Here is a 56350-nt window from a genome sequence, read left to right as displayed (position 1 = left end):
AAAGACCCTGCCACCCTGCGTCGCAATGCCTTACCATGAGTAACTCCCGCACCGGGTGCGGAGGACGCCCCCTCGGGGGTACCAAGCAAGTACAGCGCGTCACCCAGGAGGCAAGGGTGTCCCAGATCGACAGCGATCTCGGCGTTCAGGACTTTGTCGAGGTCCGGCTGCCCGCGGCAGGGGCATACCTCTCCGTGCTGCGAACAGCGACGGCCGGGCTCGCGGCCCGGTTGGACTTCACCCTCGACGAGATCGAGGACCTGCGGATCGCGGTCGACGAGGCCTGCGCCATCCTGCTCCAGCAGGCGGTGCCCGGCTCCGTGTTGTCCTGCGAATTCCGCCTGGTCGGCGACTCGTTGAAGGTGACCGTCGCCGCTCCCACCACGGACGGCAAGGCGCCCGAGCGGGACACCTTCGCCTGGACGGTGCTCTCCGCGCTGGCCGGCGAGGTGGACTCCTCGGTCGCCGAGGACAACACCGTCACGATCAGCCTGCACAAGAAGCGCGGCGGCTCCGCCGTCCACTGACCGGGCACCGAGCAGCACCCTGCAAGGGCCGTCCGCCGTTCCCCACCCGGGGCCCGACGGGCGGCTCCCGGTACCGCCCCCCACGCGGTACGACCAACGAGACGATGCCGGGGCCGAGGCCCCGGTGCTCCCGGAACGGAACGGGGGAATGGCCGTGAGTGATCTGGACCGTACCGGCCTCGCGACGGCGGGACCTGCCGTACCGACCCAGGCGAGCGTTTCCGGCCTCGCCGCCAACGACGAAGCGCACCCGAAGGACGCCCACCGGATGAGCCACCCGACCGAGCCGACGTCCGAGCCGACGCCCGACTCCCCTCCCACGCCGGAACCGGCGGCGGCGGAGGAGGCCACGGAGCTGCACGGCGCCGTGCCCGCCCAGGGCTCACACCGCTCCGGCGCGCCGGACCGGGAGGCCGCCCGCGCGCTGTTCGTCCGGCTGTCCGGGCTGCCCGAGGGCTCCCCGGAGCGCGTCGAGCTGCGCAACCAGCTGGTGCGGATGCACATCCCGCTGGTGGAGCACCTGGCCCGGCGGTTCCGCAACCGGGGCGAGCCGCTGGACGACCTGACCCAGGTCGCCACCATCGGACTGATCAAGTCGGTGGACCGCTTCGACCACGAGCGCGGGGTCGAGTTCTCCACCTACGCGACGCCGACCATCGTCGGCGAGATCAAGCGGCACTTCCGCGACAAGGGCTGGGCGGTGCGCGTCCCGCGCCGCCTGCAGGAGCTGCGGCTGTCGCTCACCACGGCGACCAGCGAGCTCTCCCAGCGGCACGGCCGCTCCCCCACGGTGCACGAGCTGGCCGAGCACCTGGGCATCTCCGAGGAGGACGTCCTGGAGGGCCTGGAGTCCGCCAACGCGTACTCCACGCTGTCCCTGGACGTGCCGGACAGCGACGACGAGTCGCCGGCCGTCGCGGACACCCTGGGCGCCACCGACGAGGCGCTGGAGGGCGTCGAGTACCGCGAGTCGCTCAAGCCGCTGCTGGCCCAACTGCCGCCCCGGGAGCAGAAGATCCTGGTGCTGCGGTTCTTCCGGAACATGACCCAGTCGCAGATCGCCGCCGAGGTGGGGATCTCCCAGATGCACGTGTCCCGGCTGCTGGCGCGGACCCTGGCCCAGCTGCGGGAGAAGCTCCTCGTGGAGGAGTGACAGCAGTAGCAGTAGCAGTGACAAGACGGACGGCCGCCGCAGCTCCGAGCTGCGGCGGCCGTCCGTTCTGTTCGGGGCGTGTCGGGGGGCGCTCAGTCCTCCTGCGGGGCGTACAGGGCCGCCGTCGAGCTCGGGTTCAGCAGCGCGCCGATGCCCACCAGGCCGAGCAGGCCGACCAGCACGCCGACCGCGATCATCGCGCCGCCGCTCTGGACCATGTAGTAAGCGACCGGCAGGCAGATCGAGTTGGTCAGCACGGCCGGGCTGCGGCCCCAGCGGCGCCCCTTGAGCAGCGCGCGGGCGGCCAGTATCGGCAGCACCCCGAGCAGCACGATCACCAGGCCGCCGAACTCGTTCAGGGCCAGCTGCTTGGCCTGGCCGGACAGCGCGGACACCATGTCCGAGACGCCGACGACGGCCAGCGCGGCGCCCTCCAGAGCGGTGATGGCGGCGCCCAGGGTGAGCGGGACCGGGCGGGCGGGTGCGGGGGCGGTGGTTTCTGCGGTCACTCCAGCAGGGTAGCCGCCGGTCGGTCCGTACCGCCCCGTAGGCTTTCCCCATGCGCGCTCTCCTGGTCGTGAACCACAAGGCCACCACCACCAGTGGCCGGACCAGGGACGTACTGATCCACGCCCTGCGCAGCGACCTCAAGCTGGACGTCGCCGAGACGCAGTACCGGGGCCACGCGCGCGATCTGGCCCGGGAGGCGGCGCAGGACGGCACGGTCGACCTGGTGGTTGCGCTCGGCGGGGACGGCACCGTCAACGAGGTGGTGAACGGGCTGCTGACGAACGGCCCGAGCGAGAAGGTCCCGCGACTGGCCGTGGTGCCGGGCGGTTCGACCAATGTCTTCGCCCGCGCGCTGGGCCTGCCGAACGACCCGGTGGAGGCCACCGGCGCCCTGCTGAACGCGCTGGAGCGGGGGCGCGAGCGGCCGATCGGACTGGGCAAGGCGATGACCGAGGGGCTTCCGGACCGCTGGTTCACCTTCACCGCCGGCCTCGGCTTCGACGCGGGGGTGGTCGGCCGGGTCGAGGAGCAGCGGCGGGCCGGGCGCAAGTCCACCCACGCCCTGTACGTGGGGCAGGCCCTCCGGCACTACCTCACCCAGCGTGAGCAACGCCGATCGGGCCCGGTGGCCCTGGAGATTCCGGGCCACGAGGCCGTTCCGGGCCTGGTGTTGACGATAGTCAGCAACACCTCGCCGTGGACGTTCCTCGGCAACCGTCCGGTCTTCCCCTCACCGCTCGCCTCCTTCGACACGGATCTCGACGTCTTCGGGATCACCCGTATGACGGCGTTCGGTACCGCTCGAACGGTCCGTCAGATCCTGCGGTCGTACGGGCCTTCGAGCGACGGCGCCCCGCCGGTCGGCCCGTCCGGAAAGCACGTCGTCTCCTATCACGACGTCAAACACTTCACCTTGGTTTCCCAGGAACCCGCCCCGTTCCAGGTGGACGGGGACCATCTTGGAGACCGGAGGCGCGTCAGTTTCACAGGCGTACGGCGGGCACTGCGTGTGATTGTGTGACCGGAAGTGGGCTTCGCCCTTCTTCTCGAACGCACAAGCCCCCTTCACTCCATAGAAGTACTGGCTGTGAGCTAGGCGACACCGAAGAATCAAAAATTCCTCCCCGAAGGGGGTTGTATCCGAGCCCGAGGTTTGCGAACCTCTACATGGCGATCGGGACACATCGCAGCGACGGCAACTCCGGAACCACAGGAGCGCCGACCGCGGAGTGTCCCTCGAATCGCCGAATCCCCTCCCAGCACAGACCACCCGGGCCCGATGGGCCTTTGGTCTCTTTTGCTGTTGTGGGATTCGTGAAAGCGTTCACATTCACAAGCCATTCGATTATGCCGATCGGGCCACCCCCGCGGCAGGAGGAGTTGGACGACCATGGACTGGCGCCACCGCGCTGTCTGCCGCGAAGAGGACCCGGAGCTGTTCTTCCCGATCGGGAACACCGGTCCTGCTCTGCTGCAGATCGAGGAAGCCAAGGCCGTGTGCCGCCGCTGCCCGGTGATGGAGCAGTGTCTCCAGTGGGCTCTCGAGACCGGCCAGGACGCCGGCGTCTGGGGCGGCATGAGCGAGGACGAGCGTCGCGCGATGAAGCGCCGTGCCGCCCGCAACCGCGCCCGCACCGCCTGATCGGCAGCATCCGTCACACGCCGTAGTACCAGCAGTAACCGCAGGACCGATCCACACCGATCAACACATGATCAAAGGCTTCCCTGCACTTCCTGGTGAAGCCTTCCGCACCAAGGATCTTGCCCAGCGAGGTCCCGCGACACCGGACCGTCCAGCCACTTGATACTGTTCACTTAGAGCAATATTGTGGAGCTATGGCGCTCACCGTGTGCAACGCACATGCGAGGTGTCGCACCACCCAGAGCCCCCGTTCCGGCCGACTCCCCCCGACGGCCGGAACGGGTTGAGAGGCCCTGTCGACCCACCCCCCCCGGTCGACAGGGCCTCGTTTCTGTTTCCGCGCCCGTTCCCGCGCCTCCGTGCCCGCGCCCCTGCATCCGCGCGCCTGTCCGCGCGCCCGAGCGACGGTGAGGCTCGCGGAGCGTGCACCCGGCGCTTCCGTCGAGCGCACGCCCCTGCCGCACACCCGAGTGCGCCAAGAAATCAGCGGACCGGGATCTCCAGGATCACCTTGGTCCCGCCGTCCGGACCGGCCACCATGTCGAAGGTGCCACCCAGCTCCCCGGTGGCCAGCGTCCGGACGATCTGCAGCCCGAGGTTGCCGGCCGTCTTCGGGTCGAAGCCCTCCGGCATGCCGCGGCCGTCGTCCTGCACGGTGATCAGCAGGTACTCCTCCGGCCGGGCACCGCCGTTCCAGCTGTCCGACCAGCCCTTGCCGGTCGCCGGGGCCCGGCCGCGCAGCGCGCTCACCTCCAGGTTCCCGGAGGCCGTCGGACCGAAAGCGTGTTCCAGGGCGTTCTGCAGCAGCTCGGTCAGCACCATCGACAGCGGGGTGGCCACCTCGGCGGAGAGGATGCCGAAGCTGCCGCTGCGGCGGGTCGCCACCCGGCCGTCCTGGGACAGCTCCATGACCATCGCCAGCACCCGGTCGGCGATCTCGTCGAAGGCCACCTGCTCGTCCAGCGCCTGGGAGAGCGTCTCGTGCACGATCGCGATCGAGCCGACCCGGCGCACCGCCTCGTCCAGCGCTGCCCGGCCGGACTCGGACTCCATCCGGCGGGACTGCAGCCGCAGCAGGGCGGCGACGGTCTGCAGGTTGTTCTTCACCCGGTGGTGGATCTCCCGGATGGTGGCGTCCTTGGTCATCAGTTCGCGGTCGCGGCGGCGCAGCTCGGTGACGTCCCGGCAGAGCACCAGCGAACCGGTCAGGACGCCCTTGGGCTTGAGCGGGATCGCCCGCAGGGTCACCACTCCCCCCTGCACCTCCACCTCGGTCTGCCGGGGTGCCCAGCCGCTGGCCAGCTTCACCAGCGCCTCGTGAACGGCCGAACGGGACGGCGGGACGAGCTCCGCGGTGGCCCGGCCGAGGTGGCTGCCGACCAGGTCGGTGGTGAGGCCGAGCCGATGGTAGGCGGAGAGCGCGTTGGGGCTGGCGTAGGTGACGATGCCGTCCGCGTCCACCCGGATCAGGCCGTCGCCGACCCGGGGCGCGGCGTCCATGTCGGCCTGCTCGACACCGGGGTACGGGAAGCTGCCGGCCGCGATCATCTGGGCCAGGTCGGAGGCGCTCTGCAGGTAGGTGAGCTCCAGCCGGCTGGGGGTGCGCACGGTCAGCAGGTTGGTGTTGCGGGCGATCACCCCGAGCACCTTGCCCTCGCGCCGGACCGGGATCGACTCGACCCGGACCGGGACCTCCTCGCGCCACTCCGGGTCGCCCTCGCGCACGATCCGCCCCTCGTCGAAGGCGGCGTCCAGCAGCGGGCGGCGCCCGCGCGGGACGAGGTGGCCGACCATGTCGTCCTGGTAGGAGGTGGGCCCGGTGTTGGGCCGCATCTGCGCCACCGAGACGTAGCGGATGCCGTCCCAGGTGGGGATCCACAGCACCAGGTCGGCGAAGGAGAGGTCGGAGAGCAGCTGCCACTCCGAGACCAGCATGTGGAGCCATTCCACGTCCGCCCCGGTCAGGGTGGTGTGGCGGCGGACGAGTTCGTTCAACGAGGGCACATGGCGAGGGTAGCGCCGCCGGCCGGCGGCGGGCTCGGCGGACCGTGTGGTGGCGGTGGATGACTGTCCGGAGTTGTTTAGACCAATTTGCCGGGCGACCTGGACAACCCAGATTGGTCTAGTCCACAATGGAAGCGCACCAAGGAGATGCCACCGCGCAACTGCCCTGACCGCGCGCGGCTTCTCCTCGGTCGGACGCCGACGAACGAGGACCCCGCACAGTTCTCGATCGACACCGGTGCCCGACGACAGCTCCGGGCTGCGGTGCCGCATGGGTTGAGGGTCCCGTGTCGGCGCCGTGGCCCGTAGTGCGTTTTCGCCTCCGGCGGGGACAGCGGGAGGAGGGCGGCCACCCGAGTCCCACCCCGAGCCGCGGGGCCGCAGGGGCCGTGACGTCCACCGGCACCTCCCCTCCCCCGAAGCCACGTTCCGCCGCTCAGCGGCCCGGCCCCCTGTCCACAGCCTGTGGACAGGGGGCCGGACCCGTCCATACCGCCCCGAGCCGAAGGGGCGCGCCGGTGCCGAAAGGGAGAAGCGACCAGCGAGGCACGAGCGCCGGAGCGCCGACCGTCGGCACCGGGTCCGAGCGGCCCGGAGGCGAGCGGGCGAGTACCAGCCCCGAGCCGAAGGGGCGCGCCGGTGCCGAAAGGGAGAAGGGCCAAGCTGCCGACGAAGGAGGTGGCGCAGCGCCCGCCGACCGTCGGCACCGGACCCGAGCGGCCCAGAGGCGAGCGGGCGAGTACCAGCCCCAGAGGCGAGCGGGCGAGTACCAGCCCCGGAGGCGAGCGGGCGAGTACCAGCCTCAGTGGGTCTCGGTGACCTTGGCGAGGGCGCGCGGGGCGTCCGGGTCCTGACCGCGGGCGATGGTGACCTCGTAGGCCAGCTGCTGCAGCGGCAGGATCTCCAGGATCGGCTGGACCTCCTCGGGCACGCCGGCCGGCAGCGCGAAGCCCGCCGAGGCGGCGTCCACCTGGGCCTGCTGGCCGATCACCACGAGGTCCGCGCCGCGGCCGCGCAGCCGGTCCAGCACCGGCTGGAGGGCCTCGCCGCCCTTGCCGTCCGGGACGATCGCGATCACCGGCGAGACGTTGTCCACCATGGCCAGCGGGCCGTGCAGCAGGTCGGCGCCGGAGAACGGGGTGGCCGGGATGTAGGTGGTCTCCATCAGCTTGAGCGCCGCCTCGCGGGCGGTCGGGTAGCCGTAGCCGCGCGAGGTGATGACCAGCCGCTGGGCGAAGCGGTAGCGCTCGGCCAGCGCCCGCACCTCGGCCTGGCGGGACAGCACCCCGGCGGCCAGGGCCGGCAGCTCCTTGGCGGCCGAGCCGTCCCCGCCCCGCAGGCCCTCGACCAGCAGGTAGAGGGCCAGCAGTTCGGCGGTGTAGGTCTTGGTGGCCGGCAGCGCCTTCTCCGGGCCGGCCAGCACGTCGATGTGGAACTCGGAGACCTCGGCGAGCGGGGAGTCGGGGTTGTTGGTGACGGCGAGGGTGATCGCCCCGGCCTCGCGGGCGGCCTTGGTGGAGGCGACCAGGTCCGGCGAGCCGCCGGACTGGCTGACGGTGATCACCAGGACGTCGGTGAGGTCCGGCTTGGCGCCGTAGGCGGTGGTGGTGGACATCGAGGTCAGGCCGGCCGGCTTGCCGAGCAGGATCTCGATCAGGTACTTGGCGTAGAGCGCCGCGTTGTCGGACGTTCCGCGCGCGGTCAGCAGGACGAAGCGCGGGCTGCGGGCGGCGATCCCGGCCGCGACCTCGCGGATCTTCGGCGCCCCCTCGTCGAGGATGCGCTGGAGGACGGCCGGCTGCTCGGCCATCTCCGCCGCCATGATCCGGCCGGGGACGGAAACAGTCTGCGGGTCGGACATCTGGGTTGCCTCCGATGAGATGGGTCGACCCCGCCCGGGCGGGTTGCCCGACGGGGACCTCTACGGCGGCGAGTCCGCACACTCGCTGCGGTTCCTGCTGCGCAATCCTACGAGCGCGCACCCGGCGCGGCACCCCCGCGACCGCCCCGCCCGGAGGTGGGTGGGGCGGCCCGGCGAGGGGCGGCGCGGCGGGGCGGAGCGGGCGTCAGGACGGGTTGTTGATCAGCTGGTCGATCGCGGCGTCGGCGTCCTTGGTGGCCTGGTCGACGGACTTGCCCTTGAGGATCGCGGTCAGCATGTCGGGGATGATCTTCTGCTTCTCCACCGCGCCCCAGCCGGGGGCCAGCGGGGTGAACCAGGCGTCCGGGACGGCGTTGGCCGCGGCGGCGGTGGTGGGCTTGTTCTTCAGCGGGTTCAGCTGGGTGAGGTTGTTCGGCAGGATGTCCTTGTCGGCCAGCGCCTGTTCGGACTTGGTGCTGGTGAACATCCGGATCCAGTCGGTGGCCGGCGCGACCTGCGGGGACTTGGCGGTGACGGCGAGGTCGGAGCCGCCGATGAAGGTCGGCAGCGGCTTGCCGTCCGGCCCGGGCATGGTGGCGACCTTGACGGCGTCCTTGAGGGTCGGGTCGCCGGTGACCGGCGCGGTGACGCTGGCCGCCTCGTAGCCGTTGCCGTAGAAGGACGCGGCGTGCCCGCGCGCCATCGACTCGAACTGGTTCTGCTCGTTCTGCGTCAGGTCGCCCTTGTTGTACTTGCGGACGAGGTCGGCGAAGTGGCTGATGCCCTGCTGGGACTTGGCGTCGTGCAGGGTGCCGTGCCAGTTGCCGGAGCTGTCGAACTTGGCGATGCTGCCGCCGTACGCGGCCACGTAGCTCATCGCGGCGTACCAGTACGGGCCGGGCAGGTAGAGCGGCGAGAAGGTCTTGTCCGCCTTGTTCTTGTCGGCGATCCGGTCCAGCGCGGTCAGCAGTTCGGTCTCGCTCTTGGGGAACTCGGCGCTGCCGGTGGCCTGTTGGAAGGAGGCGGAGTTGAAGACGGCGACCCGGGCGCCGGCGTAGTACGGCACGCACCACAGCTTGTCCTGGTACGTACAGGTGTTGGCGAGCGCCTTGATCCAGCTGTCGGAGTTGTCGAAGGTGGTGCGGTCCACCGGGGCGAGCGCGCCGGAGAGCACGTACTTCATGGTCTCGGTGTTGCCGAGTTCGACCACGTCGGGGGCGCTGCCGTCGGCGAGGGCCCGGTCGAGCTTGCCGACCTTGTCGGCCCAGCCCTGGTAGACCAGCTTGAGGCTGATGCCCGGGTACTTCGCCGCGAACTCGTCGTTGACCCGCTGGACGAGGTCCGGCCAGTTCTTCTGGGCGTCGTCCATCAGCCAGACGGTGACGGTGCCGGTGGCGGCCTTCGGGTCCGAGGAGGCGTTCTTGCCGTCACCCGAGGGTGATCCGGACGAGGAACAGGCCGTCAGTCCGACCGCCAGTGCGATGGTCCCGAGCGTCGACACGAGCTGACGCTTCTTCACGCCATCCTCCGAGGGTTGTCCAAGAACGGTGGTGCCCGCCGACAGCGTGATTGGCGCCCGCGGCGGGAGAGTCCGGGCGGGGGCGGCGAAGAGCTTCGAAGGGGGCGCGATACCACATCCGGTGAGGTTCAATTTCGAACCGGATGCATGGACTCTGGCCTAGACCAAGGGTGGTGTCAACGGCCAACAGGCCCTGCTGCCAAGGCTGTTGCAGAGCCGTTGTACCGCGTGGCGATCAGTCGCCGGGCCGTCACCCTCAGTGGAACTTAAGGTGGATTTAAGGCTCTCTTGAGGGAGCACGGTCATCTGACGCAAGCCCAGGTCGACGCCCGGGAAGCGGAACGGGCCCGCCATGCGACATGCGCATGACGGGCCCGTCGGCCGACGCCTCCCGGACCCGGCCGGTGACGTCCTTCCGGTCTCAGCCGACCGCTCCCGGCTGCCCGGTGAGCACCTCCACGGCCGCCAGCCCGCAGACCCGGGCGGCGCCGTGGGTGGCGATGTACAGCGCGCCGACCGGCTCGGACTGGGGCAGGCCCATCTCCACCACCGCGGCGTCCGGCCGGGCCGCCACCAGGCGGGCCAGCGCGGCGGCCATCCAGGCGTGCCGGTGGGCGTCCCGGACCACCAGCACCAGCCGGCGGCCCTCGGCGCCCGCCACCAGCTCGGCCACCAGGGCGTCCAGCAGCGCCGGCGCGGCCTCGGCGGCCGACACCTCACGGGTGCGGGTGCCCGGGAAGCGGTCGGCCAGCATGCCGGCCACGCCCCACGGGGTCACGTCGCCGACCGCGATGTTCGGCTCGTCCGAGAAGGAGGCCACGTACGGGCGCTCGCTCACCGGCAGCACCTCGCGGCCCGGCGCCCGGACCACCTTCAGCGCCCGGCGGGCGGCCCGCAGGCCCACCGCGAGGTCCGGCTCGGCCTGCTCGCCCTGGGCCGCGATCCGGCCCCAACTGCCCAGCGCCCGCACCCGGTCGGCGGCGTTCGCCAGCCGCTCCTCGGTGAGCCGGCCGGAGCGCACGCCCGCCACGATGGCGTCGCGCAGCATCAGCACCGTCTCCTCGTCGGCCAGCCCGCCGCCGACGCAGATCGCGTCCGCGCCGGCCGCCAGCGCCAGCACGGTGCCCTCGCCCATGCCGAAGGTGTCCGCGATGGCGCCCATCTCGATCGCGTCACTGACGATCAGGCCCTGGTAGCCGAGGCCGCCGTCGGCCGGGGCGGCCCGCAGCAGGTCGCGCAGCACGGTCGGGCTCAGGGTGGCCGGCAGCTTCGGGTCCAGCGCCGGGACCATAATGTGGGCGGTCATCACAGCCTTGGTGCCGGCCGCGATCGCGGCCTGGAACGGCACCAGGTCGCGGGCGCGCAGCACGTCCAGGTCGACGTCGATGACCGGCATGCCGTGGTGCGAGTCCACCGCGGTGTCGCCGTGGCCGGGGAAGTGCTTGGAGCAGGCCGCCACGCCGGCCGACTGCAGGCCCTCCACCCAGGCGGCGGTGTGCCGGGCGCACAGCTCCGGGTCGGCGCCGAAGGAGCGGACGCCGATGACCGGGTTGCGCGGGTTGGAGTTGACGTCCGCGGTCGGCGCCCAGTTGTAGTTGACGCCGGCCGCGGCCAGCGCCCGGCCCAGCTCACGGGCGACGTCCCGGGTCAGCGCCGGGTCGTCGATCGCGCCGAGGGCCAGGTTGCCCGGCCAGGAGGAGCCGGAGCCGGCCTCCAGCCGGGTGACGTCGCCGCTCTCCTCGTCGATCGCGATCAGGAGGTCGGGGTTCTCCGCGCGCAGCGAGCCGGTGAGGGCGGAGAGCTGGTCGAGGTCGACCACGTTACGGTCGAACAGCGCGACCGAGCCGAGCCCGGCGGCCAGGTGGCGGCGCAGCCAGGCGGGCGGCTCGGTGCCGACGAAGCCGGGCTGCAGGACGGTCAGGGCGTCCCGGTGGAGCTGGTCGCTGTCCGGGACGGTGGGAACGAGGATGCTCACGGTGACTCAGCCCTTCACGGCGCCGTCGGTCAGACCGCCGACCGCCTTGCGCTGCAGGAAGACGAACAGGATCAGCACGGGGACGGCGAACATCGTGGAGGCCGCCATGGTCGCGCCCCAGTCGTTGCCGAAGGCCGTCTTGAAGGAGGACAGCCACAGCGGGAGGGTCTTGCCCTGCTCCTTGTTCAGCCACAGGACGAGCGGGAACTCGTTCCAGGCCGTGATGAAGCCGAACAGCGAGGTCGACATCAGGCCCGGGGCCAGCAGCGGGAAGATCACCTTCACGAAGGCCTGGGTGCGGGTGCAGCCGTCCACCATGGCCGACTCCTCCAGCTCCTTCGGCACCGCGGCGATGAAGCCGCGCAGCGTCCAGATGGTGAAGGGCAGGATCATCATCATGTAGAAGAGCGTCAGCGGCAGCAGGCTGTTCAGCATGTCGTTGTCGCGGGAGATGATGTAGGCGCCGATGGTCATGACCTCCCAGGGCGCCATCTGGGCCAGCATGACGACCAGCACGAAGGTCTTGCGGCCGCGGAACTTCATCCGGGCGATGGCGAACGACGCCAGGGTCGCGATCACCAGGGAGATCAGCACCGCCCCGACCGTGACGGTGACGCTGTTGGTGACGTACGTCCAGAAGTCCGGGGCGTTCACCGCGGTGGTGAAGTGCTCGAACGTCCCGTCGAAGGGGATGAAGACCGGCGTCTTGCTGATGATGTCGCGGTCCTGCTTGAACGCGGTCGCGATCATCCAGTAGACGGGGAAGATGAAGAAGACGATGAGGACGACCGCGATCACGTTCGGCCAGGTACGTCCGAAGAGAGAGCGCCTCACAGCTCGTCCTCCTGCTTGATCATGATGCGGAAGTAGTAGGCCATCAGGACGCCCAGCATCAGGATGGTGAGCACCGCGATCGCGGCGCCGACGCCGTAGTGCTGGCTGCCCTGGCCCTCCAGGAAGGCGTGCACGGGCAGGGTCCGGGTGAGCTTCTCGGGGCCGCCGCCGTTGATCGCGTAGATCTGGGTGAAGGACTTGAACACCCAGATGACCTCGAGGAAGGTCGTGGCCAGGAAGAACGGCTTCAGGTTCGGGAAGATCACCGAGCTGAAGATCTTCGAGGAGCCGGCGCCGTCCATCCGGGCGGCCTCGTAGAGCTCCTTGGGGATGGTGGTCAGGCCGGCGTACATGTTGAACGCCACGAAGGGGATCGACTGCCAGACGATCAGCAGGATGACGACGAAGAAGGTCGAGTACTCGTCGCTCATCCAGTTGTAGTCGGCCATCGAGTGCCAACCCAGCTTGTCCAGGAACCAGTTGACGACGCCCCACTGGTCGTCGAACAGCCAGGTGTAGACGGTGGTCGCGGCGACGACGGGCATCGCCCAGGCCATCAGCAGCGCGACCGACAGCGCCAGCCGCATCTTCTTGCCGAGGGTGTTGAGCAGCAGGCCGATCAGGGTGCCGCCGACCATGATCAGCACCACGTTGACCAGGGTGAAGGCGACGGTGCGCCCGGTGACCGACCAGAACTCCGGGTCGGTCAGCTGCTCCTTGTAGTTGTCGAACCCCGTCCACTCGGTCAGGTGCATCACCAGCTGGCGCCGGTTGAGGTTCTGGAACGACAGCAGGACGGTCTTCAGCAGCGGCCATCCCAGCAGGACGATGGTCGCCACGGTGGCCGGCAGCAGCAGCAGGTACGGGGCGAAGCGGGCACCCAGGCCGGGGCCGCCCGCGGATCTGGTGCGCTTCGGCGCGGCGCCCTCGGCCCTGCCGCCGGCGGCACTGGTGTCAATCTCGGCCACAACAGCCTTCCCTGACTCCGGGGACTGTGTCTGCACCCGCTCCGAATGCACAGCCATCGTTCTCACTTCCTCACAACCCGGCCACGACGGACGGGCGCCGCCCACCGGCCCCCCGCCGGGGGCCGGTGAGCGACGCCGCTCAGTGCTTTAGTTCTTCTCGTTGAGCCGCTTGGCGATCTCGTCGTCGTACTTCTTGGCGGTGGCCGCGTAGTCGCCGCCCTGCAGGGCCGCGGTCAGGAAGTCCTTGATCGGGTTCGGCTTGTTCTCGACGCTGGCCCAGTTCGGGGTGTTCGGGGTGATCCCGCCGACCGCGGCGGCCGTCTGGGCGGCCTTCGCGAAGTCACCGGTGAGCTGGCTGTTCAGCGCGGCCTTGTTCGGGATGTTGCCGGCCGCGGCGACCAGGCCCTCGTTCTTGTCGTTGAGGGCGATCTTCAGGAAGTCCTTCGCCATGTCGGTGTTCTTGCTCTGCGCGGCGATCGCGAGGTTCGAGCCGCCGAGGAACACGCCGGAGGGCTTGTCGGCGGTCTTGCCCGGGAGCGGGAAGAAGCCGATCTTGTCCTTGGGCAGGTCCTTCTCGTCCGGGAGCTCCCAGCCGAGGGCGATCATGGTGCCGACGTTGCCCTTGGCGAAGACGTCCTTCTGCTGCGGGGTGGCCTCGTCCTTGTCCTTCGGACCGGTGGCCGAGTAGCTCTGCAGCTTCTTGTAGGTCTCGAAGGCCTTCTGCGCCTCGGGGGAGGACAGGCCGCCGACCCACTTGTCGCCGTCCTTCTTGGCGATCTTGCCGCCCTCGCCGGTGAGCAGGCCGAAGTAGGTGTACCACTCCTGGCCGGGCAGGTAGATCGGGTCCGCGACGCCCTGGGTGGCCTTCAGCTTGTCCAGGTCGGCGTAGAACTCGTCCAGGGTCTTCGGCGCGTCGGTGAGGTTCGCGGCCTTCCAGAGGTCCTTGTTGTACGCGACCACGCGGTTGGAGACCCACCACGGGGCGGCGTACTGCTTGCCGTCCAGGAGCGCGGCCTCGTTCTGGTTGGCGGCCCAGCCGTCGCCGCCCAGCGCGGACTTGTCCTTGGTGATGTCCAGCAGGCCGCCGGTGGAGGCGTAGCCGGCGGTCTGGGTGTTGCCGATCTCCAGGACGTCGACCGAGCCCTCGGACAGCGCGGCGGTGACCTTCGGGCCGATGTCGGTCCACTCCTGGGTCTGGAAGTCGACCTTGGAGCCCGGGTAGGTGGTCTCGAACTCGGACTTGACCGCGTCGGTCCAGCCCTTGGGGGCCGAGCCGGTCATCGTCCACACCTTGAGCGTCTTGCCCTTGTACTTGTCGGCGGCGTTGGACGACGACGACGATCCGCCGTCACTCTTCTTGCCGTCCGAGCCACAAGCCGCGAGACCGACGACCATTGCCGCGACGCCGACCGCCGCGATGAGCTGACGCTTCACGCCATCCTCCTGAGGGATGCCTGGGGATACCCCCGTCGGGTGGCAGCGGCAGACCCGCGCAAAGCGGGAGGAACAGGTGCCGCGGGCCCCTTCGAACGGGTGGGGGGATTCATCGTTACCGGCCTAGTGGTGTAGACCAGATGCCTGGAGCTTGGCCTAGACCAATGGGCCTGTCAACGGCTGTTCGACCGATCTCGACCACCCGTTATCAAGCCGACACCGCACATCGTTCATCGCGTGATGAGGTATTCGTTCCGTAGCCATACATGCAACGATGTGGTCCGTTAACGATGTGGTGGGGCGGTAAAAGGCCTCGCGAGAAGCGGGAGAACAGGTCCGATGAGCAGCGACGGGGGATCCACCGCCCAGGCCGACGACCCCGAGGTGAAGAACCTCCCGACGCAGGCCGGCGCCGACCCGACCGCGCGCGTCCCCAAGTACTACGGCCTCAAGCGCCACCTCCTCCAGCTCACCGAGACCCAGCCCGCGGGCACCCCGGTCCCGCCCGAGCGCGCGCTGGCCGCCCAGTTCGACACCTCGCGCACCACCGTCCGCCAGGCCCTGCAGGAACTGGTCGTCGAGGGCCGGTTGGAGCGCATCCAGGGCAAGGGCACCTTCGTGGCCAAGCCCAAGGTCGCCCAGGCCCTGCAGCTCACCTCCTACACGGAGGACATGCGCGCCCAGGGCCTGGAGCCCACCTCCCGACTGATCGAGATCGGCTACATCACCGCCGACGACCGGCTCGCCCCGCTGCTGGACATCAAGCCCGGCGGCCGGGTCCTGCGGATCGAGCGGCTGCGGCTGGCCAACGGCGACCCGATGGCCATCGAGGTCGCCCACCTCTCCGCCAAGCGCTTCCCCGCTCTGCGGCGCAACCTCGCCAAGCACAACTCGCTGTACGCGGCGCTGCGCGAGGTCTACGGAGTCACCGTGGCCGAGGCCGAGGAGACCATCGAGACCACCCTCGCCGACCCGCGCGAGGCCGGGCTGCTCGGCTCCGACCTCGGGCTGCCGATGCTGCAGCTCTCCCGGCACTCCTTCGACGCGGACGGCGACCCGGTGGAGTGGGTGCGCTCCATCTACCGCGGCGACCGCTACAAGTTCATCACCCGGCTGAAGCGTCCGGAGTAACCGGGAGCGCCCGGAGCGACCGGGCGCCCCCTGCTCACCACGGGCACCAGCGCGCACGACCTGCGCGCCGGTGCCCGTTCGCGTTCTCGTTCGCGTTCCTGGGCTTCCCCGGGCGTCCTGGTGGGTCCCGGTGGGTCCTCAGGCGTCCCCTTCGTGTCCGGATCGCGGGAAGTTACGTCAATTCCGGTGACATGGATCACTCCATGCCCTAGATTGCGCAGCCGTACTGACTGCCGATCACCGATGGTGCTGCCCGGCGGGCTCACGGGGGTGCGCGGTACCTCCGGAGCAGCGGCGCCGACGGGCGGAACCCTCCGGAGCGGAGCCCACGATGTCGTCTGATCAATCCCCCAGCGAAGCTGTCATGCCCGAGCCAGCCGGGAGTCCCGTCCCGGCCGTGACTCCCGAGCGGGTGCTGGCCGGACTCGCCCTGCTCGTGCCGATCGTCGCGATGCTCTGGGTCTCCTCGTACGACAAGAGCGACCCGGCGGTGGCCGGGGTCCCCTTCTTCTACTGGTACCAGCTGCTCTGGGTGCCGGCGTCGGCCGTCTTCACGGTCGCCGCCTACCTGTTGATCAATCGGGACGAGAAGGCCCGCAAGGCGGCCCGGAACGGCGGTGCGCGATGAAGGACGTCAACGTGCCGGCCCTCGCGGTCTTCGTGCTGTTCTTCCTGCTGGTCACCGTGATGGGCTTCCTCGCCTCCCGCTGGCGGCGCGCGGACAGCTCGGCCCACCTGGACGAGTGGGGCCTGGGCGGGCGCAGCTTCGGGACCTGGGTGACCTGGTTCCTGCTCGGCGGCGACCTCTACACCGCGTACACCTTCGTGGCCGTCCCGGCGGCGGTGTACGCGACCGGCGCGGCGGGCTTCTTCGCGGTGCCGTACACGATCGTCGCCTACCCGCTGGTCTTCCTGTTCCTGCCCCGGCTCTGGTCGGTCTCCCGGGTGCACGGCTACGTGACCCCGGCGGACTTCATCCGCGGCCGGTACGGCTCCCGGCCGCTGTCCCTGGTCGTCGCGCTGACCGGGATCCTGGCCACCATGCCGTACATCGCCCTGCAACTGGTCGGCATCCAGGCGGTGCTGGACGTACTCGGCGTCGGCGGCGGGGAGAACGCCAACTGGTTCGTCAAGGACCTGCCGCTGTTCCTCGCCTTCGGCGTGCTGGCCGCCTACACCTACTCCTCCGGCCTGCGCGCCCCGGCGCTGATCGCCTTCGTCAAGGACGCCCTGGTCTACATCGTGATCATCGTCGCGGTGATCTATATCCCGATCCGGCTCGGCGGCTACGGGCACATCTTCGACGCGGCCGCGGACCACTTCAAGCAGGCCAAGGCGGGCGGGCTGACCCTCCCGGAGAACAAGCAGTGGACGTACGCCACGCTCGGCCTGGGCTCGGCGATGGCGCTGTTCATGTACCCGCACTCGGTGACCGGCGTGCTGGCCTCCAAGTCCCGCAACACCGTGCGCCGCAACATGGCGATCATGCCCGCCTACTCGCTGATGCTCGGGCTGCTGGCGCTGCTCGGCTTCATGGCGATCGCGGCGGGCGTCGGCAGCGGCGTCAAGGGCTACAACTCCCAGCTGTCGGTGCCGCAGCTGTTCGCGAACATGTTCCCGGACTGGTTCACCGGTGTGGCCTTCGCCGCGATCGGGATCGGCGCCCTGGTGCCGGCCGCCATCATGTCCATCGCGGCGGCCAACCTGTTCACCCGCAACGTCTACAAGGAGTGGCTCAAGCCCGCCGCCACCCCCGCCGACGAGACCCGGGTCGCCAAGCTGGTCTCGCTGCTGGTGAAGGTCGGCGCGCTGGTCTTCGTGCTCGGCATGGACAAGCAGGCCGCGATCAACCTCCAACTGCTGGGCGGCCTGTGGATCCTGCAGACCTTCGTGGCGATCGTCGGCGGCCTGTTCACCCGCTGGTTCCACCACTGGGCGCTGTTCGCCGGCTGGGCGGCCGGCATGGGCTACGGCACCTGGAAGGCGTACGGGCTGGCCAGCCCGGCCACCAAGCACTTCGGCGGGAACGCGGCCGAGATCCCCGGCATCGGCGAGATCGGCTACATCGGCCTGACCGCCTTCGCGCTCAACCTGATCATCGCGGTGGCGCTCACCCTGGTGCTGCGGGCGGTCAAGGCGCCCGACCTCCCGGACGAGACCAAGCCCTCCGACTACAGCGCCGAGGCCGGTGACGACGAGCGGGAGAACGCGCCGGAGCCCGTAGCGGCGCACTGATTGGCACTGCGCGCGCCCTGTGATCGTGCCGCCTTCTCCGTGAACACTGGAGAAGGCGGCGCGATCATATGTATGAACAGGCGTGCACGCCGGGCACCACCAGACCGGACCGGCATCCGGCCGGAACCTGATCGACCCACGGGGAGCTCGCGGCCATGGCAGAACTCGGCACCACCCTCAACGGCCAACACCAGTCCACCCAGAGCCCGCACCAGCCCGGCCAGGGCGCGCACCAGTCCGCCCAGAGCCCGCACCAGCCCGGCCAGGGCGCGCACCACCACGTCCCCGCCCACCGCCCGGCGTCGGCCACCCGACTGCCGTCCGTGCTGATCGCCACCCGGCACGGCGAGTCCACCGCCAACGTCGAGTTCCAGCTGGCCGAGGCCGCCGGCTCGCTCAGCGTCCCGATCAGCTGCCGCGACGCCGACATCCCGCTGTCGCTGCGCGGCCAGCAGCAGGCCCGGGCGCTCGGCCGCTGGTGGGCCGCCCTGCCCGGCGCCGACCGCCCGCGCAGCGTCTGGTGCTCGCCGTACGTGCGCACCGCCGAGACCGCCCGGATCGCGCACGCCCAGGCCGCCGGGCTCGGCGCCGTGCCCGTCACCCTCGCCGTCCGGTACGACGAGCGGCTGCGCGACCGCGAACTCGGCGTCCTGGAGATGCTCCCCAAGGCCGCCATCGAGGCCAAGCACCCGGAGGAGGCGGCCCGGCGGCGCAAGATGGGCGAGCTGTACTACCGCCCGCCCGGCGGCGAGTCCTGGGCCGACGTCGCCCTGCGGGTGCGCAGCCTGCTGCGGGACGTGTGCGAGGAGGACGCCGGACGGCCCGCCCTGCTGGTCGCCCACGACTGCACGGTGCTGATGCTGCGCTACGCGCTGGACCGGCTCAGCGAACAGCAGCTCACCGCGCTCGGGCCGGTGCACAACTGTTCCACCAGCCTGTGGCGGGCCCAGGACGGGCGGCTGCGGCCGGACGGCTGGAACGGCGTCGGGCACCTGGGCGGGACGGCGGACTGACGGGACGTTCGCCGGCCGTCCCCACGGACGGGCCGGCCGGGTCGGCCGGGTCGGCTCGCGACCGCGTCGGCTTGCCACTGCATCAGCTCGCCGCTGCGTCAGCTCGCCGCCGGGTCGGCGAAGCAGCGCCGGTAGGCCAGCGGCGTGGTGCCCAGTCGACGGCCGAAGTGGTGCCGCAGCGCCGCCGCGTTGCCGAAGCCGCAGCGGGCGGCGATCGCGTCCACCGGTTCGGTGGTGGACTCCAGCAGCCGCTGGGCCAGCAGCACCCGCTGCCCCACCAGCCAGCGGTGCGGGGTGGTGCCGGTCTCCTGCTGGAAGCGCCGGGCGAAGGTGCGCGGCGACATGTGCGCCCGGGCGGCCAGCTGCTCGACGGTCGCCTCCTGGTCCGGGTGGTGGCGCATCCAGTCCAGCAGCGGGGCCAGCGAGTCGCCGCCGCCCTCCGGCAGCGGACGGTTCACGAACTGCGCCTGCCCGCCCTCCCGGTGCGGCGCCACCACCATCCGGCGGGCGATCCCCCGGGCCACCTCCGCCCCCTGCAGCTTGCGCACCAGGTGCAGACAGGCGTCGATGCCGGCCGCCGTACCGGCCGAGGTGATCACCGGGTCGTCGTCCACGTACAGCACGTCCGGCTCCACCACCGTCCCCGGGAAGCGCCCGGCCAGCTCTTCGCTGTGCCGCCAGTGGGTGGCGGACCGGCGGCCGTCCAGCAGTCCGGCCGCGCCCAGCACGAAGGCGCCGCTGCAGATGGACAGCACCCGGCCGCCGTCCGCCACCACCCCGCGCAGCGCCTCCAGCAGCGGCTCCGGGTACTGCTCGCGGATCCCGGAGGCGGTGACCACCGCCAGGTCCGCCCCGGCGAGGCGCTCCGGGCCGTACGGGACGTCCACCGTGAAGCCGGAGTGGGTCGCGTGCGGTCCGGGGCGGGCCCCGGCCAGCGCGAAGTCGTACCCGGGCAGGCCGTCGGCGGTGCGGTCCAGGCCGAAGACCTCGCAGGCCACCCCCAGTTCGAACGGATGGACCTCCTCCAGCACCACCGTGACCACGTTCTTCAACATGCCGACCAGGATGCCCCGGCGGGCCGGGCGCCGGGAAGGGCCCGGCTGGCAGGATTTCGAGGCAACGCGGCGTTCCTGCCACTCGTGGCCGCCGGCACCCCCCGGCCACAGTGGTGGCCATGGAACCCGGCACCCTCGCAAGCGCGCTCGCCCTGACCGGCGTCGTCGGCGGCTTCGGCCTGCTCGGCACCCTCATCGGCCGCGAACTCTCCCGCGGTCCCGCCGCCGGCCGCGACAACTACCACCGCCCCGGCGGCTACCCCGCCGACCCGCACCGCGCCGACCGGCTGTACGGCACCCTGCCGGCCGCCTCGCTGCGCCCGTCCGCCGACCCGGCCACCCTCCCGGTCCGCTCGACCCCCCAGATCACCACCCAGCACGGCTCCGGCACACTGGCCCGATGGACTACCTCATCCGCCACGCCCTCCCCCGCGACCTCGAAGACGCCGGCCGGATCACCGTCGACGCCTTCGTCGGCGACGGCTACACCCGGCCCACGAGCAGCTACGTCGAGCTGCTGCGCGACGCCGAGCGCCGCTCCCGGGAGGCCGAACTCCTGGTCGCGGTCGACCCGGCGGGCGAACAGGTCCTCGGCTGCGTGACCTTCGCCGTCGGCGGCACCGAGTGGGCCGACATCGCGACCCCGCGGGAGGGCGAGATCCGGATGCTCGCCACCGCCGCCGCCTCCCGCGGCCGCGGCGTCGGCGAGGCCCTGGTCCGCGCCTCCGTCGCCCGCACCCGCGAACTCGGCCTGGCCGGCATGGCGTTCTCCACCCGCCCCGAGATGACCGCCGCCCACCGCGTCTACGAGCGGGTCGGCTTCCGCCGCACCCCGGAACGCGACTGGGCGCCCTACCCGGGGATGGACCTGATGGTCTACACCATGGCGTTCTGACACCCCGGCGCCGGCTCGCCGGTCATCCCCGTCCCCGGTGACCGGCAGACGATCAACAGGCGTCTTTTGATATAAACCACAGATCAAGACATGTCTTTGACACGTCGCGACAGTCGATCGACCGGGGGGACGCACCACATGGACGACGGGCCCAGCCTCGGCGTGCCCGGAAGCGGCCCCACGCTTCAGGACATGCGCGAAGCACGGGGCACAGCGGCCCCGACCACCAGCCGCTACGCGATCCCCGCGCCGGTCCCCGCGCCGCGCGGCCCCCTGCCGCCCTCGGTCCGCTTCACAGCGGTCGACGGGCTGCGCGGCCTCGCCATCGCCTCCGTGCTGCTCTACCACACCGACTGGTTCCAGAACGGCCTGTTCGGTGTGGACGTCTTCTTCGTGCTCTCAGGCTTCCTGGTCAGCCTGGTGCTGATCCGCGAGCTGGATCGCACCGACGGCATCCGGCTCGGCGTCTTCTACCGCCGCCGCGCCAAGCGGCTGCTGCCCGGCCTGCTCGCCACCATCATCCTGGTCGTCGGACTGTCCGCCCTGGTCAGCCCGCTACGGGACGTCAAGGACCTGCGCCCGCAGGCACTCGCCGCGCTCGCCCAGGTCGCCAACTGGGCCCAGCTGTCGCGCGGCGACGCCTACTGGCAGCACTTCGCGTCGATCGACCCGCTGGCCGCCATGTGGTCGCTCAGCATCACCGAGCAGTTCTACGCGGTCTGGCCGGTGCTGCTGCTCGTGGTCTTCGGCCTGTGCCGCCGCTCGCTGCGCGCGACCGGCATCGCCACCGCCGTCCTGTTCGCGGCCGCCGCGGCGGTCGCCCCGCTGATGTGGAACGGCGGCAACAGCGACCGCCTCTACCTCGGCACCGAGACCCGCGCCGTCGGCTTCGCAGCCGGCGCCACCGCCGCCTTCGGGGTCTACCTGTGGCTGCGCGGCAAGGCCCGCGCCACCACCGACGGCTCCCGTTCGACCCGGCGCGGTGGCGTCGCGCTGCCCACCCTGGTCGGCACCGCGGCCCTCGGCGGCCTGGTCTGGGCCAGCCTGTCCGTCGGCACCTACCACGACCCCTGGCTCTACCAGGGCGGACTGGCCGTGGTCGCGGCGCTCGCCGCCGTACTGACCGCCTCGCTCTGCCACGACCGCGGCCCCCTGGTGTGGCTGCTGTCACTGCCCCCGCTGCGGCTCACCGGCACCATCTCGTACAGCCTCTACCTGCTCCACCTGCCGGTGTACTGGCTGCTGCAGCACTACGTCGACGACATCTCGCCGCAGAAGCTGCTGCTGATCGGGGGACCGGTCTCCTGGGTGCTGGCCTGGCTGCTGCACACCGCCACCGAGAAGCTGCGGGTGCTGCGCTGGCGGGCCTTCCCGGCCGTCCCGCTGCTGGCCGTCACCACCGCGGTGGCCACCGCCGGAGCCTGGTACCTGCCCGCCTGGGTCACCCACGACATGCGGTCCGGTCCGGACGGCAAGCCGATGGTCCTGGTACTCGGCGACTCCTTCGCCCAGGACCTCGCCACCGGCCTCTACCGGCACGGCGACCGCTACCGGGTGGTCGACGGCGGCATCAGCGGCTGCGGGGTGTTCGACCCGGACAAGGTGCGCACCACCTCCCAGGTGGAGTTCGACACCGAGACGGACTGCCGGGACCGGGCCGCCGCGTGGGACCGGCAGCTCGCCTCCGCCGCCCCGAAGGCCGTCCTGGTCCACCTCGGCTGGGACGCCGCCGAGCAGCACCTGGACGGCACCTGGCTCAACCCCTGCGACGACGACTACCGCACCCGGTACCGCACCCAGCTCGCCCAGGCCGTGGACCAGATCCACCGGCGGGCGCCCGGCGCCCAGGTGCTGCTGATGAACGAGCGCGTCGAGAACGGCGCCATCAGCAAGGCCTGGGGCACCTGCTACGACCAGCAGATCTCCGACTACGTGAAGTCCGCCGGCGGCACCGTCCGGCTGGTCGACCTGGACGGCTTCTACTGCCCGTACGACACCTGCGTGTGGAAGGACAAGGACGGCCACTGGGTCACCCCCGCCAACGACGGGGTGCACCTCACGCCGGCCGGCATGCGGTTCGTGACGCCGTGGCTGGAGAAGCAGATCGCGGACGCGCTGGCCGGGGTGCAGCCGGACCCCCCGGCCGCCCCGGCGCCGACGGCGTCCCCCACCGTCACTCCGGCCCCGACGCCCACGCCGACCCCCACACCGACCCCGACTCCGACGCCGACTGCCAGCAAGCCCGGAGCCCACCCGAGCACCACCAGGCCGGCCCACAGCCCGACCAGCAGGGCGACGGCCGGCTAGGGCCCGGCCCGGCAGTGACCGGCGGCCGGACAGGGCTTACGCGGGCGGGAGTTCGTAGGTCTGCGCGAAGCAGTCGCGGATCGCCTTCTCGGAGCCCGCGCGCCCCGCGTAGTCCATCCGCGGGGTGTCCGGGGTGATCGGCAGGGTCGGGTCGATGCCGAAGTACAGCGACCAGAAGTACACCCCGCTCAGCTTGCGCTGCTGCGCCACCTGGCAGACCGCGGTGAACCAGCTGGCCTGGACGGCCTCGTTCACCTCGGTCTTCTTGTAGTACTCACCGGGCGTCTTGTACGCGCCCTTCTGCGCCGGGATGCCCACCTCGGTGAGCTTGGTGGTGGGCTGCGCGCCCTTGCCGCGCTTGTCGAGCCAGGCGTTCCAACTGGCCTCCAGCTCGGCGATCGAGGCGTCGTCGGCGGCGTTCTTGGCCGGCGGGTAGGCGTCCACACCCGTGACGTCGGCCGGCACCGCGACCGGCGCCTGGGACCAGTTGTCGAAGTTCGCGTCGTACGCCAGCTCGCCGTGGAAGGTCTTGCGCGCCTGCTCGATCAGCCCCGGCCAGTGCGGGTCGCCCTCCAGCGAGTTGAACTCCGTACCGATGGTGAACTCGGCCGCGCTGTGGTCCTGGGCGGTCTTCAGGTACGGCTCCAGGAAGGCGGCGTAGCTGGCGAACCAGGCGTCCCGGTCGGTCGGGGCGATGTTGCCGCGCCACTTGAGGGTGTTGAGGTAGTCGAACACCTCCTCGTCCATGATCGGACGCACGGTGGTGCGCAGTCCGGCCCGGTGCGCGGCGTCCAGCAGCATGGCGAGCCGCTCCGGGGTGGGCGAGGTCGGCCGGGCGGCGACGGCGTTCGACTTGGAACCCGTCGTGTAGTAAGGGAAGGTCACCGACAGGGAGTTGGCGTTCAGGCCGACCACGTACTTGACGATGCGGTCGGCCTTGCCCTGGACGAAGTTGTCCGGGTCCGCCGGGTCGTCCAGCCAGTACACCTGCACGCCCCACTCGGGGCTTCCCTTGGTCCACGGGCGGGCCACCTTGGGGCCGGTGTCCGCGACCGGCGGCGCGTCCTTGCCGAAGCCCCAGACCCGGCCCTGCTCGGTGGGGGCGGCGAAGTGGACGGTGGTGGGGCGCTGGTGGTCGAACCGGATCGGGTGGTCGCCCCACACCACGGGGACGGCGACGGCTATGGCGACGACGACGGTCGGCAGGATGAAGATGGCTGGGCGCTTCAACGGTCGTGACTTCCGATCAGGCCGGCTTGGCGATGACGACGAACTTGTTCTCCTCGCGCTTGAGGAACTTGATCAGCCCCCGCAGCCCGCCCCAGCCCTCCAGGAAGGAGAACACCGGGATGCAGGCCACCACGACGATCGGCTCCCACCACTTGCGCCGGTGGTTGGCCGAGGCGACCACGTTCAGCCGCAGCCCCTCCCAGTAGGTCCAGATCACGTAGGCGAAGTTGATCGCCCACAGCAGCACCACGGACTGGGTGACCGGTGAGGTGTTCCACGTGCCGGTGAACCAGGCGACCATCAGCACCAGGCCGACGTGCTGCAGCGGGCCGAGCACCCAGCTGACCATGCCCATCCCGATGAACAGCCGGTACCGCAGCGGGATGGTCTTGTTGAAGCAGAGCGCGACCAGGCCCCAGGCCCAGCGCTCGCGCTGCTTGAGGAAGTCCTTGACACCGGCCGGCGAGGCGCCGTAGCAGCGGCCGTTGAACCAGTCGCTGCGGCCCGGGTAGCGCTGGCAGAAGTTCAGCGCCATCTGGGCGTCCTCGACGATGGTCTTCGGCCCGAAGTCCCAGCCGATGGTGGCCTCCACCGAGGAGCGCACGATCAGCAGTTCGCCGTGGACGCCGGCGATCGGGGTGCCGGTGCCGGTCATCGCGCGGAAGCGGGCGATGTCGTCGGCCGGGCGGATCGCGTCGGCGAGCCAGGTGAAGGTGGAGACGGCGTTCTCCCGCGGGTACGTCAGGATGCCCTGCGCCATGTGCTTGGCGTCGTCCCCGGCCCGGCGCTGCCGGTTGACGAACTGGGCGACGGCGGCGGCGGTGTCCGGCCCGACGCCGGTGTCGTCGTCCATGTGCAGCACCCAGACGTCGTCCTGCGCCTCGCCCTCCTCGATCCGCAGCTCGTGCGAGTAGTGGTTGGCGCGGGCCTTGAACTTGGTGCCGTTGGCCGTCTGGTACGCCTTCGGCACGGTCACCACCCTGATCAGCGGGTGGCGTTCGGCCAGCTCGTCGATCTTCTCGGCGGCGGCGCAGCCCTCCTCGGTGAGGATGTCCACCCGCATCCAGGGGAAGTACGACGGCAGGTGCTCGACGTACGAGAGCACCGAGCGCTCCAGCGCCGGGTAGGTGTCATGCCGGCCGATGGTCGGCACCAGCACGATCAGGAAGTCGTCCTCGACCGGCGCCGGCGGGGTCATCCGGCCCACCTGGCGCAGCCGTCGGCGGACCATCAGCACCCCCTGGAAGCCGATCAGCACACCGAACACCGGCATGCCCCACAGGATGGTGATCGCCCAGCCGAGCGGGGTCGGGTTGGGCACGTACGCCCAGATCGAGAAGGTGAAGATGATCGCGAAGGCGATGTAGAACGGCAGCACCCGGGGCTTCCACGACATCTGTCGCTCGGCGAGCCGGGCGGCCTCGCGGGAGGTGGTGAGCACCGTCCGCGCGGGGGCTGTCGCTGTCATGGCGGGACTCGTTCCTCGTCTGGTCTCGGTCCGGCCCCGGGCGGGGCACGGGTGGTCGGTGGGCGGTCAGGCCTGCGGCGGCCGGTTCGCCGGCGGGGCGTCGGCGGGCGGCGGCACGACCGGGCCGGGGGCCACCGGGCCCGTGGTCGGCTGGCCCGCGGGCGGCTGACCGGGTGCCGGCTGGCCGGCGGCGGGCCACTGCTGCTGGGCCACGGTCGGCTGGTACGCCGGAGCCGCCTGGGGCGGCGGCTGCTGGGCGTACCCACCCGGCGGCGGCACCTGCTGCGGCAGGGGCTGGGCCGGCGGCCATGCGCCGGGCTGGGGCTGCTGAGGCTGGGGCTGCTGGGGCTGAGGCTGCTGGGCCTGGGGCTGCTGGGGTGCGGTCGGCTGCTGGTACCACGCCGGCTGGGCAGGCTGCTGCTGCTGCGGCCATCCGGGCTGCGGCGGGCCGTACGGCGCGGGCTGCGGTGCGGACGGGGCGGTCTGCATGACCGGCCAGGGCACCCCGGCCGACGCGGCCTCCGGCCGCTCCCGCCACGAGGAGCGGGCGAGCAGCACGATCAGCGCCGCGGTGACGACCACGCCGAGCGCGAAGGTCGCGAGCTTCAGCTCGCCCTCGGTCGTCCCGGTGAACCACTCCCGCTGCGGCCTGTCCAGCAGCGCACCGGTCAGGCTGCGCACCCGGTTGTAGCCCTCGACCAGGGCCACGCCCGCCGCGACGCCGAGCGCCCAGTTGCGCCCGCGCAGCAGCAGGAGGCCCGAGAGCAGGTACAGCAGGCCGTAGTTGAGGCTTCCGGTCTCGGCGTCCACCGAGGTCCCGCCGTAGTAGAAGATGCCCTTGAGGTAGGTCGCGAAGCCGACCTGCCCGAAGCAGTTGTAGGCCGCCCAGCCGAGCAGCACCACGCCCCAGCCGATCGCCAGGCCACCGGCCCCACGCATCGGACGCGTCTGTGTCATCCCCGCACCCCCACCCCTTCGGCCTTCTCCGACCGTCCGTCCGCCCGCCCTCGGTTTCGCCGCCACAGGATGCCACACGGCGCAACGGACCCGGAATCCAGCCCGTTCAACGGATCCCGCCGACGGATCCCGGCGGCTCAGCGGACGTGCAGCCCGCTCCAGTCGATGCTTCCGCCGGACTGGCCGGAGCCGCCGGTGATCGCCAGCGGGCTGTGGTAGGTGGCGTTGACGTCCGCGCTGGAGTTGCCCGGCTGGTCCGGGGCCAGGTTGTCGGCGGTGAGCGCCTGTCCCCAGACCGTCCAGATCGTCCAGGGGGTACGCCGCAGGGTGTCCGGCTGGCGGGAGTTGACGGGCACGGCGAAGGACTCGGCGAGCATCCGCGGCTTGCCGTAGGCGGCGAGCCCGTCGTAGTAGCGCTTGGTCCACACCTCGCCGGTGCCGATCGGGTGCGCCGGGCTGCCGCTGTAGTCGTCCACCCCGACCACGTCGACGTACTGGCTGCCGGGGTAGTAGTCCCACGGGTCCGTCCCCGGGGCGCCGTCCCAGGACACCGGCGTCCAGGCGAACAGCAGGTTGTGCAGGCCCCTGGTCTCCACCAGGTACTTGTAGGTGATCCGCCACAGCGCCTGGTAGTCGGCCGGCTTCTGGCCCGCCCACCAGAACCGGCTGGAGCAGTCCTTGACGTTCATCTCGTGGTACGGACGCAGCAGCACCGGCACGTCCTGGGCGGCCAGGTACTCCAGGTGGTCGGCCAGGTAGGACAGGTCGGTGATCAGCGCGCGGTACTCCGGGGTGTCGCCCGCGGCGTCCACGACCCGGCCGAACCAGCCCGGGTCGGTGGCCGCCGGGGATTTCGAACAGAGCACCCGGTCGAAGGACTTGACGTCGGATCCGGGGTAGGGCTCGTGGAAGGACATGCCGACGATCCCGGCCGGGGCGCCGCCGTTGTCCGGCAGTTCGGTGGTGCTGCCGTCGCAGTTGTGCTGGACGCCGGCGCTGTCGTAGGAGCCGTCGTCGGCGCGCGGGTGGCCGGACCAGACGGCGGCCATCAGGTCGACGGCGTCGTCGGTGTACTGCCAGCCGGCCCGGCAGGTGGGCCAGCGGCCGGCCGAGTAGGAGCGCGGGTTGCCGACGCCCCAGGCGTTCTGGCCGTAGCCGGGGCCGAGGTCGGTCTCCATGAAGCCGGGCAGCCGGCCGGTGATGTCGGCGGCCTTCTTGTAGTAGTAGCCGACCTGCTTGGTGCCCCGGTAGTCGCCGTAGCCGGGGTTGTCGCGCTCGTTGTGCGCCTCGACGTGCTGGCCGATCACCGTGCCGCCGCTGTGCCCGGTGCGGGCCTGGGCCTCCAGGTCCGCGAGGAACTGCTGGACGGCGCGGGCGTTCGGCGAGGCCTGCGGGTCCCGGGCCAGCAGGTCCCGGCCCACGTCCGGCGGCAGGGTCCGACCGGGGGCGCCGACCGACACCGGTACCCGGACGGGCTGTCCGACCACGCTCCGGTCGTCGCGGTCCAGCAGCACGAGGCTGCCCGCGACGACCACGGTGCCGGCCGCGGCCAGGACGGCCGACTTGCCGCGCAGGGCTCTGGGCAGGGCCACGACCGCTCCTCCGGTTGCTCGCCGGTACCGACCCCCACGGACGCAACCGGAACACGCGTACGACTCACTCCGACGAGAGCCTGCCACACTCCCCCGGCCCCGGCGAACGGCTCCGCCGCCGGGGTGTCACGACAGGTCAGCCGGTCGGGGTGGCCGCCGACGTGCCCTGCGAACCGGGCGTGGCGGTGCCCGCCGCCTTGGCCCGCTGGAGCAGCTGGCCCTTCACGTGTTCGGCGAACCCGGAGGATGCCGCGGTCGCGGTGGCGTCGGAGGTGTTGCCGCCCTTCGCCGCGCCGTCGACGGTGAAGTAGGCGTACCGGCCCAGGCTGGCGTGGGTGCCGGTGCAACCGGGGTTGGCGCAGAACGCCGGCGCGCCCGCCGCGGGGAGGCCCTTGAGCTGACCGGCGAAGTTCTTCATCGCGGTCTCGGCCTGGATCTTGTGGTCGAAGACGGCCACGCCGACGGTCACCGCGCTGTCGCCGGAGACGTACGTCGCCCGGAGCACCTTCTGGCAGCCCTGGTCGCCGAGGATCTTGCCGAGCCCGCCGGTGGTGGAGTTGCCGTCCCAGCAGGGCTGGTCCAGCGAGACCACGGTCCGGTTCCAGGTCGCGCCGTTGACCGTCACCTGCAGGGCGGAGAACAGCGCCCCCGCGTCCTGCGGCGCCGGGTCGGTGGCGGCCTCCCAGATCGGCTTCGACGGGTCGTCCGGCTGACCGCCCGGGGTCCCGCTCGCGCTCGACGGGCCGGGGGTCGGCTTGGTCGAGGCGGTGGAGACCGCGCCGCCGCCGACCTTCTTCGGGTCGTCCTTCTTGCCGAGGAGCAGCACGCCGCCCGCGACCGCGCCGCCCACCAGGACGACGGCGGCCACGATGCCGATGACCTTCACCCGGCGCTTGCGCTTGCCGGCGGCCTCGTTGCGGTTCGCCAGCGCCTCCCAGTCCGGCTCGACGCGCTGCGGCGGGCCGGGCTGCGGCGGAACCAGCTGCGGCGGGCCGGGCTGCGGCGGAACCGGCTGCTGGGGAGGCTGCTGCTGCCACTGCGGCTGCGGGGCCGGCGGCTGAACCGGCTGAACCGGCTGGGCAATCGGCTGAACCGGCTGGGCAATCGGCGGGGCCGGCTGGGGCACCGGCGGGACGGGCTGCGAGAACGGCTGCCCGGGCGGCGCCACCGGCCCGTAGGAAGCCGGCGGCGGGCCGAAGCCGCCGCTCGGCGGCGGCACCGGGCCCGGTACCGCCGGCTGCTGATTCTGTGCGCCCCCCGGCCCGGCGGGAGGCGTCCCCTGCGGCCCGTGCCCAGGTACGCCAGTTCCGTCGCTCATGCGCCCAGATCGTAGGGCATCCCCCTGAGCACCCCTAGGCCCGGTGACCGTTCCGTGGCGAAACCAGGACGCGCGGCGCGCGGATCCGGGGGCATCCGACGCGCGGATCCGGGGCGTCCGGGGCGCCGCCGCATCGCCCCCCGGGCGCCGCTCCGGCCCTCGGACGACCACGAACCGTCACCCGCCCGGGCACCGCCGGTCATCACGCCAACACGCCACGCCGCACTACATGTGGTGTCGCATCGAGGAGACACCACTACATGTATGCTCGCTTCTGCTGTCGATGCAGGGGAACCCGGTGGGAGTCCGGGACTGCCCCGCAGCGGTATGCGGACGGCTGGAGCAGCCGTACCGCGAGTCCGAGTACCTGCCGAACAGCGTGCCCACGGCCCTCCCGCAGAGGCCGCACAAGCACCAGCACCACACCTCCGGGCCTCGCGGGCGGGCCGGGGAGACACCTCGCGCGACGCTTTCCGCGTTCGCGCCGTGCTCCCCTGCCCAGATCGGTCCGGTACCCCCCCGATCACGCCGCCGATCGCCGCCAGGAGAGAGCGCCTTGACCACCGCTGCCTCAGTCACCCTGCCCGCTCAGGGCACCGGTACCGCCTTCACCGACCCGACGGTCTCCGACCCCGGGGGCGCGCTGCTGAGGGTGCTCACCGACCGCAGCACCGACCTCCCCGAGGTCGACCCCGGCCATGTCGCCGCCGCCGCGCTGCGCGGCCGCCACGCCGGCTCGGACTTCGCCGAGCTGCGCGGGCTGGCCGTGGACGCCGCCGCGTCGATGATCGCCGAGGACCCCCAGTACTCGAAGCTGGCGGCCCGTCTGCTTGCTCTGGAGATCGTCGACGAGGCGAACAGTCAGGGCTCGGTCTCCTTCTCCGCCTCGATCGCCGTCGGCCACGCCGAGGGCCTGATCGGCGACACCACCGCCGCCTTCGTCGCCAAGCACGCCCCCGCCCTGGACGCGCTGATCGACACCGCGGGCGACGACCGCTTCGAGTACTTCGGCCTGCGCACCGTCCAGTCCCGCTACCTGCTGCGCCACCCGATCACCCGCAAGGTCATCGAGACCCCGCAGCACTTCCTGCTCCGCGTCGCCTGCGGCCTGGCGGTCGGCGACTCCGAGCAGTCCGTGCGCGAGGTCGCCGAGCTGTACGGCCTGATGAGCCGCCTGGAGTACCTGACCTCCTCGCCGACGCTCTTCAACTCCGGCACCCGGCACCCGCAGATGTCCAGCTGCTACCTGCTGGACTCGCCGCTGGACAACCTGGACTCGATCTACAACCGCTACGCGCAGATCGCCCGCCTCTCCAAGCACGCCGGCGGCATCGGCCTGTCCTACTCGCGCATCCGCTCGCGCGGCAGCCTGATCCGCGGCACCAACGGCAAGTCCAACGGCATCGTGCCGTTCCTGCGCACCCTCGACTCCTCGGTCGCCGCCGTCAACCAGGGCGGCCGCCGCAAGGGCGCGGCCTGCGTCTACCTGGAGACCTGGCACGCCGACATCGAGGAGTTCCTGGAGCTCCGCGACAACACCGGTGAGGAGGCGCGGCGTACCCACAACCTCAACCTGGCGCACTGGATCCCGGACGAGTTCATGCGCCGGGTGAACGCCAACGCCGACTGGTCGCTGTTCTCCCCCGCCGACGTCCCCGAGCTGGTCGACCTCTGGGGCGCCGACTTCGACGAGGCCTACCGCAAGGCCGAGCTGGCCGGCAAGGCCGTCCGCACCATCCCGGCGCAGACCCTCTACGCCCGCATGATGCGCACCCTGGCGCAGACCGGCAACGGCTGGATGACCTTCAAGGACGCCTCCAACCGCGCCGCCAACCAGACCGCGCTGCCGGGCCGCACGGTGCACTCCTCCAACCTGTGCACCGAGATCCTGGAGGTCACGGACGACTCCGAGACCGCCGTCTGCAACCTCGGCTCCGTCAACCTCGGCGCCCACGTGGCCCCCGGCGCCTCCGCCGACGACCTGCTGGGCGCCATGGACTGGGAGCGCCTCGACGCCACCGTGCGCACGGCCGTCACCTTCCTCGACCGCGTGGTGGACATCAACTTCTACCCGACCACCGAGGCCGGGACGTCCAACTCCCGCTGGCGCCCGGTCGGCCTCGGCGTGATGGGCCTCCAGGACGTCTTCTTCAAGCTGCGGATCGACTTCGACTCCGCCGTCGCGAAGCAGCTGTCCACGATGATCTCCGAGCGCATCATGCTCACCGCCTACGAGCGCTCCGCCGACCTCGCCGAGCAGCTGGGCCGCCACGAGGCCTACGGCGAGACCCGCGCCGCCCGCGGCGAACTGCACATCGACCACTTCCCGACGGCCGCCCCCCAGTGGGCCGACCGCTGGACGGCGCTGCGCGCCCGCATCGCCGAGACCGGCCTGCGCAACTCGCTGCTGCTCGCGATCGCCCCGACCGCGACCATCGCCTCCATCGCCGGCGTGTACGAGTGCATCGAGCCGCAGGTGTCCAACCTGTTCAAGCGCGAGACCCTGTCCGGCGAGTTCCTCCAGGTCAACCCGTACCTGGTGCGCGAGCTCAAGGAGCTCGGCGTCTGGGACCAGCAGACCCGCGATTCGCTGCGCGACGCCAACGGCTCGGTGCAGGAGCTGGGTTGGCTGCCCGCCGAGGTCCGGTCGCTCTACCGCACCGCGTGGGAGCTGCCGCAGCGCGCGCTGATCGACCTGGCCGCGGCCCGCATGCCGTACCTGGACCAGAGCCAGTCGCTGAACCTCTTCATGGCGGCGCCGACCATCGGCAAGCTCAGCTCGATGTACGCCTACGCGTGGAAGGTCGGTCTCAAGACCACCTACTACCTGCGCTCGCGCCCGGCGACCCGCATCGCCCAGGCCGCCTCCGGCACCGCCCGTGCCGCCGCGCCCGTGCCGACCGACACGATTCCCGTCGGCACCCCCACCCTCACCCCGGAGCAGGAAGCCGCACTGGCCTGCTCCCTGGAGAACCCCGAGTCCTGCGAGGCCTGCCAGTAATGACTGCCGACGACCGCAAGATGCTGCTCGACCCCGGCTTCGAGCTGACCCTGCGCCCGATGCGCTACCCGTCGTTCTACGACCGGTACCGCGACGCGATCAAGAACACCTGGACCGTCGAGGAGGTGGACCTGCACTCCGACGTCGCCGACCTGGCGAAGCTCAGCGAGGGCGAGCGCCACCTGATCGGCCGCCTGGTCGCCTTCTTCGCGACCGGTGACTCGATCGTCGCCAACAACGTCGTGCTGAGCCTCTACAAGCACATCAACTCGCCCGAGGCGCGGCTGTACCTCTCGCGGCAGCTGTTCGAAGAGGCCGTGCACGTCCAGTTCTACCTGACGCTGCTGGACACCTACCTTCCGGACCCGGAGGACCGCAACGCGGCCTTCGCCGCGGTGGAGAACATCCCCTCCATCCACCAGAAGGCCCAGTTCTGCTTCAAGTACATGAACGCCGTCGACCACATCGACTCGCTGCAGACCAAGGAGGACCGCCGCGCGTTCCTCCTGAACCTGATCTGCTTCGCGGCGTGCGTGGAGGGTCTGTTCTTCTACGGCGCGTTCGCGTACGTGTACTGGTTCCGCTCGCGCGGCCTGCTGCACGGCCTGGCCACCGGCACCAACTGGGTGTTCCGCGACGAGTCCATGCACATGGACTTCGCGATGTCGGTCGTCGACACGGTTCGCGAGGAGGAGCCCGACCTCTTCGACGACGAGATGGCCAAGCAGGTCACCGAGATGCTGGAGGAGGCCGTCGAGGCCGAGCTCCAGTTCGCCCAGGACCTGTGCGGTGACGGTCTCGCCGGCATGAACACCGACTCCATGCGCCAGTACCTGGAGGCCGTGGCGGACCAGCGCCTGGCCCGGCTCGGGATGCCGATCCGCTACGGGTCCACCAACCCGTTCGGGTTCATGGAGCTCCAGAACGTGCAGGAGCTGACCAACTTCTTCGAGCGCCGCGTGTCGGCGTACCAGGTGGCCGTCGAGGGCACCGTCGCCTTCGACGACGACTTCTAAGTCAACAGCGTTCAGCAAGACAGCGGAGCTGCCGTCCCACGGCAGCTCCGCTGTCAGTTCTCGGTATACGGGGGTAGCCCAGACATGCCCAAGCTCCAACAGCGTGTGATCGACGGCCCGTTCGGGCCGATACAGGTCAGTCATGATCGCTGGCCGTCCGTCATCGCCCGGGTGCAGGGGACGGGGATGCCCACCGTCACGGTGGTGCCCGACCGCGACCACGGCGCGATGAACATCGGCGGCCACAACGTGCCGATGAGCCGGAAGTCCCGCACCCGCACTGCCGTGGTCGGCGACCGCACCTACGAGCTGCGGTCCACCAGCCTGCGCCGGGCGGAGCTGCGCCGCAACGGGGTGCTCATCGCCCACGCGCGCGGCACGTACAGGTCATACGCCCCCGGCCGCTCGATTCCCGGCCTGGACGCCAAGGTGACGTGGTCCCACGGCATCGACCCCACGGATGTGGCTGTAGGCCAGTCCATGGTCATCGGCTTCGGCGCCGGCGCCCCGGGCGTGGTTCTGAGGACCATCTTCTTCTGGTACGACAACCTCAGCTGAACCGCACTTCGTTCCTCGCTGCCACCCAAAGCAACGATCAGTGACTTGAGCCAACACCTCGCACCATAACAAGCGAGAAGTGTACACTTCTGCCATGAGTGAGACTCTGCCCATGACCGAGGCGCGAGCGAGATTCGGCACTCTGGTACGCCGCGCCTCCCACAGCCGCGAACGCATCACCATCACCGACCACGGCCAGCCCGCCGCCGTGCTCATCAATCCGCAGGAGCTCGCCGACCTCGAAGATGAGCTCGCAGTCGCCCGCTACCGCGCCCGCCAGGCCGAGGGCACCGTCGCGAGCGTTGCCCACGAGGACGTCCGGTCCCTCCTGGGCCTGGAGCGTGAATGACCTACCAGATCACCTGGGACGAGCCTGCGATCAACGCAGCCGCCCGGTTCCTCAAGGATGACGCGGACGGGCTTCGCCAAGTCATGGACGCCGTCGACCTTCTGGCCGACGACCCCCGACCGGCAGGCTCAGCACCCTATGGCTCCCCGGATCTCCGCCGGATCCACATCGGCCGGTACCGCGTTCTGTACGAGGTCGCGGAGCAAACGGTGACCATCGCGGTCATCCACATAGGCCGCATCATCTGAGTTCGCCAGCAGGGGTGCCCCGCACGGCCACAGCCCGTGCGGGGCACCCCTGTTGTTTCAGTCGGTCGGAAACTCCCCGGACTTGACCCCGGCCACGAAGGACGCCCAGGCATCAGCCGGGAAGAGCAGAGCCGGCCCACCCAGGTCCTTCGAGTCCCGGACGGGCACAACCCCGACCACGCCTATGGCTATCTCCACACAGTTGCTCTGCGCACCTGAGAACGATGATTTTCTCCAGATGAGCTCAACGGCCGTACCCTGGGGGACGCTACTCATCGCTGTCATTTCCTTTCGCAATGCGCTCGATGAACGCAATCGACTCCTTGCGGGGCAGCGACTCGGCCAGACCCCGCCGGAACAGGCTGGAGTACTTGAAGACCTCGCCTGGCTCCTCGATGTAGAGCGTGCTGAGGAGACTGTCCACGTACACCACGTCCGTCTCCGTACTCTCGGGGAAGCTCAGGATGACGAGCGGACCGAACAGCGCCGCATGAACATCCGATTCCTCCGGCAGCACCTGGATGTTGATATTGGGCTGGCCCGCCATGGCGACCAGATAGTCGAGCTGCTCTCTCATCACCGCCCGCCCACCGATCTGGTGCTTCAACACGGACTCCGACAGCACGACCCAGAGCCGAAGCGGCGATTCGCGCGTCAGGACCGATCGCCGCTCCAGCCGGACCTTCGTCAGTTGCTCAACCTGCTCGACGCTGGCGTCCTCTATCTGCGCCCGAACGACAGCCCGGGTGTAGTCCTCCGTTTGCAGGAGCCCGGGGACAAGGAAGGTCTCCACGCTGTAGGCATCCGAGGCATCAGCCTCCAGCGAGATGTAGTCGGCGTAGAGCGGCGACAGCGCGTCCGAATACCTGTCCCACCAGCCGCGCAGGCGTCCCTCCCGGGACAACTCCTCAAGTCGGCTACGCACCGCATGGTCCGTCACACCGTAGAGGTCAAGCAGCAGCCTGAGGTCCACGAGTCTGATACCGGACTGCGCGGCTTCGATCCGGCTGATCTTGCTCTCGGCGCAGTCCAGCTGCCTGGCGGACTGAACCATCGTCATCCGCGCAGCAACCCGCAACTCCTTGAGCGTTCGAGCGAGCCGTCGCTGTCGAACCGTCGGATTCCTGTTCACGGGCACGCGTTGACCTCCCAGCCGTATGTGCGCTGCCAGTCTGCCGCCCTCCGCTCGGGACAACAATCTTTGACCAGTTCCAAAGTATGGACTTGCACTCCAGAAGACATGAGGCGCATGCTACTTACCGTAGTCCGCTAGTCGACACATCGTGATCATGGCGGGCTTCCACCGGGCATCCCCATGCCTTCTCCAGCCGCTCTCACCTGCACACTCCAGAGGTGGCCCTGCCATGCGCGAACAGACCTGCTGGCTCCCCCGACACCCCAAGTCCCCCCGCAACGCCCGCCAGGAGCTCCGCGAGTTCCTCCACCCCCACCCCGCCGCCGAACCCCTCCTCCCCACCGGCGAGTTGCTCCTCTCCGAGCTGGTCACCAACGCCGTCCAGCACGCCCGCGCCCCGCGCGACCGCCTGATCTTCGTCCGCCTCCAGCTCCCCTCCCCCACCACCCTCCGCATCGAGGTGCACGACGCCGACAGCGAGAAGCCCTCGCTCCGAACCGCCTCCACCACCTCCGAGACCGGCCGGGGCCTGCTCCTCGTCCGGGAACTGGCCTCCGAGTGGGGGTGCTGCCCGCGCCGGGGCGGCATCGGCAAGTTCGTCTGGTTCCACCTCTCCACCGGCTCCGAGGCGGCCGCCGCATGAGCGCCGTCCAGGCCCGGATCACCGGCATCATGCTGCCCACCGTGTTCCAGAGCCTCGACCACGCGCTGCCCGTGCTGTGGGACCACGTCCGCCGGCGCCCGATCCGCGCGGCCCACCGGGACTTCATCCGCCTCTGCATCGGCCCGGGCGGCGGCCAGGGCGTCGCCCACTGCCTCTCCCGCAGCGGCCGCTGGAGCGTCACCCTCTACGTCGGCGACATGACCGACTGGACCGCCCACCCGATCACCATCACCACCCACCAGCTCTGAACTCCCCCGTCCCCGCCCGGCATTCACGCCGGGCGGGACAGGGCACTGGTGCGCCGGAAGTCGACCCTGCCGACTTCCGGCGCACCGTGTCAGCAGTGCTCCTCCCAATCCGAGACGCAGAGCTGGGACTACTGCCGCACAGGGGCGGCGTCGGGGCGACCTCAGCGCTGCTTGGCCTGGGCCTCCTTAGCGGACGCCTCCAGTCGGTTCCGGTAGTCCTGGTACCAGGCCTCGTCGCCGCCATCCATGTTGCCGTTGTCCTCCCGCATACCGGCCTTGCCGTCGATCAGCTCGCGGACAATGTCGGCGTGGCCGGCGTGCCGGTTCGTCTCGGCCGTCATGTGCAGCATGATCCGCTGAAGCGTCACGTCTCCATTGTCGCCCCACCAGGCGACGTGGCCCATCGCGTCGAGCGGTAGCGCCTCGATCGTCGCGTCCGCGTGCGCCCAGGCGCGGTGGTAGAGGCTGAGAACGTCCTCGCGCGACTCGTCGGCGGGTGCCCACATGTCCGAGTTGGGCTCGGCGTCCTCCTCGTGCCAGGGGAGGGATTCGTTGTGCGGGCGGCCGAAGGTCGGGCCGAAGTACCCGAGCTCGACGCTGGCGAGGTGTTTGACGAGGCCGAGGAGATTGGTGCCGGTCGGTGTCAGGGGGCGGCGGATGTCGTACTCGGACAATCCGTCCAGCTTCCAGACGACGGCTTGGCGGGCTGCCTTGAGGTAACGGTGCAGGTCATCCTTGGGATCATTGGGCTTCATGGGCCGAGTCTCGCATCGCCTGCCGACAGCGGTCTCGTGACTTTGCCGGAGCAGTGGAGCCACCACCCGAACTCACCGTCCCCGCCCGGCATTCACGCCGGGCGGGGACGGCTCGAACGCCAGTAGCAGTCCTGACGTGCCCTCAGGGGTGGGTCAGGGGCGGATCGGGGTTGGTCCCGATACCGGGCGGGCCTGCCGCCGAGCAGGATGGATGACGTCGCTGAGGCCCACTCAGCCGTATCGATCTCACGGGGTGCCCCACATGAAGCCGTTCGCCCGTCGTGCCGCCGCGCTCGGTCTGGCCTGTTCCGCCGTCGTCGGCCTCACCGCCGTGTCGGGTGCCCAGGCCTTCGCCGCGAGCGGCGGCAACTCCACCGCCGCGACGGCCTTCCCGGCGCTGGACCCCGCCGCGCTCCAGGCCGCCCTTGAGACCCGGCCCTCCGACAATGCCGCCGGCGCGGTCGCCCTGGTCGCCGAGCCGGGCCAGTCGTGGAAGGGGTCCACGGTGGACAGCCAGACCGGCCGGAAGATCCCGGAGAACGCGCACTTCCACGCCGGCAGCATCTCCAAGGTGTTCGAGACCACCGTCGTCCTGCAGCTCGCGGCCGAGGGGCGGATCGACCTCGACCAGACCGTCCAGCACTACCTGCCGGGCCTGCTCCCGGACACCTTCGACCCGATCACCGTCCGCCAGCTCGTCAACTACACCAGCGGTCTGCCGAACGTGGACGAGGGCAAGCCCGCCGAGAGCGCCGACGAGACGATCGCCGACCGCTACGACTACCGCACCTTCGACGAGATCATCCAGGGCACCCTGCGCCCGGACGACCGCCCGTGGCCCGGCCCGCACTTCGCGCCCGGGAGCAAGCAGGAGTACAACTCCCTCGGCTTCCGCATTGCGGGCAAGCTCATCGAGCAGATCACCGGTGACTCCTTCAAGGACGAGGTCACCGCCCGCATCCTGGAGCCCCTGCACCTGAGCCAGACCTCGGTGCCGGAGGACGACCCGCGGATGCCCCGCCCCTACCTGCACGGCTACATGGCCGACGACCGCGGCCGGGCCGTCGACACCAGCGAACAGGGCGGCGACCCGTCCAACATGATCTCCACGACCGCCGACCTGGACCACTTCCTGACCACGCTGCTCCAGGGCGGCCTGCTGCCCGCCGCGCAGCAGAACGAGCTGTTCACCCTGCCCAAGGACGACGCGGGCAAGCTCGTCCCGTTCGTCGGCGGCACCTCCTGCAACCAGGTGGCCTGCTTCGGCGCCGGCCTGATGTCCACCCCGCTGCCGAACGGGGCCGTGCTCTGGGGCAAGACCGGTCACGACGACGGCTACGCCAACGGCATGTTCGCCACCCGCGACCTGTCCGTCCACGCCGTGTACTCGGTCTCCAACCTGGGCCTCGACTTCGGCGCCCCGACCCCCCTCGCCAACCGCCTGCTGACGGCGGTCCTCGCGCCCGCCGCCTCGCACGGCTGAGGCGGTCGGCCCTGTCCCCGCCCGGGGTGCACACCGGGCGGGGATGCCCGGAGCCCGCGGCCCGTCAGTCCGCGCCCGAGCCGCCCTGGCGCAGCGCGTCCAGCGTGGTGCCGCGCTTGCGCCGGACCAGCGCGCGCAGGGTGCCCACGTTGCGGTAGCCGACCCTGGTCGCTATCGCCTCGGCGCTGAGCGGGGTGGTGCGCAGCAGGAAGGTGGCCTGGTCGAGCCGGACTTCCTGGACGAAGGCCAGCGGCGTCATCCCGAGGACGGCCTGGGCGGTGCGCTGGAGGGTCCGTTCGCTGACGCCCAGTTCCCGGGCGGCCTCGGTGAGCGGCGGCGGGTCGGCGATCCGGGCGCGCACCCAGCGTTCGAACGCGGCCATCGTCGGGTCGGCCTGGGCCAGCAGGGTCGGTACGGCGAACGCGGCCTGGGAGGGCCGGTCGCCGATCAGCAGGTAGCGGGCGACCGTGTCCGCCAGTTCCGGGCTGTGGCGGCGCACCACCCAGAGCGCGAGGTCGATGTGGGCGAAGGCGGCGCCGGCGGTGGTCGCCCGGCCGTCCTGGACGAGGGTGCGGGACTCGTCCAGCAGCACCCCGGGGTAGCGGGTGCGGAAGAACGGGCCCAGCCACCAGCTGGTGGTGGCCCGCAGCTGGTCGAGCGCGCCGGCCTCGGCCAGGAAGAACGTGCCCGTGCAGGCGGCGCCGACCGGGGTGCCGGCCTCGGCCAGCCTGCCGCCGAGTTCCGTGGCCCAGGCGTTGGCGGGTGAGCGGACGGCCGCCAGCACCGCGTCGGGTGTCTTGAACCCGGTCGCGGGCATCAGCAGCAGGTCCGGCCGGTGGGGCAGTTCGTCGGCGGGCACGGTCGCCAGGGTGAGGCCGTTGCCGGTGCGCACCTCGGTGCCGGCCCCGACCACGGTCACCGTGAACGGCGGCGTCTCCTCGCCCTGGAGGCGTACGGCGTTCGCCGTGCCGAGCACGTCGAGGAGGGCGGAGAGTCCGGAGTCGAAGATGCCGTCGACGGCCACCAGGGCGATCTGCATGTCGGAAACGGTAGCCGACACGTCGTTTCCGCCACTCGTGGGTCGGTTTTCGGCCCCGTAGCTTGTGATTCGGGCCGAACGGGGCCCATCCCGCAAGGGGCTTCACGACACGTACGAGGGAGACCGACATGACGCTCAAGCTGGGTGTGCTGGCCCTGCTCACCGCCAAGCCCGGAAAGGAGTCCGAGGTGGCGGCGCTGCTGGACACCGCCCGCGCCATCGCCGCCGAGGAGGCCGGCACCCAGGTCTGGTACGCCTTCCAGGTCGACGGCTCCACCTTCGGCATCTTCGACGCCTTCGCCGACGACGCGGGCCGCCAGGCCCACCTGACCGGTCGCATCCCCGCCGCCCTCGCCCAGGTCGGCCCGGACCTCCTCGCCGCCGACCCGGACATCCGCCTGGTCGACATCCTCGCGGTCAAGTAACCCTTCCGCGTTCGGGCCCGGTGTGCGGGAAGTCGGCCCCAGCCGACTTCCCGTGCACACCTCAGCCGTGGCGCTCCCGGTCATCCGCGCCGCAGCGGCCGGAGCCCGGCGTCCACGCCGGGCGGGGAGGGAAGTCCCGCGATCTGGACCCCACCCGTCAACGCGAACGAGCGGATACGACCCCTTCGCGTGAACGTGGGCATAGCGACTCCGGCTACGGGCAAGCTCGACCATGGCGATCAAGCCGCACCGCCCGCTCAACCGGGCGCCCCCGGAAGGAAGTTGCCATGGAGAACTCAACAGAAGGCACGGTCTCTTCGGGCTGCCAGTGCGGCCCCGGCTGCTCCTGCGGCTGCCAGAGCGGTGGGTCCTGCCAGTGCGGCGGGTCCTGCCAGTATGGCGACTAGGGCCGCATGACGTCCTCGGCGACGAGGATTCCGGCGGCGCGGCCGGCCCCCGCCGTGGTGCGGGCCCTACGCGAAGGGCCCGGCCTCCCGGCCGGGCCCACCAACACCGACGCCTACCGGCGCCGAGCGCCGAACGTCACTTGAGAGTGGGCAGGTAGGGGTAGCAACCGTAGTAGTCCTTGGTGGCCTCGACCATGACGTCGCCGGTCCTCGGGCCGACGACGCCGTCCTGCTGCAGGCTCGCCCACGCCTGGATGGCCACGATCGCCCCGTAGGTGTCGGGGCCGAACGAGCCGTCCACGGCGATCCCGTGGTAACCGGTCTGGTACTGCAGGTCGTTGGAGATCTCCTGGACGCACTTGACGCTGGCATACGTGTTGCTCTTGCCGTAGCCGACCCAAAGGGAGCCGGAGTTGGGCACGGCCTGGGCGGTGCCGCCCAGGGTGCCGACGGTGACAAGGGCGGCAGTCGCGAACAGGAACGCGCCGCGCCGCTTCATGGAGGTGCTGGTCAAGGAAACCCCGATTTTGTGATTGAACTGATCGTCAGACCCTGGACTATACGGGTGTCCTACTGGCGGGTCACCAGTACGGGCCTGGCACACCGCGTCCGGCCACTCCCCTTCACCGACCACCCGACACCCATGGACTCCGACCCGCATCCAGGCTTCACCTACGGCCCGGCGTGGCTCCTCATCACCGGCTGAACAGCCGCCTGCCCCACGCCGGACGTGGGGCAGGCGAGTCGCTCACGCCTCCGCGACGGCCTCCAGCGGGCTCAGCGCCGCCGCCCGACGGGCCGGGACGGCCGCCGCGACCGCGCCGAGCGCCAGGGAGGCCAGGCACACCAGGGCGAGCGTCCCCCACGGCAACACCAGCGCGTACTGCGCCATCGCGCCACCCGCCAGCGCCCCGACCGCCCAGGCGCCGAACACTCCGCCCGCCAGGCCCAGCAGTGTGCCGAACGCGGCCACCGTCACGGCCTCCAGACGGATCATCCGACGGATGCCGGCCCGCTCCATGCCGAGCGTCCGCAGCGCGCCGATCTCCCGCGTCCGCTCGGCGACCGACATGGCCAGGGTGTTCACGATGCCGAGAGCCGAGATCACCACCCCGATCGCGAGCAGCCCGTACATCAGGGTCAGCAGATCGCTCATCGTCCCGGCGGACTGGCGCACCAGGGCGGCCCGGTCCTGCACCTTGAGCAGCGGGTTGTCGCCCACCGCCGTCCGCAGCCCGCCCTCCGTCGCGCCGTCGCCCTTGACCAGCACCCGCTGCACGGAGCCGGGCTTGAAGCTGCCGCGCTGCACCTCGTCCCGGGCGCCGAGCACGTCGTGGGCGGTCGGGTTGTCCCGGTAGACGCCCACCACGGTGTACCCGGTGAACTCCTCGCCCCGGCCCATCCGGGCCTTGAGCTGCCCGCCCGTGCCCACCCGGGTCTCCCGGGCGACGCTGTCGGAGACGGCGATCCGGCCGGGCCCGAGGTCCTTGAGCGAGCCACTGACGAAGTCGAGCTTCATGACCTGCCCGACCCCGGCCGGATCGACGCCGGAGACCTCCCGGACCCGGCCGCCGACCACCATCGTGGAGTCCGCGACCGCACTCGCCGTCCGCACCCCCGGGGCACCGGCCAGCCGCTGGACGGCCGCCGGGTCGATGCCGGTCATGGTGCTGCCGGTGCTGATCACGTAGTCGGCCCCGAGGCCGGCCGCCACCTGCCGGTCGAGCGCCCGCCCGGTGGAGCTGCCGATCGTGGCGAGGCCGCTGACCAGCGCCGTACTGATCAGCAGGGTGGCGGCGGTCGCCGCCGTCCGCCGGGGGTCGCGCAGCGCGTTCTCCCGGGCCAGGTGGCCGGTGATCCCGAACCGGCGGGTCAGGCGCCCGGTCACCCGGATCACGGGAACGGCGAGCGCCGGCGCCAGCACGACCAGGGCGACGACCAGGACCCCGCAACCGAGCATCGCACTGCGCAGGTTCTCCTCCGAGGCGTCCTTCGCCGAGCCCGTGAGCGAGACCAGCAGGCCGACCCCGAGCACCAGCAGCCCCGCCCCGACGACCGTACGCGGCCGCGACCGCCCGTCCGGCTGCCCGGCCGAACGCAGCGCCTCGATCGGCGCGATCCGCGCCGCCCGGCGCGAGGGGAGCCACGCGGCCGGCACCGTCACCCCCACCCCGACGAACAGCGCCGCCGCCACCGGCCGGGCCCCGATCACCAGTGGGCCCGTCGGCAGCCGGTTCCCGTCCCCGCTCAGCAGGTCCGGCAGCACGGCCGCGACACCGAGCCCGAGCACGAACCCCACCGCCGACGCGACGACGCCGATCACCACGGCCTCGGCCAGCAGCGAGCGCACCACCTGGCGCCGGGTCGCGCCGACCGCCCGCAGCAGGGCGATCTCCCGCCGCCGCCGGGAGACCAGCATGGTGAAGGTGTTGACCACCAGGAACGAGCCGATGAACAGCGCCACCCCCGCGAAGACCAGCGGCATCTTCTGGTAGCCCCGGGTCAACGTGCCGACGTAGATCGCCTGTTGGGCGGCCTGCGCCTGCCCGGTGGTGACCTCGGCCCGGCCGGCCGGGAGCAGCCCCTCGATCCGCCGCGCCAGCTCGTACTGGTCGGCCCCCGACCCGGCCGCGATCTCAAGGCCGGTGTAGTGACCGGGAGTTGCGAACAGCTGCTGTGCGGTGGCCCGGTCGAACAGGGTGAGGGTGCCGCCGGCCGTGACCCGGGTGTCCCGGGTGGTCACCACGCCGACCAGGCGGGCCGTGAACGCCGGGCCGTCCGTGGCCAGCGTGACCGTGTCGCCCGGGTGGAAGCGGCCCGCGTCCGCCGTCCCCCGGTCGACGGCGATCTCGCCCTCGGCGGCGGGGGCGCGCCCCTCGACCAGCGGGTACCGCCCCGGGTCGTACGCGGACGCCAGGTTCGTCCCCTGCCTGACCCGCAGCGGCGTGCCGTCGGCCGAGTTCAGCACGGCACTCCCGTCGGCGGAGGGCCGTACCGCCGCCACCCCGGGCACGTCCGCCAACCGGCGTGCGAGCGCGTCCGTCAGCACGTTCGGCTGCTCGGGGGCGGTGGGGGACTCCTTGGCGGTGACGCTCACCGCGACGTCGGCGAAGTTCTTCGACGCGGCGGCCCGGTACGCGGCGGCGGTCGAGTCCGCGAAGACCAGGGTTCCGGAGACGAAGGCGACACCGAGGCAGACCGCGAGGACGGTCATCAACAGACGCGCTTTGTGCGCCAGCACGTTGCGCAGGGCTGTGGTCAGCATGAGCAGCTTTCGGAAGGAGGAGTGGTTTCAGCCCGCGAGGGTCTTCATGACGTCCAGCACCCGGTCCGGCGTCGGGTGCGCCATCTCGTCGACCAGCCGTCCGTCCGCCAGGAACACCACCCGGTCCGCGTACCCGGCGGCCACCGGGTCGTGCGTCACCATGACCACCGTCTGCCCCAACTCCCGTACGGAGTCCCGCAGGAAGCCGAGCACCTCGCCCCCGGCCCGGGAGTCCAGGTTGCCGGTCGGCTCGTCGCCGAACACGATCGCGGGGCGCGTGACCAGCGCCCGGGCCACCGCGACACGCTGCTGTTGCCCGCCGGACAGCTCGGCCGGCCGGTGGCCGAGGCGCGGGGAGAGGCCGACCATCGACACCACCCGGTCCAGCCACTGCCGGTCCGGCCGCCGCCCGGCCAGCGACAGCGGGAGCGTGATGTTCTCCAGCGCGGTCAGCGTGGGCAGCAGGTTGAACGCCTGGAAGATGAACCCGACCCGGTCCCGCCGCAGTTGGGTGAGCTGCCGGTCGCCGAGGGCGCCCAGCTCGGTGGTGCCGATCCGTACGGACCCCGAGGTGGGGGTGTCGAGCCCGGCGGCGCAGTGCATCAGGGTGGACTTGCCGCAGCCGGACGGCCCCATGATCGCGGTGAACTCGCCCTCCCGGAAGGCGAGGCTGACCCGGTCCAGCGCGGTGACCCGGGTGTCGCCGCCGCCGTGGACCTTCGTCAGGTCAGCGGTGGCGGCGGCGATCCCCGGCGTCGTGTGCGGGGCGAGCGAAGTGGCGATCACGAGGGGGTCTCCCATCCGGCATGCGAATCAGTGCACTTCGGATGGTGTCCGAGCCGTGTATCAGCGCCCCGGCCCGCCGTGTATCAGCGCCCGCGCCAGTCGGCAGCAGTCCGGTAGCAGTCCGGACCGGTCAACCCGGCGGCGGCCCGGCGGGCGGCCCGCACCGGTCAACCCCGCTTCAGGCCGGCCCGGCAGCGGCCCGCACCGGTCAGTCCGGCAGCCGCAGCGTGGCCACCGCCCCGCCGTCCCCGGCGTTGGCGAAGCTCAACTCCGCGCCGAGCACCCGGGCCTGCCCCACCGCGATGGTCAGCCCCAGCCCGTGCCCCGAGCCCCGTTCCGCGGCCCCGGTCCGGAAGCGGCGCGGGCCGTGCCGCAGCAGGTCCGCCGGGAAGCCGGGGCCGTGGTCGCGCACGACGACGGTACGGCCCTCGACGCCGACCAGCACCGGCGCGGCCCCGTGCCGGTGCGCGTTGACGACCAGGTTCCCGACGATCCGCTCCAGCCGCCGCGGATCCGTCTCCACCGACGCCACCGTCCCCACCGAGACCTCGGCCTCGCACCCGGTCCGCGCCACCGCCTCCCGGACCACCTCCCCGAGCGGCACCCGGGCGCGCACCGGCCGCTCCGCCCCGGCGTCCAGCCGGGAGATCTCCAGCAGGTCCTCGACCAGTGCCCGCAGATCCCGCACCCGCGCCCGGATCAGGTCCTCGGCCTCGCCCTCCGGCAGCAGGTCGACGGCGGCCAGCAGCCCGCCCACCGGGGTGCGCAACTCGTGCGCCACATCGGCCGTGAACTGCCGTTCGGTGCGCAGCCGTCGGCCCAGGCTGTCGGCCATCGCGTCCACCGTAGCGGCGATCTCCGCCACCTCGTCGTGCCCGCCGGTCGGCCCGGTGCGGGCGTCGAGGTCCCCGGCGGAGATCCGCCCCGCCGTCTCGGCGACCCGTCCCAGCCGACGGGCGAGCAGCCCGGCCCCGTACCCGGCCAGCGGCACGGCCACCGCCAGTGCGAGCAGCGAGGCGACCCCCATCGCCACGTCCAGCCGGGGCAGGTCGGACAGCTCCGGGCCCATGTTGATCCGGACGGCCAGCAGCGGGCTGCCCGGCCCGCCGGTCCGCTGGGCGGCCCAGACGCTCGGCCCGTCGTTGCCCACGACCCGCCCGTCGTAGGCGGTGTGCCGGGCGCCGTCGGCCGGCCGGCGCAGCCCGGCGGGCAGTTCCGCCGGGTCCAGCTCGGCGCCGTCGGCCAGGGTGCCCGTGCGCCGGTAGACGTCCATCGCCGAGTACACCCCGTTGAATGCCCGCGCCTCGGCCCGGCCGCGGATGTCCTGCGCGGTCCACAGGTGCACCAGCACGCCGACCGCCACCGCGACCAGGCAGGCGGTGGCGGCGGCCAGCGCGGCGATCTTCCAGCGCAGCGAGGCCCGGCGCCGGGGGAATCCGAGCGGCACGATCAGCGCCTGAGCTTGTAGCCGAAGCCGCGGACCGTCTCGATCCGCTCCCGCCCGAGCTTGCGGCGCAGCCGCTGCACGCACAGGTCGACGACCCGGCTGTCGCCGTCCCAGCCGTACTCCCAGACGTTGCGCAGCAGGGTGTGCCGCTCCAGCACCACGCCCGGGCGGGCGGCGAACTCCAGCAGCAGCTTGAGCTCGGTCGGGGTCAGCGCCACCAACTGCCCGCCGACGGACACCTCCATGCCGGCGGTGTCGACGGCCAGGTCCCCGAAGACCAGCACCTCCCCGTCGGCCTCCCCGGGCGAGGGCGCGGCGGCAGCGGTGTACGTCGCGCGCCGCAGCAGCGAGCGGATGCGCGCGACCAGCACGAACGTGTCGACCGGCTTGACCACGTAGTCGTCCGCCCCGGCCTCCAGCCCGGCGACGACGTCGAGCCCGTCGCCGCGCGCGGACATCATCAGCACCGGCACCAGGCTGGTCTCCCGGACCCTGCGGCACAGGCCGATCCCGTCCAGGCCGGGCAGCATCACGTCCAGGATCAGCAGGTCGAACGGCTCGTCCCGGAACAGCTCCAGCCCGGTGAGGCCGTCGGCCGCGGCCCGCAGCTCGTAGCCGTAGCGCTCCAGCGCGACGGTGAAGGAGCGGCGCATCAGGTCGTCGTCCTCCACCAGCAGCACGCGGACGGGGCGCGGGGGCGGTACGGGCGAGGACACGGGCGGCGGGCTCCACTTCGCACGGCGGCGGACAAGGGAACGATACGGCAGATACCGGGCGCACCGGCCGCACGGAGCGTTTCGACGGCGGACCGAGCGCTCACTGAAACCCCGCGGATACAAACGGGCGAGGGCCGGCCCGGGCATCGCCCGGACCGGCCCTCAACTCGCCTTCAAGCCTTACACGTTCGGCACCGTCGCGTACTTCGGGGTGCCCTCGGCCATCTGCTTCAGGGCGTCCTTGCGGTCCCGCTTCGACAGCTTGTCGATGTAGAGGGTGCCGTACAGGTGGTCGGTCTCGTGCAGCAGGCAGCGGGCGAAGAAGCCGGTGCCCTCCACCCGGATCGGCTGACCGTCCTTGTCGACGCCGGTCACGGCCGCGTAGTCCGGGCGCGGCAGCTCGGCGTAGGCGGTGGGGACGGACAGGCAGCCCTCGTTGCTGTCGTCGAGCTCCCGGCGACGGTCGGCCGGGTACTCCTCCAGCTTGGGGTTGATCACGTGGCCGATGTGGCGCACGCCCTCGTCGTCCGGGCAGTCGTAGACGAAGACCTTGAGGTCGACACCGATCTGGTTCGCGGCCAGGCCCACGCCCTCGGCGGCGTACATCGACTGGAACATGTCGTCGATCAGCGTGGACAGTTCGGCATCGAACACGGTGACGTCCTTGACCTCGCGGTGCAGGACGGGATTGCCGACCACGGTGATCGGGCGCGCGGTGCCCTTGGAGAGGTCGGGCTCCTCACCGATCACCTTCGCGGGGGCCTCGGGCGCCGCCCCCTCCACGTCGTGCTCGTGCTCGTGGTCGTGCTGCTCCGCCATGTCTTCCGCTTCCATAGGTCTACGCGTACCTCACCAGGGTACTCAGCACACTTCTTCGAGATCCCGGTAAGCCCGGGTCCCGGGGGCGGCCGCGACCCAGCGGTCCAGCAGCGTGCGGACCAGGTGCGCCGGGGCGGCCAGCCCGCACTCGCGCTCGACCAGCCAGGACATCCCGGCCGCGCCGCCCTGGCTGAGGTGGCTGAGGTGGCCGGGGTGGGCGGCGTCGCCGTCGTCGTGGGGGTCGTGGTGGGCGACGACCCCGTCGTCGGAGGCCATCCGGCTCTCCGAGCAGGCGCGGCACAGCAGCCGCACCGAGGAGGTCCAGTCCTCGGCCGCGTACCCGGCCTCGGCGACCAGCCGCTCCAGCGCGTCCCGGTCACCGGCGGTGGCGGCCTGCAGCAGCACCACGTAGGTCGGCACCGGGGAGGGCGCCCACAGCTCGATCTCGTCGAAGACGGGGTAGGCGACGCCCTCGGTGACCCGCTCGCCGTGCGGGGCGCCGTCGTGCAGCACCACCTCGCCCCAGCGCCGGCCGGAGGAGGGCAGCGGGATGGACAGCACCTCGATCCGGGCCGGGTCCAGGCGCCGGCCCCACACCACCTCGGACTCGCCGTCCGGGGACAGCCGCACCGGGGTGGTGCCGAGGTCCAGGCTGACCGGGCCGTCCCCGCCGGGGCCGCCGGGCACCTTCAGCCCGTAGGCCTGCCAGGCGCGGCGGGCCAGCGGCCAGTCCTGGAGGGCGGTGGCGGTGATGCCGAGGTTCCACCAGTCGGGGGCGCCGTGCTCGCGGTCCAGCAGGGCGACGGCGCGCAGGCCGGCCGAGCGGGCCTGTTCCCAGTCGCGGCGGAACTTGTGCAGCAGGGCGAGGTTGAACCAGGAGTCGGAGAGCCACGGCTCCAGGTCGGCGGCCATCACCAGCAGGGCGCCGGCGTCCTCGTAGCGGCCGTCGCCGATCAGCGTGAAGGCCCGGTCGGTCGTCTGCCGCCAGGTGGCGGACGGCCGGTGCCGTGCCCGGTGGAAGATCCTCACGTTCGTCCCTGCCGTCGTCGTCCGCTCAAGTCCCGTACCGCCGGGCCCGTCCCGTCCTCGACGGGGCCCGGGTCCCGGTGCTCCGGGTCGGTGTTCCACGCTACGACCGCATCCAACCACGCCCGCCCCCGCCCGCGCTCCCCACCGCCGAGGTTGGGGACCGCCCCTCCCCAGCCTGCCCGCCGCGGCGCGCCTCCTCAACCCCTGACGTCGCTCCTCGACCGGCCCGCCACGCCTCGACCCCGGTTCAGCCCCGGTTCGGCCCCGCTTCAGCCCTGCCCCGAACGGCCCGCCACGCCCCGGCCCCGGTTCAGCCGCGCCCCTGCCCGCCGACCCGGGCGAGCGCGTCCACCACCCTGGCGTCGTAGACCCGCCCGCGCCCCAGCCGCAGCACCTCCAGCGCCTCCAGCCGCCCCACCGCCTCGCCGAGGCCCCGGCCGCGGGCGGCGGTGAGCAGGTCGTCGTGGGCGTTGGCGACCCGGATGATCCGGGCGGCGAGCGGCACCGGCCCCTCGCCGCCCACCGGCCCGGGGCAGGGGTCGGCCAGTCGGGCGACCTGCTCGGCCACCTGCCGGGGCACCCCGGTACGGCTGATCACCTCGCTGCCCAGGCGGGCGATGCGCTGCTGCTCGTCGCAGGGCAGCAGCGCGGTGGCGCCGTCCGGCACCGGCTCGACCAGGGACAGCTGGCCGACGTCGTGCATCAGCGCCGCGTACTCCAGCAGGGCGAGCTCGCGGGTGCCCAGCCCCAGCTCGCGCCCGAGCGCGCACGCCGTGTCCGCGACCCGGCGCGCGTGCCCGTGCGGGGTGTACCCGGCGACTTCGGTGGCCCGGGCCAGGCTGGCGATGGTCTGCCCGGTGGTGGCCCGCACCGCCGCGGCCCGCCGGAAGGAGATCTGGGCGAGCAGCAGCGGGGTGCAGAACAGCGGCAGCGCCCACAGCCCGACCTCGCCGGCCGCGAGGCTGACCAGCATCCCGGTGGCGACGATCGCCGAGCCGATCCCGAACAGCGAGCGCAGCTCGTCCTCCAGCGCGGCCGGGAGGCGCAGCCCGGTGGCCGAGGCGCGCAGCAGCGCCGCCAGGGTGGCGTCGCAGAGCGCGGCCAGCGCGGCGACAGCGGTCAGGAACGCCCCGTAGGCCGGGCCCTCGGGCGAGAAGCGGTCGACCAGGCCGCCGTTGTAGAGCGGCTGGAAGACGGCCGCGGCGAAGCCGACCGCGAGCAGCCGGCGGGCGGCGCTGTCCCGGCGGGCCGGGTCGGCCCAGGGCGGGCGCCGGTGCGGGCGCGCCGGTCCGTGCGGCAGGGCGAGGCCGGGCAGCCAGCCCAGCAGCAGGCCGACGCCGGTCACCGCGACGACCTGGAGCGTGCCGTGCGCGGTCGGCACCCCGCGCAGCGGCCCGAGCAGGGCGTACGCCAGCGCACCGGCCGCGCCGATAGGCGCCTGCTCCCGATCGCCCGGAAGGGTGATCCGGACGCATTCGCCGAGCGCGATCAGCGCGGAGAACGCCAGCGCGACCCTCGGCTCGGCGACCCCGCGCGCCGCGACCGCGCCGAGCGCGAGCACCAGCAGCGCGGCGGCGGCCGCGTGCATGGCCCGGGCGGTGCGCCCCCGCGCGGTACGGGCACGGGCGGTCCGGCCGACGGCCGCGGCCCCGGCCCCGGGGCCGGTCACGACGGCCCGGCCGCGCGGGCGGTCCCGCCCTGGGCGGGCACCCGGCCGGGCGCGGCCCGCACCGGCTCGGGCACCCCGAGCGGGATGTCCGGCACGGCCCGTACGCAGTCCTCGGAGTGCACCACCGGCTGCCAGCCGTGCACGGCCAGCGCGTCGATCAGCGCCCGCACCATCACCGGGTCGAACTGGCTGCCGGAGCAGCGCTCCAGTTCGGCGACCGCCTCGGCGACGGGCCGCCCGCGCCGGTAGGAGCGGGTGGAGGTCATCGAGTCGAAGGCGTCGGCGACGGAGATGATCCGGGCGAACTCGGGGATCTGCGCGCCCGCCAGTCCGCTCGGGTAGCCGCGCCCGTCCACCCGCTCGTGGTGGTGCAGGATCCCGGCGTGGGCCTCGCCGAGGAAGTCGATCCCGCGCACCAGCTCGAACCCGTACACCGGGTGGATCTCCACCGCGCGGCGCTCGTCCTCGCTGAGGGGACCGTTTCTGCGCAGCAGCTCGGTGGCCACGCCGAGCTTGCCGACGTCGTGCAGGATCCCGGCGAAGCGCAGGGTGCGCAGCCGCTCGGCCTCCATGCCGAGCTGACCGGCGATCAGCACCGAGGCCCGGCCGACCCGTTCGCTGTGCCCGCGGGTGTACGCGTCCTTGATCTCCACCGCCTGCACCAGCGACTGCACGGTGGCCTGGTGGGCGTCCTGCTCGCGCTGCCCCTGGGCGAACACCCAGGCCGAGATGGACAGCGGCAGCAGGGCCAGCAGCGCGGCGAACGCCCCGTACGGGCCCTGCCAGAGCACGGCGACCATCAGCCCGCCGGCCGCATGCACCAGCACCGGCAGCCCGCACATCGAGCAGGCGCCGCGCAGCACCTCGATGACCGGACGGTCCTCGCTGAGGATCACCATGACGCCCACCACCAGCCCGTTGACCAGGCAGAACGCCGCGACGGCGGCGAAGCCGGGCAGCAGCGCGGCCGGGAAGCGGGAGCCGAGCAGCAGCTGCGGGCCGCGCAGCAGGTGGAAGGCGACCGAGGAGGCGAAGGCGCACAGGGCGAGCTGGGAGCCGTTGAACAGCTGGCGGCGCCGGCAGCCCGGCCCGGTCGGGCCGCCGAGCAGCGCGGCCGGGGCGGCGACCAGGGCGGCGGCGGCCGGCGGGAGCATCAGCACCCCGGCGAAGAGCACCGGGAAGAAGGCGTTCACCCCGGGCCGGGAGGGTGCCCGGCCGACGGGCGCGGGGCGGCGCAGCAGCCGGCGCAACAGGAGGGAACAGGGGGTCGGCAGGCCCTGGGCAAGCGACTCCCAGCAGCCGTGCAGGAAGCCGAGCAGTCCGACCTTGGGCCAGTCCGTCGGGTGGCCGAGCCAGCGCGGCACCCCGGGGGTGACGGCCTCCGGCAGCAGCGGCAGCAGGCAGCACAGGGCTGCCACCGGGACGGCCACCAGGTAGCGCGCCGCCCCCTGCGGCAGGGTCGCGCCTCCACTGTCGGTAGCGATCTCGGCCTCCCCGCGTCCGGGCCCCGTGTTGCCTCAGCGCGCCGGGGTGACCGGCGGTGAGCGTCCGTCAGGAGGATAGGCCGCCGCCCGGGCGCGGGGATGCATGATCGCGCAATGGCGCAGTTGGCGCACCGCCAACTCACCCGAACGAGTGAGGGCGCATGCGAGCAGAACGGGAGCGGCCCCGGGAGCGCATGCTCCCGGGGCCGTCGGACTCCCTGCTCGAACCGTACGGCCCGCCCTCGCCGGCGGGCCGTACGGAACCACTCCCGGCTACTCCGCCGGGGCTCCGGCCTCGACCGGCGCACCGGGGCGCACGCCCGGCCCATCGGCCGCGTCGTCCCGTGCCTGCGCCGCGGCCGGCCTGGGCGCCGGGCGGGCGGACTCGGCGTGCACCTCGACCGAGGCCTCCACCGCGACGACCACCTCCTCGCCCGAGCGCTGCCCGGCCCGGATCGAGTCGATCCTGGCCAGCACTTTGCTGCGCAGGTCCGTCGGGGTGTCGTCACAGCCGCAGGAACGCTTGATCAGCGCCTTGATCGCCTGCTCCAGCCCGTACTGCTTCAGGCAGGGCGAGCACTCCTCGAAGTGCACGCGCAGCTTGGCGCAGTCGCCCTCGGCCATCTCGTTGTCGAGGAATTCATAGAGGTGGTCGAGGACCTCGCCACACTCGGTGTCGTGCGGATCGCCGCAGCTCATGAGCCCGAGCCCTTCGCTTCCTGCCCTGCCCCGCTGCCGGCCGGGACGAGCCCGCGCTCACGGGCGTAGTCCTCCAGCATGCCGCGCAGCTGACGGCGGCCGCGGTGCAGCCGGGACATCACCGTACCGATGGGAGTACCCATGATGTCCGCGATCTCCTTGTACGCAAAGCCTTCTACGTCCGCGAGATAGACGGCGATCCGGAATTCCTCCGGGATCGCCTGCAGCGCGTCCTTCACATCGCTGTCGGGGAGGTGGTCGAGCGCCTGGGTCTCGGCCGAGCGCAGACCGGTCGACATGTGCGACTCGGCCCGGGCCAGCTGCCAGTCCTCGATCTCCTCCGCCGCGGTGCGCTGGGGCTCCCGCTGCTTCTTGCGGTACGAGTTGATGAACGTGTTGGTGAGGATGCGGTACAGCCAGGCCTTGAGGTTGGTGCCCTCACGGAACTGGTGGAAGGACGCGTACGCCTTGGCGAACGCCTCCTGGAGCAGATCCTCCGCGTCCGCGGGGTTGCGCGTCATGCGCAGCGCCGCGGAGTACATCGGATCGAGGTACCCCAGGGCGTCGCGCTCGAAGCGCTCCCGCCGGGTCTCCTCGGACTCCTCCGCCGACACCCTGAAGGTGTCCTCACCGATCGCCTCGGCCAGCTCCTCACCGGTGAGCGCCTCGCCCGCAGGCAGGGCCTCGTCCGGGCCACGGCCCGGCTCGGCCTCGTGCTCGGTCCCGACGACCGGACCCACCTCCTCGGCATGACGGGCACGGCCCACGGCGGGCCGCCCAGAAATGGAGGATATCGGGCTGACGGGCTTCTCGCCCGCGTCGATCCACTCCGGCCAAGAAGGAGTGAAGGCCGTCGCGGCCTCGCGCTCCTCAGGCCGTTCGGGGCACGCGATCGAACCCATCTGCCCTGCCTCTCACCGGTGACTCGTGCTGACGGACACGACAACCACACCGGCCCCGCCCGCATTCCCGCCCCGGCACCCACTTCACTCGCACGAGTGATCGAGCGGAAACGCCCTGCTCACGGCCCCGTCGCCCAGGGCCCCGCGCCCAGGACCGCCCGGCCGGGGCCGACCACTCAGACCAGCCCCAGCACCCAGTCCCCCACCGACGAACAGATCAGCTCCAGCACCTCGTCCTGCCCCACCGACGCCCGCTTGGGCACCTCGAAGCCGTGGTTCCCGTACGGCAGCGCCACCAGCTCGTGCCCCGGCGGCAGCTCCGGGAACTCCTCCGGCCCGCCGAACGGGTCCGCCGCGCCCTGCACCACCAGCGTCGGCAGCCCCGACCCCAGCAGCTCCTCCGCCCGGCTCCGCTCCGGCCGGCCCGGCGGGTGCAGCGGGAACGCCAGCGCCACCACCCCCACCGCACCGCTGCCCGCCCCCGTACGGCACGCCACCCGCGCCCCCGCGCTGCGCCCGCCGACCACCAGCGGCAGCCCCACCCCGGCCAGCCGCCCGGCCACCGGCCGCCAGCCGGTGTCCAGGGTCTTCGGCGCCGGGCCCAGCTTCTTCCCCGCCACCCGCCAGGGCTGCTCGACCAGCGCCACGGTGATCCCGCGCTCCGGCAGCCGCCCGGCCAGCGCCACCAGGTCCCGCGCCCCGATCCCACCGCCCGCACCGTGCCCCAGCGCCAGCACCGCCCTCGGATCGGCGGCCCGGTGGTAGGTGATCCGGGCGTCCCCGGCCTCGGTGGCCACGAGTTCGGAGGTGGTCATATCAACAAGCTCCCCGCAGGTTTCGGATCAGAACAACGTGGTCTCGTACTCGACCTCGGCCCACGGCTCCTTGAGCTCCGGGCCGTTGTTGCGGATGTTGCCGACCGCCGGCGACACCGGCGTGGCCACCAGCGCCCCCGGCGGCGGGGGTATCAGCAGCCGGCGCGCCTCCTCCGGGTCGCTCAGCCCCGGGTCCAGCCACTCGCCCCAGGCCTGCCGGTCGAGGAACAGCGGCATCCGCTCGTGGATCGGCGCCAGCACCTCCTCGGCGTCCGTGGTCACGATCGTGAAGGTCACCAGCCAGGCCTCCGGGTGCCCCGGCGGCACCGCCCGGTTGCGCCAGAACTCGTACAGCCCCGCCAGCGCCAGCGGGTCACCGTCCGCCCGGGAGACGAAGAACGGCTTCTTGCGCGCCCTGCCCCGCTCGCCCGGCACCGTCTGCCACTCGTAGTAGCCGTCCACCGGCAGCAGGCACCGGCGGGAGGCGAAGGCCTGCCGGTAGGCGGGCTTCTCGTGCACCGTGTCCGACCGCGCGTTGATCATCTTCACCGCCGTCTCGGCGGAGTTCGACCACTGCGGCACCAGCCCCCAGCGCAGCGCCCGCAGCTGCCGCACCGGCCGCGCCGCCCACTGGGCCGCCCGCTCCAGCACCACGAGGGCGCTGTTGGTCGGCGCCACGTTCCAGTTCGGCCCCAGGGACTCCTGCGGATCCCAGAACTCCACGTCGAACAGCTCGACGACGTCCTCCGGCTTGCTGCTGGCTGCGAAGCGACCGCACATGCGGGCCAGCTTGCCATGCCGCCGCCGTTCACCACTTCCTCATCCCAGGACGAGAACCACCCGCTCCCGTCCACCCGTCCCCGCATGGGAGGCTGCCCCGAACGGCCCAACACAGCGAACGGAGGCGCAGACCCCCCGATGAACCCGAACAACCAGAACCTCGGCGAACTGTGGGACCGGGTCACCGGCACCCAGGCCGCCCCGCCCGGCTGGCTGGTCCTCGCGACCGGCTGCGCCGCCCTGCTCACCGTCCTCGCCCGCCCGCTCTGGCACGTCGCCCGCAACGCCGTCACCATCGCCCACGAGGGCGGCCACGGCCTCGCCGCGCTCGTCACCGGCCGCAAGCTCGCCGGCATCCGGCTGCACTCCGACACCTCCGGCCTCACCCTCTCCTACGGCCGCCCCACCGGCCCCGGCATGGTCCTCACCGCCGCCGCCGGCTACACCGCCCCCGCCCTGCTCGGCCTCGGCTGCGCCGCCCTGCTCGCCGCCGACCGGATCACCCTGCTGCTGTGGCTGGCCATCGCCCTGCTGCTCGCCCTGCTGATCCGCATCCGCAACGCCTTCGGCCTGTTCACCGTCCTGGTCGCCGGCGGCGCCTTCTTCCTGGTCTCCTGGTTCGGCAGCGCCCAGGTCCAGGCCGGCTTCGCCTACCTCGGCTGCTGGTTCCTGCTGTTCGGGGCGGTGCGCCCGGTCCTGGAGCTCCAGCACCAGCGCCGCATCGGCTGGGCCCGCGACTCCGACGCCGACCAGCTCGCCCGGCTCACCCACGTCCCCGCCCTCGCCTGGGTCACCGTCTTCCTGCTGATCGCCCTCGCCTGCCTCACCCTGGGCGCCAACTGGCTCCTGCAACCGCTGCACTAGATGAATGAGTCCGATGTCTGGGCTGGCCGCGACCATGACGAAGGGTGCCCGTTGGTTGGTTTGTGAAGACGAACCTGGACACCCTTCTGACGGCACTGTACGTGTTCATCGACGACCAT

At 71.9% G+C, this 56350-nt stretch carries 51 protein-coding genes and 1 riboswitch; of the genes, 20 read left to right on the top strand and 31 right to left on the bottom strand.

The genetic code is table 11. From position 1 onward, the window contains the following. Nucleotides 1–116 precede the first annotated feature (116 nt). On the top strand, nt 117–527 hold the full coding sequence (locus ACZ3YL_RS18695; RefSeq protein WP_188308426.1) for an ATP-binding protein: 411 nt from the start codon (nt 117–119) through the stop codon (nt 525–527). Between the two features lie 154 nt (nt 528–681). Then, nucleotides 682–1680 (top strand): RNA polymerase sigma factor SigF, encoded by a 999-nt coding sequence (locus ACZ3YL_RS18690; protein ID WP_317621380.1) that lies wholly within the window; start codon nt 682–684, stop codon nt 1678–1680. A 92-nt stretch (nt 1681–1772) separates the two neighbouring features. Here ACZ3YL_RS18690 and ACZ3YL_RS18685 read toward each other — a convergent pair whose 3' ends face one another. Continuing rightward, complete coding sequence (locus tag ACZ3YL_RS18685) at nt 1773–2189, bottom strand: hypothetical protein (RefSeq protein WP_188308428.1); 417 nt, start codon at nt 2187–2189, stop codon at nt 1773–1775. A gap of 50 nt (nt 2190–2239) precedes the next feature. Between ACZ3YL_RS18685 and ACZ3YL_RS18680 the strand changes: the two genes are divergently transcribed. Together ACZ3YL_RS18680 and ACZ3YL_RS18675 are read left to right on the top strand one after the other, a co-directional pair. After that, nucleotides 2240–3211 carry a diacylglycerol/lipid kinase family protein gene (locus tag ACZ3YL_RS18680; protein ID WP_188308429.1) on the top strand — a complete coding sequence of 324 codons (972 nt, stop codon included), beginning with the start codon at nt 2240–2242 and terminating at the stop codon, nt 3209–3211. A 369-nt stretch (nt 3212–3580) separates the two neighbouring features. Then, nucleotides 3581–3832: a WhiB family transcriptional regulator gene (locus tag ACZ3YL_RS18675; RefSeq protein WP_014138019.1), complete on the top strand. Its 252-nt coding sequence runs from the start codon at nt 3581–3583 to the stop codon at nt 3830–3832. Nucleotides 3833–4315: 483 nt separating this feature from the next. Here the strand turns inward: ACZ3YL_RS18675 and ACZ3YL_RS18670 are convergent, their stop codons facing one another. The 7 genes from ACZ3YL_RS18670 to ACZ3YL_RS18640 form a co-directional block, all read right to left on the bottom strand. Next, on the bottom strand, nt 4316–5836 hold the full coding sequence (locus tag ACZ3YL_RS18670; protein ID WP_317621381.1) for a sensor histidine kinase: 1521 nt from the start codon (nt 5834–5836) through the stop codon (nt 4316–4318). Nucleotides 5837–6638: 802 nt separating this feature from the next. Beyond that, on the bottom strand, nt 6639–7697 hold the full coding sequence (locus ACZ3YL_RS18665) for an SIS domain-containing protein (RefSeq protein ID WP_188308430.1): 1059 nt from the start codon (nt 7695–7697) through the stop codon (nt 6639–6641). 205 nt (nt 7698–7902) lie between these two features. After that, entirely contained in the window at nt 7903–9216 is a 1314-nt protein-coding gene (locus tag ACZ3YL_RS18660) for an extracellular solute-binding protein (RefSeq protein ID WP_188308431.1), read from the bottom strand. A 421-nt stretch (nt 9217–9637) separates the two neighbouring features. After that, entirely contained in the window at nt 9638–11191 is a 1554-nt protein-coding gene (locus tag ACZ3YL_RS18655) for a glycoside hydrolase family 3 protein (RefSeq protein WP_465658520.1), read from the bottom strand. Between the two features lie 6 nt (nt 11192–11197). Beyond that, on the bottom strand, nt 11198–12025 hold the full coding sequence (locus ACZ3YL_RS18650; RefSeq protein ID WP_188308433.1) for a carbohydrate ABC transporter permease: 828 nt from the start codon (nt 12023–12025) through the stop codon (nt 11198–11200). Further along, on the bottom strand, nt 12022–13050 hold the full coding sequence (locus ACZ3YL_RS18645; protein ID WP_465658518.1) for a carbohydrate ABC transporter permease: 1029 nt from the start codon (nt 13048–13050) through the stop codon (nt 12022–12024). The genes ACZ3YL_RS18650 and ACZ3YL_RS18645 overlap by 4 nt, the downstream gene beginning before the upstream one ends. Before the next feature lie 90 nt (nt 13051–13140). Beyond that, on the bottom strand, nt 13141–14427 hold the full coding sequence (locus ACZ3YL_RS18640; protein ID WP_188308435.1) for an extracellular solute-binding protein: 1287 nt from the start codon (nt 14425–14427) through the stop codon (nt 13141–13143). 339 nt (nt 14428–14766) lie between these two features. Between ACZ3YL_RS18640 and ACZ3YL_RS18635 the strand changes: the two genes are divergently transcribed. From ACZ3YL_RS18635 to ACZ3YL_RS18620, 4 genes are all read left to right on the top strand, one after another. Further along, nucleotides 14767–15558 (top strand): GntR family transcriptional regulator, encoded by a 792-nt coding sequence (locus ACZ3YL_RS18635; RefSeq protein ID WP_223243191.1) that lies wholly within the window; start codon nt 14767–14769, stop codon nt 15556–15558. Nucleotides 15559–15922: 364 nt separating this feature from the next. Next, entirely contained in the window at nt 15923–16186 is a 264-nt protein-coding gene (locus ACZ3YL_RS18630) for a DUF3311 domain-containing protein (protein ID WP_188308436.1), read from the top strand. Next, on the top strand, nt 16183–17793 hold the full coding sequence (mctP, locus tag ACZ3YL_RS18625; protein WP_188308437.1) for a monocarboxylate uptake permease MctP: 1611 nt from the start codon (nt 16183–16185) through the stop codon (nt 17791–17793). The genes ACZ3YL_RS18630 and mctP overlap by 4 nt, the downstream gene beginning before the upstream one ends. A 155-nt stretch (nt 17794–17948) precedes the next feature. Continuing rightward, nucleotides 17949–18806: a histidine phosphatase family protein gene (locus ACZ3YL_RS18620; protein ID WP_223243192.1), complete on the top strand. Its 858-nt coding sequence runs from the start codon at nt 17949–17951 to the stop codon at nt 18804–18806. Between the two features lie 98 nt (nt 18807–18904). On the opposite strand, the gene ACZ3YL_RS18615 is transcribed toward ACZ3YL_RS18620, so the two are convergent. Then, a complete protein-coding gene (locus ACZ3YL_RS18615) occupies nt 18905–19861 on the bottom strand; it encodes a helix-turn-helix domain-containing protein (RefSeq protein WP_465658514.1) in 957 nt (318 codons plus the stop codon). 400 nt (nt 19862–20261) lie between these two features. Between ACZ3YL_RS18615 and ACZ3YL_RS18610 the strand changes: the two genes are divergently transcribed. Then, the gene (locus ACZ3YL_RS18610) at nt 20262–20756 is read left to right on the top strand and encodes a GNAT family N-acetyltransferase (RefSeq protein ID WP_188308439.1); all 495 of its coding nucleotides are present in this window, start codon (nt 20262–20264) and stop codon (nt 20754–20756) included. Between the two features lie 192 nt (nt 20757–20948). After that, entirely contained in the window at nt 20949–23063 is a 2115-nt protein-coding gene (locus ACZ3YL_RS18605) for an acyltransferase family protein (protein ID WP_465658512.1), read from the top strand. Nucleotides 23064–23099: 36 nt separating this feature from the next. Here the strand turns inward: ACZ3YL_RS18605 and ACZ3YL_RS18600 are convergent, their stop codons facing one another. The 5 genes from ACZ3YL_RS18600 to ACZ3YL_RS18580 all read right to left on the bottom strand — a co-directional run bounded on the left by ACZ3YL_RS18600 (nt 23100) and on the right by ACZ3YL_RS18580 (nt 29529). Further along, nucleotides 23100–24293, bottom strand: coding sequence for a glycoside hydrolase family 113 (locus ACZ3YL_RS18600; RefSeq protein ID WP_188308441.1), 1194 nt, complete (start codon nt 24291–24293; stop codon nt 23100–23102). A 16-nt stretch (nt 24294–24309) separates the two neighbouring features. Next, nucleotides 24310–25761 carry a glycosyltransferase family 2 protein gene (locus ACZ3YL_RS18595; RefSeq protein WP_188308442.1) on the bottom strand — a complete coding sequence of 484 codons (1452 nt, stop codon included), beginning with the start codon at nt 25759–25761 and terminating at the stop codon, nt 24310–24312. Nucleotides 25762–25827: 66 nt separating this feature from the next. After that, the gene (locus tag ACZ3YL_RS18590) at nt 25828–26718 is read right to left on the bottom strand and encodes a hypothetical protein (protein ID WP_465658509.1); all 891 of its coding nucleotides are present in this window, start codon (nt 26716–26718) and stop codon (nt 25828–25830) included. 137 nt (nt 26719–26855) lie between these two features. After that, complete coding sequence (locus tag ACZ3YL_RS18585) at nt 26856–28310, bottom strand: glycoside hydrolase family 26 protein (RefSeq protein WP_465658507.1); 1455 nt, start codon at nt 28308–28310, stop codon at nt 26856–26858. 136 nt (nt 28311–28446) lie between these two features. Continuing rightward, nucleotides 28447–29529: a hypothetical protein gene (locus ACZ3YL_RS18580; protein ID WP_465658505.1), complete on the bottom strand. Its 1083-nt coding sequence runs from the start codon at nt 29527–29529 to the stop codon at nt 28447–28449. A 347-nt stretch (nt 29530–29876) separates the two neighbouring features. Next, a riboswitch (cobalamin riboswitch) is annotated at nt 29877–30017 on the top strand. Nucleotides 30018–30208: 191 nt separating this feature from the next. Here ACZ3YL_RS18580 and ACZ3YL_RS18575 point away from each other — a divergent pair. The 5 genes from ACZ3YL_RS18575 to ACZ3YL_RS18555 all read left to right on the top strand — a co-directional run bounded on the left by ACZ3YL_RS18575 (nt 30209) and on the right by ACZ3YL_RS18555 (nt 34800). After that, nucleotides 30209–32629 carry a ribonucleoside-diphosphate reductase subunit alpha gene (locus ACZ3YL_RS18575; protein ID WP_465658661.1) on the top strand — a complete coding sequence of 807 codons (2421 nt, stop codon included), beginning with the start codon at nt 30209–30211 and terminating at the stop codon, nt 32627–32629. Continuing rightward, nucleotides 32629–33645, top strand: coding sequence for a ribonucleotide-diphosphate reductase subunit beta (locus ACZ3YL_RS18570; protein WP_188303249.1), 1017 nt, complete (start codon nt 32629–32631; stop codon nt 33643–33645). The genes ACZ3YL_RS18575 and ACZ3YL_RS18570 overlap by 1 nt, the downstream gene beginning before the upstream one ends. A 186-nt stretch (nt 33646–33831) precedes the next feature. Then, a complete protein-coding gene (locus ACZ3YL_RS18565; protein ID WP_188303250.1) occupies nt 33832–34203 on the top strand; it encodes a hypothetical protein in 372 nt (123 codons plus the stop codon). A gap of 94 nt (nt 34204–34297) precedes the next feature. Then, a complete protein-coding gene (locus tag ACZ3YL_RS18560) occupies nt 34298–34552 on the top strand; it encodes a type II toxin-antitoxin system Phd/YefM family antitoxin (RefSeq protein ID WP_465658502.1) in 255 nt (84 codons plus the stop codon). After that, entirely contained in the window at nt 34549–34800 is a 252-nt protein-coding gene (locus ACZ3YL_RS18555; protein WP_350504460.1) for a type II toxin-antitoxin system RelE family toxin, read from the top strand. The genes ACZ3YL_RS18560 and ACZ3YL_RS18555 overlap by 4 nt, the downstream gene beginning before the upstream one ends. Before the next feature lie 57 nt (nt 34801–34857). Here the strand turns inward: ACZ3YL_RS18555 and ACZ3YL_RS18550 are convergent, their stop codons facing one another. Together ACZ3YL_RS18550 and ACZ3YL_RS18545 are read right to left on the bottom strand one after the other, a co-directional pair. Continuing rightward, nucleotides 34858–35076, bottom strand: a complete 219-nt coding sequence (locus ACZ3YL_RS18550) for a DUF397 domain-containing protein (RefSeq protein ID WP_465658500.1) — start codon at nt 35074–35076, stop codon at nt 34858–34860. Continuing rightward, nucleotides 35069–35938, bottom strand: coding sequence for a helix-turn-helix domain-containing protein (locus tag ACZ3YL_RS18545; RefSeq protein ID WP_465658499.1), 870 nt, complete (start codon nt 35936–35938; stop codon nt 35069–35071). The genes ACZ3YL_RS18550 and ACZ3YL_RS18545 overlap by 8 nt, the downstream gene beginning before the upstream one ends. Before the next feature lie 226 nt (nt 35939–36164). Here ACZ3YL_RS18545 and ACZ3YL_RS18540 point away from each other — a divergent pair, with 226 nt between their 5' ends. Then, a complete protein-coding gene (locus tag ACZ3YL_RS18540; protein WP_465658497.1) occupies nt 36165–36578 on the top strand; it encodes an ATP-binding protein in 414 nt (137 codons plus the stop codon). Next, the gene (locus tag ACZ3YL_RS18535) at nt 36575–36847 is read left to right on the top strand and encodes a hypothetical protein (protein ID WP_465658495.1); all 273 of its coding nucleotides are present in this window, start codon (nt 36575–36577) and stop codon (nt 36845–36847) included. Before ACZ3YL_RS18540 ends, ACZ3YL_RS18535 begins: the two co-directional genes overlap by 4 nt. Before the next feature lie 161 nt (nt 36848–37008). Here ACZ3YL_RS18535 and ACZ3YL_RS18530 read toward each other — a convergent pair whose 3' ends face one another. Beyond that, nucleotides 37009–37602, bottom strand: a complete 594-nt coding sequence (locus ACZ3YL_RS18530; RefSeq protein ID WP_188303255.1) for a DinB family protein — start codon at nt 37600–37602, stop codon at nt 37009–37011. 262 nt (nt 37603–37864) lie between these two features. On the opposite strand from ACZ3YL_RS18530, the gene ACZ3YL_RS18525 reads away from it, so the two are divergent. Then, nucleotides 37865–39085, top strand: coding sequence for a serine hydrolase domain-containing protein (locus tag ACZ3YL_RS18525; protein ID WP_188303256.1), 1221 nt, complete (start codon nt 37865–37867; stop codon nt 39083–39085). A 64-nt stretch (nt 39086–39149) separates the two neighbouring features. On the opposite strand, the gene ACZ3YL_RS18520 is transcribed toward ACZ3YL_RS18525, so the two are convergent. Then, the gene (locus ACZ3YL_RS18520; RefSeq protein WP_188303257.1) at nt 39150–40124 is read right to left on the bottom strand and encodes a GlxA family transcriptional regulator; all 975 of its coding nucleotides are present in this window, start codon (nt 40122–40124) and stop codon (nt 39150–39152) included. A 128-nt stretch (nt 40125–40252) separates the two neighbouring features. Here ACZ3YL_RS18520 and ACZ3YL_RS18515 point away from each other — a divergent pair, with 128 nt between their 5' ends. Further along, nucleotides 40253–40549 carry a putative quinol monooxygenase gene (locus ACZ3YL_RS18515; RefSeq protein WP_188303258.1) on the top strand — a complete coding sequence of 99 codons (297 nt, stop codon included), beginning with the start codon at nt 40253–40255 and terminating at the stop codon, nt 40547–40549. A 543-nt stretch (nt 40550–41092) separates the two neighbouring features. Here the strand turns inward: ACZ3YL_RS18515 and ACZ3YL_RS18510 are convergent. From ACZ3YL_RS18510 to ACZ3YL_RS18450, 13 genes are all read right to left on the bottom strand, one after another. Beyond that, the gene (locus ACZ3YL_RS18510) at nt 41093–41470 is read right to left on the bottom strand and encodes a peptidoglycan-binding domain-containing protein (RefSeq protein WP_223241857.1); all 378 of its coding nucleotides are present in this window, start codon (nt 41468–41470) and stop codon (nt 41093–41095) included. A gap of 234 nt (nt 41471–41704) precedes the next feature. Then, nucleotides 41705–44221 carry an ABC transporter permease gene (locus ACZ3YL_RS18505; protein ID WP_465658491.1) on the bottom strand — a complete coding sequence of 839 codons (2517 nt, stop codon included), beginning with the start codon at nt 44219–44221 and terminating at the stop codon, nt 41705–41707. A 27-nt stretch (nt 44222–44248) separates the two neighbouring features. Then, a complete protein-coding gene (locus ACZ3YL_RS18500; protein WP_465658659.1) occupies nt 44249–45004 on the bottom strand; it encodes an ABC transporter ATP-binding protein in 756 nt (251 codons plus the stop codon). Nucleotides 45005–45215: 211 nt separating this feature from the next. After that, a complete protein-coding gene (locus tag ACZ3YL_RS18495) occupies nt 45216–46454 on the bottom strand; it encodes a sensor histidine kinase (protein WP_465658489.1) in 1239 nt (412 codons plus the stop codon). Nucleotides 46455–46456: 2 nt separating this feature from the next. Continuing rightward, on the bottom strand, nt 46457–47170 hold the full coding sequence (gene cseB / locus ACZ3YL_RS18490; protein ID WP_465658487.1) for a two-component system response regulator CseB: 714 nt from the start codon (nt 47168–47170) through the stop codon (nt 46457–46459). 180 nt (nt 47171–47350) lie between these two features. Then, a complete protein-coding gene (gene def, locus ACZ3YL_RS18485; RefSeq protein ID WP_465658485.1) occupies nt 47351–48004 on the bottom strand; it encodes a peptide deformylase in 654 nt (217 codons plus the stop codon). Nucleotides 48005–48031: 27 nt separating this feature from the next. After that, the gene (locus tag ACZ3YL_RS18480; protein WP_188303263.1) at nt 48032–49018 is read right to left on the bottom strand and encodes a tetratricopeptide repeat protein; all 987 of its coding nucleotides are present in this window, start codon (nt 49016–49018) and stop codon (nt 48032–48034) included. A gap of 310 nt (nt 49019–49328) precedes the next feature. After that, complete coding sequence (locus tag ACZ3YL_RS18475) at nt 49329–50606, bottom strand: HD-GYP domain-containing protein (protein ID WP_465658481.1); 1278 nt, start codon at nt 50604–50606, stop codon at nt 49329–49331. 77 nt (nt 50607–50683) lie between these two features. Next, the gene (locus tag ACZ3YL_RS18470) at nt 50684–52105 is read right to left on the bottom strand and encodes an HD-GYP domain-containing protein (RefSeq protein WP_465658479.1); all 1422 of its coding nucleotides are present in this window, start codon (nt 52103–52105) and stop codon (nt 50684–50686) included. Nucleotides 52106–52444: 339 nt separating this feature from the next. Further along, the gene (rsrA, locus tag ACZ3YL_RS18465) at nt 52445–52870 is read right to left on the bottom strand and encodes a mycothiol system anti-sigma-R factor (RefSeq protein ID WP_465658477.1); all 426 of its coding nucleotides are present in this window, start codon (nt 52868–52870) and stop codon (nt 52445–52447) included. Beyond that, nucleotides 52867–53610 carry a sigma-70 family RNA polymerase sigma factor gene (locus ACZ3YL_RS18460; RefSeq protein ID WP_411292882.1) on the bottom strand — a complete coding sequence of 248 codons (744 nt, stop codon included), beginning with the start codon at nt 53608–53610 and terminating at the stop codon, nt 52867–52869. The genes rsrA and ACZ3YL_RS18460 overlap by 4 nt, the downstream gene beginning before the upstream one ends. A gap of 338 nt (nt 53611–53948) precedes the next feature. Continuing rightward, nucleotides 53949–54587: an alpha/beta hydrolase family protein gene (locus tag ACZ3YL_RS18455; protein ID WP_465658474.1), complete on the bottom strand. Its 639-nt coding sequence runs from the start codon at nt 54585–54587 to the stop codon at nt 53949–53951. 27 nt (nt 54588–54614) lie between these two features. After that, on the bottom strand, nt 54615–55367 hold the full coding sequence (locus tag ACZ3YL_RS18450; protein ID WP_465658472.1) for an SOS response-associated peptidase: 753 nt from the start codon (nt 55365–55367) through the stop codon (nt 54615–54617). A gap of 138 nt (nt 55368–55505) precedes the next feature. Here ACZ3YL_RS18450 and ACZ3YL_RS18445 point away from each other — a divergent pair, with 138 nt between their 5' ends. Continuing rightward, nucleotides 55506–56231, top strand: coding sequence for a M50 family metallopeptidase (locus ACZ3YL_RS18445; RefSeq protein WP_188303052.1), 726 nt, complete (start codon nt 55506–55508; stop codon nt 56229–56231). Nucleotides 56232–56350: the final 119 nt, after the last annotated feature.

The sequence above is a fragment of the Kitasatospora sp. NPDC023176 genome, assembly GCF_055560495.1.
The sequence above is the reverse complement of the archived record's forward strand: the minus strand, read 5'-3'. Positions and strand labels throughout refer to the sequence as shown.

Bases quoted from the DNA above. Each gene is read 5' to 3' on its own strand.
- ACZ3YL_RS18680 (WP_188308429.1), top strand. From the start codon at position 2,240: ATGCGCGCTCTCCTGGTCGTGAACCACAAGGCCACCACCACCAGTGGC.
- ACZ3YL_RS18675 (WP_014138019.1), top strand. From the start codon at position 3,581: ATGGACTGGCGCCACCGCGCTGTCTGCCGCGAAGAGGACCCGGAGCTG.
- ACZ3YL_RS18665 (WP_188308430.1), bottom strand. From the start codon at position 7,697: ATGTCCGACCCGCAGACTGTTTCCGTCCCCGGCCGGATCATGGCGGCG.
- ACZ3YL_RS18645 (WP_465658518.1), bottom strand. From the start codon at position 13,050: ATGGCTGTGCATTCGGAGCGGGTGCAGACACAGTCCCCGGAGTCAGGG.
- ACZ3YL_RS18635 (WP_223243191.1), top strand. From the start codon at position 14,767: ATGAGCAGCGACGGGGGATCCACCGCCCAGGCCGACGACCCCGAGGTG.
- ACZ3YL_RS18630 (WP_188308436.1), top strand. From the start codon at position 15,923: ATGCCCGAGCCAGCCGGGAGTCCCGTCCCGGCCGTGACTCCCGAGCGG.
- mctP (WP_188308437.1), top strand. From the start codon at position 16,183: ATGAAGGACGTCAACGTGCCGGCCCTCGCGGTCTTCGTGCTGTTCTTC.
- ACZ3YL_RS18620 (WP_223243192.1), top strand. From the start codon at position 17,949: ATGGCAGAACTCGGCACCACCCTCAACGGCCAACACCAGTCCACCCAG.
- ACZ3YL_RS18615 (WP_465658514.1), bottom strand. From the start codon at position 19,861: ATGTTGAAGAACGTGGTCACGGTGGTGCTGGAGGAGGTCCATCCGTTC.
- ACZ3YL_RS18610 (WP_188308439.1), top strand. From the start codon at position 20,262: ATGGACTACCTCATCCGCCACGCCCTCCCCCGCGACCTCGAAGACGCC.
- ACZ3YL_RS18605 (WP_465658512.1), top strand. From the start codon at position 20,949: ATGCGCGAAGCACGGGGCACAGCGGCCCCGACCACCAGCCGCTACGCG.
- ACZ3YL_RS18595 (WP_188308442.1), bottom strand. From the start codon at position 25,761: ATGACAGCGACAGCCCCCGCGCGGACGGTGCTCACCACCTCCCGCGAG.
- ACZ3YL_RS18590 (WP_465658509.1), bottom strand. From the start codon at position 26,718: ATGACACAGACGCGTCCGATGCGTGGGGCCGGTGGCCTGGCGATCGGC.
- ACZ3YL_RS18570 (WP_188303249.1), top strand. From the start codon at position 32,629: ATGACTGCCGACGACCGCAAGATGCTGCTCGACCCCGGCTTCGAGCTG.
- ACZ3YL_RS18565 (WP_188303250.1), top strand. From the start codon at position 33,832: ATGCCCACCGTCACGGTGGTGCCCGACCGCGACCACGGCGCGATGAAC.
- ACZ3YL_RS18560 (WP_465658502.1), top strand. From the start codon at position 34,298: ATGAGTGAGACTCTGCCCATGACCGAGGCGCGAGCGAGATTCGGCACT.
- ACZ3YL_RS18555 (WP_350504460.1), top strand. From the start codon at position 34,549: ATGACCTACCAGATCACCTGGGACGAGCCTGCGATCAACGCAGCCGCC.
- ACZ3YL_RS18550 (WP_465658500.1), bottom strand. From the start codon at position 35,076: ATGAGTAGCGTCCCCCAGGGTACGGCCGTTGAGCTCATCTGGAGAAAA.
- ACZ3YL_RS18540 (WP_465658497.1), top strand. From the start codon at position 36,165: ATGCGCGAACAGACCTGCTGGCTCCCCCGACACCCCAAGTCCCCCCGC.
- ACZ3YL_RS18535 (WP_465658495.1), top strand. From the start codon at position 36,575: ATGAGCGCCGTCCAGGCCCGGATCACCGGCATCATGCTGCCCACCGTG.
- ACZ3YL_RS18530 (WP_188303255.1), bottom strand. From the start codon at position 37,602: ATGAAGCCCAATGATCCCAAGGATGACCTGCACCGTTACCTCAAGGCA.
- ACZ3YL_RS18525 (WP_188303256.1), top strand. From the start codon at position 37,865: ATGAAGCCGTTCGCCCGTCGTGCCGCCGCGCTCGGTCTGGCCTGTTCC.
- ACZ3YL_RS18520 (WP_188303257.1), bottom strand. From the start codon at position 40,124: ATGCAGATCGCCCTGGTGGCCGTCGACGGCATCTTCGACTCCGGACTC.
- ACZ3YL_RS18515 (WP_188303258.1), top strand. From the start codon at position 40,253: ATGACGCTCAAGCTGGGTGTGCTGGCCCTGCTCACCGCCAAGCCCGGA.
- ACZ3YL_RS18505 (WP_465658491.1), bottom strand. From the start codon at position 44,221: ATGCTGACCACAGCCCTGCGCAACGTGCTGGCGCACAAAGCGCGTCTG.
- def (WP_465658485.1), bottom strand. From the start codon at position 48,004: ATGGAAGCGGAAGACATGGCGGAGCAGCACGACCACGAGCACGAGCAC.
- ACZ3YL_RS18475 (WP_465658481.1), bottom strand. From the start codon at position 50,606: ATGCACGCGGCCGCCGCCGCGCTGCTGGTGCTCGCGCTCGGCGCGGTC.
- rsrA (WP_465658477.1), bottom strand. From the start codon at position 52,870: ATGAGCTGCGGCGATCCGCACGACACCGAGTGTGGCGAGGTCCTCGAC.
- ACZ3YL_RS18455 (WP_465658474.1), bottom strand. From the start codon at position 54,587: ATGACCACCTCCGAACTCGTGGCCACCGAGGCCGGGGACGCCCGGATC.
- ACZ3YL_RS18450 (WP_465658472.1), bottom strand. From the start codon at position 55,367: ATGTGCGGTCGCTTCGCAGCCAGCAGCAAGCCGGAGGACGTCGTCGAG.
- ACZ3YL_RS18445 (WP_188303052.1), top strand. From the start codon at position 55,506: ATGAACCCGAACAACCAGAACCTCGGCGAACTGTGGGACCGGGTCACC.